At 54.3% G+C, this 57,671-nt stretch carries 50 protein-coding genes (2 of these 50 cut by a window edge); 32 read left to right on the top strand and 18 right to left on the bottom strand.

Annotated features, from left to right (window positions below; translation table 11 throughout):
- The 7 genes from nuoH to nuoN all read left to right on the top strand — a co-directional run.
- Positions 1-915, top strand: the 3' portion of a protein-coding gene (gene nuoH / locus C8R31_RS07630) for an NADH-quinone oxidoreductase subunit NuoH (RefSeq protein WP_107693417.1). 186 nt of this gene lie to the left of the window's left edge; only the last 915 of its 1,101 coding nucleotides appear in the window; the start codon falls outside the window, past its left edge; its stop codon occupies positions 913-915.
- 14 nt (positions 916-929) lie between these two features.
- Positions 930-1,418 carry an NADH-quinone oxidoreductase subunit NuoI gene (nuoI, locus tag C8R31_RS07625; RefSeq protein WP_107693416.1) on the top strand — a complete coding sequence of 163 codons (489 nt, stop codon included), beginning with the start codon at positions 930-932 and terminating at the stop codon, positions 1,416-1,418.
- 209 nt (positions 1,419-1,627) lie between these two features.
- Positions 1,628-2,233: an NADH-quinone oxidoreductase subunit J gene (locus C8R31_RS07620; RefSeq protein WP_107693415.1), complete on the top strand. Its 606-nt coding sequence runs from the start codon at positions 1,628-1,630 to the stop codon at positions 2,231-2,233.
- A gap of 41 nt (positions 2,234-2,274) precedes the next feature.
- Complete coding sequence (nuoK, locus tag C8R31_RS07615) at positions 2,275-2,580, top strand: NADH-quinone oxidoreductase subunit NuoK (RefSeq protein ID WP_107693414.1); 306 nt, start codon at positions 2,275-2,277, stop codon at positions 2,578-2,580.
- A gap of 68 nt (positions 2,581-2,648) precedes the next feature.
- Positions 2,649-4,604: an NADH-quinone oxidoreductase subunit L gene (nuoL, locus tag C8R31_RS07610; protein WP_107693413.1), complete on the top strand. Its 1,956-nt coding sequence runs from the start codon at positions 2,649-2,651 to the stop codon at positions 4,602-4,604.
- A 75-nt stretch (positions 4,605-4,679) separates the two neighbouring features.
- The gene (locus C8R31_RS07605; RefSeq protein ID WP_107693412.1) at positions 4,680-6,164 is read left to right on the top strand and encodes an NADH-quinone oxidoreductase subunit M; all 1,485 of its coding nucleotides are present in this window, start codon (positions 4,680-4,682) and stop codon (positions 6,162-6,164) included.
- Between the two features lie 36 nt (positions 6,165-6,200).
- On the top strand, positions 6,201-7,646 hold the full coding sequence (gene nuoN / locus C8R31_RS07600; protein ID WP_107693411.1) for an NADH-quinone oxidoreductase subunit NuoN: 1,446 nt from the start codon (positions 6,201-6,203) through the stop codon (positions 7,644-7,646).
- Positions 7,647-7,870: 224 nt separating this feature from the next.
- Here nuoN and C8R31_RS07595 read toward each other — a convergent pair whose 3' ends face one another.
- Positions 7,871-8,554 carry a PEP-CTERM sorting domain-containing protein gene (locus C8R31_RS07595; protein WP_219907471.1) on the bottom strand — a complete coding sequence of 228 codons (684 nt, stop codon included), beginning with the start codon at positions 8,552-8,554 and terminating at the stop codon, positions 7,871-7,873.
- 466 nt (positions 8,555-9,020) lie between these two features.
- Here C8R31_RS07595 and C8R31_RS07590 point away from each other — a divergent pair, with 466 nt between their 5' ends.
- Positions 9,021-9,851 carry an NADH-quinone oxidoreductase subunit N gene (locus C8R31_RS07590; RefSeq protein ID WP_375136119.1) on the top strand — a complete coding sequence of 277 codons (831 nt, stop codon included), beginning with the start codon at positions 9,021-9,023 and terminating at the stop codon, positions 9,849-9,851.
- A 166-nt stretch (positions 9,852-10,017) separates the two neighbouring features.
- Here the strand turns inward: C8R31_RS07590 and C8R31_RS07585 are convergent, their stop codons facing one another.
- Both C8R31_RS07585 and C8R31_RS07580 read right to left on the bottom strand, forming a co-directional pair.
- On the bottom strand, positions 10,018-10,239 hold the full coding sequence (locus C8R31_RS07585; RefSeq protein ID WP_258192614.1) for an entry exclusion lipoprotein TrbK: 222 nt from the start codon (positions 10,237-10,239) through the stop codon (positions 10,018-10,020).
- A gap of 425 nt (positions 10,240-10,664) precedes the next feature.
- A complete protein-coding gene (locus C8R31_RS07580) occupies positions 10,665-11,768 on the bottom strand; it encodes a sorbosone dehydrogenase family protein (RefSeq protein ID WP_107693408.1) in 1,104 nt (367 codons plus the stop codon).
- Positions 11,769-11,922: 154 nt separating this feature from the next.
- On the opposite strand from C8R31_RS07580, the gene htpG reads away from it, so the two are divergent.
- The gene (gene htpG / locus C8R31_RS07575; protein WP_107693407.1) at positions 11,923-13,860 is read left to right on the top strand and encodes a molecular chaperone HtpG; all 1,938 of its coding nucleotides are present in this window, start codon (positions 11,923-11,925) and stop codon (positions 13,858-13,860) included.
- On the opposite strand, the gene nhaR is transcribed toward htpG, so the two are convergent.
- A complete protein-coding gene (gene nhaR, locus C8R31_RS07570) occupies positions 13,857-14,771 on the bottom strand; it encodes a transcriptional activator NhaR (RefSeq protein WP_107693406.1) in 915 nt (304 codons plus the stop codon). The two genes, htpG and nhaR, sit on opposite strands and share 4 nt — an antisense overlap.
- A gap of 539 nt (positions 14,772-15,310) precedes the next feature.
- On the opposite strand from nhaR, the gene C8R31_RS07565 reads away from it, so the two are divergent.
- From C8R31_RS07565 to slmA, 5 genes are all read left to right on the top strand, one after another.
- Positions 15,311-16,555, top strand: a complete 1,245-nt coding sequence (locus C8R31_RS07565; protein WP_308811263.1) for a TolC family protein — start codon at positions 15,311-15,313, stop codon at positions 16,553-16,555.
- Entirely contained in the window at positions 16,552-17,724 is a 1,173-nt protein-coding gene (locus tag C8R31_RS07560) for an efflux RND transporter periplasmic adaptor subunit (protein WP_107693404.1), read from the top strand. The genes C8R31_RS07565 and C8R31_RS07560 overlap by 4 nt, the downstream gene beginning before the upstream one ends.
- A 3-nt stretch (positions 17,725-17,727) precedes the next feature.
- Positions 17,728-20,889, top strand: coding sequence for an efflux RND transporter permease subunit (locus C8R31_RS07555; RefSeq protein WP_107693403.1), 3,162 nt, complete (start codon positions 17,728-17,730; stop codon positions 20,887-20,889).
- Positions 20,890-21,003: 114 nt separating this feature from the next.
- Positions 21,004-21,891, top strand: coding sequence for an acetylglutamate kinase (gene argB, locus C8R31_RS07550; RefSeq protein WP_107693402.1), 888 nt, complete (start codon positions 21,004-21,006; stop codon positions 21,889-21,891).
- A 173-nt stretch (positions 21,892-22,064) separates the two neighbouring features.
- A complete protein-coding gene (slmA, locus tag C8R31_RS07540) occupies positions 22,065-22,667 on the top strand; it encodes a nucleoid occlusion factor SlmA (RefSeq protein ID WP_107693400.1) in 603 nt (200 codons plus the stop codon).
- A 145-nt stretch (positions 22,668-22,812) separates the two neighbouring features.
- On the opposite strand, the gene C8R31_RS07535 is transcribed toward slmA, so the two are convergent.
- The 4 genes from C8R31_RS07535 to gpmA all read right to left on the bottom strand — a co-directional run bounded on the left by C8R31_RS07535 (position 22,813) and on the right by gpmA (position 27,414).
- On the bottom strand, positions 22,813-23,601 hold the full coding sequence (locus C8R31_RS07535; protein ID WP_107693515.1) for a HesA/MoeB/ThiF family protein: 789 nt from the start codon (positions 23,599-23,601) through the stop codon (positions 22,813-22,815).
- Between the two features lie 220 nt (positions 23,602-23,821).
- Positions 23,822-25,267 (bottom strand): S41 family peptidase, encoded by a 1,446-nt coding sequence (locus tag C8R31_RS07530; protein WP_107693399.1) that lies wholly within the window; start codon positions 25,265-25,267, stop codon positions 23,822-23,824.
- A gap of 28 nt (positions 25,268-25,295) precedes the next feature.
- The gene (locus C8R31_RS07525) at positions 25,296-26,519 is read right to left on the bottom strand and encodes a murein hydrolase activator EnvC (protein WP_107693398.1); all 1,224 of its coding nucleotides are present in this window, start codon (positions 26,517-26,519) and stop codon (positions 25,296-25,298) included.
- Between the two features lie 145 nt (positions 26,520-26,664).
- Complete coding sequence (gene gpmA / locus C8R31_RS07520; protein ID WP_107693397.1) at positions 26,665-27,414, bottom strand: 2,3-diphosphoglycerate-dependent phosphoglycerate mutase; 750 nt, start codon at positions 27,412-27,414, stop codon at positions 26,665-26,667.
- Between the two features lie 217 nt (positions 27,415-27,631).
- Between gpmA and C8R31_RS07515 the strand changes: the two genes are divergently transcribed.
- The 5 genes from C8R31_RS07515 to C8R31_RS07495 all read left to right on the top strand — a co-directional run bounded on the left by C8R31_RS07515 (position 27,632) and on the right by C8R31_RS07495 (position 30,675).
- Positions 27,632-28,039: a rhodanese-like domain-containing protein gene (locus tag C8R31_RS07515; protein ID WP_107693396.1), complete on the top strand. Its 408-nt coding sequence runs from the start codon at positions 27,632-27,634 to the stop codon at positions 28,037-28,039.
- A gap of 12 nt (positions 28,040-28,051) precedes the next feature.
- On the top strand, positions 28,052-28,309 hold the full coding sequence (gene grxC, locus C8R31_RS07510) for a glutaredoxin 3 (protein ID WP_107693395.1): 258 nt from the start codon (positions 28,052-28,054) through the stop codon (positions 28,307-28,309).
- A 215-nt stretch (positions 28,310-28,524) separates the two neighbouring features.
- Positions 28,525-29,013, top strand: coding sequence for a protein-export chaperone SecB (gene secB, locus C8R31_RS07505; RefSeq protein WP_107693394.1), 489 nt, complete (start codon positions 28,525-28,527; stop codon positions 29,011-29,013).
- A 22-nt stretch (positions 29,014-29,035) separates the two neighbouring features.
- Positions 29,036-29,683 carry an SH3 domain-containing protein gene (locus C8R31_RS16545; protein ID WP_308811262.1) on the top strand — a complete coding sequence of 216 codons (648 nt, stop codon included), beginning with the start codon at positions 29,036-29,038 and terminating at the stop codon, positions 29,681-29,683.
- Positions 29,680-30,675 carry an NAD(P)H-dependent glycerol-3-phosphate dehydrogenase gene (locus C8R31_RS07495; protein ID WP_107693392.1) on the top strand — a complete coding sequence of 332 codons (996 nt, stop codon included), beginning with the start codon at positions 29,680-29,682 and terminating at the stop codon, positions 30,673-30,675. The genes C8R31_RS16545 and C8R31_RS07495 overlap by 4 nt, the downstream gene beginning before the upstream one ends.
- A gap of 15 nt (positions 30,676-30,690) precedes the next feature.
- Here the strand turns inward: C8R31_RS07495 and trmL are convergent, their stop codons facing one another.
- Complete coding sequence (trmL, locus tag C8R31_RS07490; protein WP_107693391.1) at positions 30,691-31,155, bottom strand: tRNA (uridine(34)/cytosine(34)/5-carboxymethylaminomethyluridine(34)-2'-O)-methyltransferase TrmL; 465 nt, start codon at positions 31,153-31,155, stop codon at positions 30,691-30,693.
- Between the two features lie 5 nt (positions 31,156-31,160).
- Entirely contained in the window at positions 31,161-31,853 is a 693-nt protein-coding gene (locus tag C8R31_RS07485) for a ComF family protein (protein ID WP_107693514.1), read from the bottom strand.
- Between the two features lie 174 nt (positions 31,854-32,027).
- Between C8R31_RS07485 and bioB the strand changes: the two genes are divergently transcribed.
- The 5 genes from bioB to bioD are packed head-to-tail and all read left to right on the top strand — an operon-like array spanning position 32,028 to position 36,644.
- Positions 32,028-33,044 (top strand): biotin synthase BioB, encoded by a 1,017-nt coding sequence (bioB, locus tag C8R31_RS07480; protein WP_107693390.1) that lies wholly within the window; start codon positions 32,028-32,030, stop codon positions 33,042-33,044.
- A 54-nt stretch (positions 33,045-33,098) separates the two neighbouring features.
- The gene (gene bioF, locus C8R31_RS07475; RefSeq protein WP_107693389.1) at positions 33,099-34,274 is read left to right on the top strand and encodes an 8-amino-7-oxononanoate synthase; all 1,176 of its coding nucleotides are present in this window, start codon (positions 33,099-33,101) and stop codon (positions 34,272-34,274) included.
- Between the two features lie 15 nt (positions 34,275-34,289).
- Positions 34,290-35,075 carry a pimeloyl-ACP methyl ester esterase BioH gene (gene bioH, locus C8R31_RS07470; protein ID WP_107693388.1) on the top strand — a complete coding sequence of 262 codons (786 nt, stop codon included), beginning with the start codon at positions 34,290-34,292 and terminating at the stop codon, positions 35,073-35,075.
- Positions 35,072-35,947, top strand: a complete 876-nt coding sequence (gene bioC / locus C8R31_RS07465; protein WP_107693387.1) for a malonyl-ACP O-methyltransferase BioC — start codon at positions 35,072-35,074, stop codon at positions 35,945-35,947. The genes bioH and bioC overlap by 4 nt, the downstream gene beginning before the upstream one ends.
- A 19-nt stretch (positions 35,948-35,966) precedes the next feature.
- On the top strand, positions 35,967-36,644 hold the full coding sequence (gene bioD / locus C8R31_RS07460) for a dethiobiotin synthase (protein WP_107693386.1): 678 nt from the start codon (positions 35,967-35,969) through the stop codon (positions 36,642-36,644).
- A 48-nt stretch (positions 36,645-36,692) separates the two neighbouring features.
- Here bioD and C8R31_RS07455 read toward each other — a convergent pair whose 3' ends face one another.
- Positions 36,693-37,094 (bottom strand): phage holin family protein, encoded by a 402-nt coding sequence (locus C8R31_RS07455; protein WP_107693385.1) that lies wholly within the window; start codon positions 37,092-37,094, stop codon positions 36,693-36,695.
- Between the two features lie 582 nt (positions 37,095-37,676).
- On the opposite strand from C8R31_RS07455, the gene C8R31_RS07450 reads away from it, so the two are divergent.
- Entirely contained in the window at positions 37,677-39,914 is a 2,238-nt protein-coding gene (locus C8R31_RS07450; RefSeq protein ID WP_107693384.1) for an EAL domain-containing protein, read from the top strand.
- A 220-nt stretch (positions 39,915-40,134) separates the two neighbouring features.
- Positions 40,135-40,908: an MBL fold metallo-hydrolase gene (locus tag C8R31_RS07445; protein WP_107693383.1), complete on the top strand. Its 774-nt coding sequence runs from the start codon at positions 40,135-40,137 to the stop codon at positions 40,906-40,908.
- 288 nt (positions 40,909-41,196) lie between these two features.
- Here the strand turns inward: C8R31_RS07445 and C8R31_RS07440 are convergent, their stop codons facing one another.
- The 7 genes from C8R31_RS07440 to cysB all read right to left on the bottom strand — a co-directional run bounded on the left by C8R31_RS07440 (position 41,197) and on the right by cysB (position 47,172).
- On the bottom strand, positions 41,197-41,388 hold the full coding sequence (locus C8R31_RS07440) for a hypothetical protein (protein ID WP_107693382.1): 192 nt from the start codon (positions 41,386-41,388) through the stop codon (positions 41,197-41,199).
- A 216-nt stretch (positions 41,389-41,604) separates the two neighbouring features.
- Positions 41,605-41,886 (bottom strand): hypothetical protein, encoded by a 282-nt coding sequence (locus C8R31_RS07435; protein WP_107693381.1) that lies wholly within the window; start codon positions 41,884-41,886, stop codon positions 41,605-41,607.
- 174 nt (positions 41,887-42,060) lie between these two features.
- Positions 42,061-42,246: a hypothetical protein gene (locus C8R31_RS07430; protein ID WP_258192613.1), complete on the bottom strand. Its 186-nt coding sequence runs from the start codon at positions 42,244-42,246 to the stop codon at positions 42,061-42,063.
- A 294-nt stretch (positions 42,247-42,540) separates the two neighbouring features.
- The gene (locus C8R31_RS07425) at positions 42,541-42,768 is read right to left on the bottom strand and encodes a hypothetical protein (protein WP_107693379.1); all 228 of its coding nucleotides are present in this window, start codon (positions 42,766-42,768) and stop codon (positions 42,541-42,543) included.
- Between the two features lie 301 nt (positions 42,769-43,069).
- Positions 43,070-44,227, bottom strand: coding sequence for a cupin domain-containing protein (locus C8R31_RS07420; RefSeq protein ID WP_107693378.1), 1,158 nt, complete (start codon positions 44,225-44,227; stop codon positions 43,070-43,072).
- Positions 44,228-44,327: 100 nt separating this feature from the next.
- Complete coding sequence (mutL, locus tag C8R31_RS07415; protein WP_107693377.1) at positions 44,328-46,136, bottom strand: DNA mismatch repair endonuclease MutL; 1,809 nt, start codon at positions 46,134-46,136, stop codon at positions 44,328-44,330.
- 109 nt (positions 46,137-46,245) lie between these two features.
- Entirely contained in the window at positions 46,246-47,172 is a 927-nt protein-coding gene (gene cysB / locus C8R31_RS07410) for an HTH-type transcriptional regulator CysB (protein ID WP_107693376.1), read from the bottom strand.
- Between the two features lie 322 nt (positions 47,173-47,494).
- Between cysB and C8R31_RS07405 the strand changes: the two genes are divergently transcribed.
- From C8R31_RS07405 to C8R31_RS07380, 6 genes are all read left to right on the top strand, one after another.
- Positions 47,495-49,585: a nitrite/sulfite reductase gene (locus C8R31_RS07405; protein WP_107693375.1), complete on the top strand. Its 2,091-nt coding sequence runs from the start codon at positions 47,495-47,497 to the stop codon at positions 49,583-49,585.
- A 27-nt stretch (positions 49,586-49,612) separates the two neighbouring features.
- Positions 49,613-50,302, top strand: a complete 690-nt coding sequence (locus C8R31_RS07400; RefSeq protein WP_107693374.1) for a phosphoadenylyl-sulfate reductase — start codon at positions 49,613-49,615, stop codon at positions 50,300-50,302.
- A gap of 119 nt (positions 50,303-50,421) precedes the next feature.
- Positions 50,422-51,357, top strand: coding sequence for a sulfate adenylyltransferase subunit CysD (cysD, locus tag C8R31_RS07395; RefSeq protein WP_107693513.1), 936 nt, complete (start codon positions 50,422-50,424; stop codon positions 51,355-51,357).
- A gap of 179 nt (positions 51,358-51,536) precedes the next feature.
- The gene (gene cysN, locus C8R31_RS07390) at positions 51,537-52,820 is read left to right on the top strand and encodes a sulfate adenylyltransferase subunit CysN (protein WP_107693373.1); all 1,284 of its coding nucleotides are present in this window, start codon (positions 51,537-51,539) and stop codon (positions 52,818-52,820) included.
- A gap of 220 nt (positions 52,821-53,040) precedes the next feature.
- Positions 53,041-56,589 (top strand): FAD-dependent oxidoreductase, encoded by a 3,549-nt coding sequence (locus tag C8R31_RS07385; RefSeq protein WP_107693372.1) that lies wholly within the window; start codon positions 53,041-53,043, stop codon positions 56,587-56,589.
- A 165-nt stretch (positions 56,590-56,754) separates the two neighbouring features.
- Positions 56,755-57,671, top strand: the 5' portion of a protein-coding gene (locus tag C8R31_RS07380; protein ID WP_107693371.1) for a Re/Si-specific NAD(P)(+) transhydrogenase subunit alpha. 211 nt of this gene lie beyond the right edge of the window; only the first 917 of its 1,128 coding nucleotides appear in the window; its start codon is at positions 56,755-56,757; its stop codon lies off the right edge, out of view.

Below are 57,671 nucleotides of genomic sequence, written 5' to 3'. Positions count from 1 at the left end.
CGGGTCACTTTCTTTGGTATTCCATGGCTGGGCGGCTGGGCGCAACCAATCGCGGATGCGGTCAAGGCCGTGATGAAAGAAATCATCATTCCCAGCGGGGCCAACAAGTTTTTGTTCGTACTCGCGCCGGTGTTGACGTTCGCCCCTGCGCTGGCGGCGTGGGCAGTGGTGCCTTTTTCTCCCGAGGTGGTATTGGCGGACGTCAATGCTGGTCTGCTCTATATTCTGGCGATGACCTCGATGGGGGTTTATGGGGTGATTATCGCGGGCTGGGCATCAAACTCCAAGTATGCATTTCTCGGCGCAATGCGTTCTGCCGCCCAGGTTGTTTCGTATGAGCTGGCGATGGGCTTTGCGCTGGTATGTGTGCTGATGATGTCGCACAGCTTGAATCTGGGAGACATCGTCAAGGGGCAGCAGGGCGGCAGTTTGCTCAATTGGTACCTCGTTCCGCTATTTCCCATGTTCTTGGTGTATTTCATCTCCGGCGTGGCGGAGACCAATCGCGCGCCCTTCGATGTGGCCGAGGGTGAGTCTGAAATCGTAGCGGGCTTCCATGTCGAGTATTCAGGCATGGCGTTCACGGTATTTTTCCTGGCGGAATATGCCAACATGATCCTGGTGGCAACGCTTGCCAGCATCATATTTCTCGGCGGCTGGCTGCCTCCGCTCAACGTCGCCCCGTTTACGCTGGTTCCCGGTTTCATTTGGCTGGTCATGAAGGTGGCGTTTTTGCTATTTTGTTTTCTATGGTTCCGTGCTACGTTCCCCCGCTACCGCTATGACCAGATTATGCGGCTGGGTTGGAAAGTTTTCATTCCCATTACCCTTATCTGGATATTGCTGGTGGGCCTGGTGATGCAGCTTCCGTCATCGCTGCGCGACGCATTCCCTCTTAATTTGTGGTTCCACTGAGAAAGGGAAAAGCCATGAACCGTATCAAGGATTTTTTCCGTACTTTCCTGCTGTTTGAGCTGCTCAAGGGCATGATGCTGACCGGCAGGTATTTGTTTGCACGCAAAATCACGGTTTACTTTCCAGAGGAAAAGACACCGATGTCTCCCCGTTTCCGCGGACTGCATGCGTTGCGCCGTTACCCAAATGGCGAAGAGCGCTGTATCGCGTGCAAGTTGTGCGAAGCGGTCTGTCCGGCTCTCGCAATTACAATAGAATCGGAGCAGCGCGAGGATGGCACGCGCCGCACCACGCGGTATGACATCGATCTTACAAAATGCATATTCTGCGGTTTCTGCGAGGAATCCTGTCCCGTGGACTCGATTGTTGAGACTCGTATTCTCGAATATCACGGTGAAAAGCGCGGCGACCTCATCTATACGAAGGAGATGCTCCTGGCCGTCGGAGATCGATATGAGGAACAGATCGCCAAGGACAGGGCAGCGGATGCGGGCTACCGCTAGACTTGGCGGCTGAGCTACCGGTGGGGACTTTTATACAGTCGAAATCAGTTGCGTTATAGGCTGCTAGAGAAATTTTATCGTTTATATACCGGACGCATGCGGGCGTTTAATTGCTCTGCGAGTACCGCTGAGCGCCTCGTTTGCGTATCCCGCGTCGACTGGGGGGCAGATGAACTTACTTAGAACCCGGAATTTATAGAAGTGCCCACATGAGCTTTCAAGATATAATTTTTTACTTTTTTTCGACCGTACTGGTGTTGGCTGCCCTGGGGGTGATTACCGCCCGAAATCCGGTGCATGCGGCATTATTACTGGTGCTGGCTTTTTTTACCTCCTCGGGGCTTTGGCTGTTGCTAGAGGCGGAATTTCTCGCCATCACGCTGGTGTTGGTGTATGTCGGCGCAGTGATGGTGTTGTTTCTGTTCGTTGTGATGATGCTGGATATCAATATCGACAGGTTGCGTGAAGGATTCCTGAAATGGTTCCCTTTTGGAGCGTTGCTGGCGGTCGTGATGGCGGCCGAGATGGCCATGGTGCTGATGGGCAAGCAATTCGGAATTGAGGAAATGCCGCCTCCGCCGTCTCGCGGCGCCGACTATAGCAATACCAAGGAACTGGGTCGTCTGATTTATACGGAATATGTTTACGCCTTTGAGTTGGCAGCAGTTATCCTGCTGGTGGCGATCGTCGCCGCCATCGCACTGACCCTGCGGCATCGCACGGGGATCAAGTCAGTAGACGCGGCGAAACAGGTGGCGGTAAAACGCGGGGATCGGATACGGATGGTGTCCATGCCGTCCGAGAAGAAAGAATAAAAAGCAAGTGCATATTTATGTCCTGAAAAGGGGGCGCTAGTTTGGTTTCGTTATCCCATTACCTTGTTCTCGGGGCGATTCTGTTCGCTATCAGCATTGTCGGTATTTTCCTGAACAGGAAGAACGTGATCATCCTGCTGATGGCGATCGAGCTGATGCTGCTCGCGGTGAATATGAATTTCGTCGCGTTTTCGTATTACCTCCAGGACACATCGGGGCAAATCTTCGTGTTCTTCATCCTTACCGTGGCAGCGGCGGAGTCGGCTATTGGCCTTGCAATACTGGTAGTGCTGTTTCGAAACCTGCGCACCATCAACGTGGACGATCTGGATAAGCTCAAGGGGTGAGTTGTCCGGTTGAGGGCCGCCGCGTGGGCGGGCATTAACCGGGCAATATAAGAAAAACTGATTTTTCCATGACTGAGATGCAAAAACTTTATCTATTAGTGCCGCTGGCGCCCTTGGCGGGAGCGCTTGTCGCCGGGCTGTTTGGGCGCGTGATCGGCCCGTCTTGGAGTCATCGGGCTACCATTGCATTTATGCTCGTGTGCGTGGCCGGAGCTGTTGCCGTATTTCTGGATGTATTGAAAGGGAATATCTATAACGGCAGCGTTTACACCTGGATGACGGCCGGCGACACACGCTTCGAGATTGGATTTCTTATCGACCGGCTCTCGGCAACCATGATGGTGGTAGTGAGCTTCGTATCGCTCATGGTGCACATCTATACAATTGGTTACATGCACGGGGACCCGGGTTATCAGCGTTTTTTCAGCTACATCTCGCTTTTCACGTTCTCGATGTTGATGCTGGTGATGTCCAACAACTTTCTTCAGCTTTTCTTTGGCTGGGAAGCGGTCGGACTGGTTTCCTATCTGCTGATCGGCTTCTGGTATACGAGGCCCTCCGCGATCTACGCCAATTTGAAGGCGTTCCTTGTCAATCGCGTAGGCGATTTCGGTTTCCTTCTGGGCATCGGCCTGGTACTTGTGTACTTCGGTACGCTGGATTACGCGGCAGTATTCGCCCAGGCTCCGCAGGTGGCGACCCAGACGATCGAGATCATTCCCGGCACGCCGTGGGCGGTATTGTCTGCAGTCTGCATTCTATTGTTCGTCGGGGCAATGGGTAAATCGGCGCAATTTCCGCTGCACGTATGGCTGCCTGATTCGATGGAAGGCCCCACGCCTATTTCCGCGCTGATTCATGCCGCAACAATGGTGACCGCCGGTATTTTCATGGTGGCGCGCATGTCCCCGCTCTTTGAATTAACCGAAACCGCACTGTCGTTCATACTGGTCATTGGCGGCATAACAACGCTTTTCATGGCGCTGGTTGCAATTGTGCAGCACGATATCAAGCGCGTGGTCGCATATTCCACGCTCTCACAGCTGGGTTACATGACGGTGGCGCTCGGCGCTTCGGCCTATTCCGCTGCGATTTTTCACCTGATGACTCATGCCTTTTTCAAGGCGGTGCTGTTTTTGGGAGCGGGGTCGGTCATTATCGCAATGCACCACGAACAGGACATGCGCAAGATGGGCGGACTCAAGAAGTATATGCCCATTACCTACGGGACAATGTTCATCGCAGCCCTGGCAAGCGCCGGCGTCCCCGGGTTTTCGGGCTTCTTTTCCAAGGACACCATCATTGAGGCAGTGCATTTCGCAAACATCCCTGGCGCCGGCTTCGCTTATTTCTGCACCGTGACCACGGTATTCATCACCGCGTTTTACACCTTCCGCCTGATGTTTATGACTTTTCACGGCAAGCCCCGGATGGACCATCATACTCAAGAGCATCTGCATGAGTCACCTTGGGTAGTAACGGTTCCGCTGGCGGCGCTTGCGATACCCTCTATCGGTGCGGGCTGGCTGATCGGACCGATGTTGTTCGGCGGGTATTTTGGTGATGCCATACAAATCTTGCCGCAGCATGAAGCAATGGCGAAGCTGTCGTCGGAATTTCACGGTGTGCTGGCGATGATGACTCACGCATTTGCCACGCTACCCTTCTGGCTATCAGTAGGTGGCATTTTCGCCGCCTGGTATTTGTATCTGGTCAAACCCGACTTGCCCGCGAAAATAAAAAGCGCGGCAGGACCATTTTCTGTGCTGCTCGATCGTAAATATTTTATCGACGAATTCTATTCCTGGCTCTTCGCCGGGGGCGCGCGCGCGCTTGGGCAGGGGCTATGGAAATTCGGCGACGTAAAAGTGATTGATGGATTCTTCGTTAATGGAACAGCGCGGGTGGTGGCCGGAACTGCCGTGCTGATACGCCGCTTCCAGTCCGGCTATATCTATCATTATGCGTTCACCATGATCGTGGGTGTATTCGTATTGATGAGTGTGTGGTTGTTCGGGTCGTGAACCAATAAAAGTAAAACGTCGTTAAGGGTTTCGGCTCCGCATCTCTGCGTGACAAATGAACAAAACGGAATAAAAATGCTGTTTGGCCTTCCCTTGTTAAGTCTGATCGTCTGGCTGCCGATTGCGGCTGGAATTGCAGTACTCGCTACCGGTGGCGACCGGAATGCCCAGTTGGCAAGATGGATCGCGCTCATCGGTTCGATAGCGGGGTTTCTGGTTGCGATTCCCCTTTATACCCAGTTTGATCCGTTAACGAACGCGATGCAGTTCGTTGAGCACAGCCCCTGGATCGAACGATTCAATGTTCATTACCACATGGGCGTGGATGGCATCGCGATGCCATTGATCCTGCTTAATTGCTTCACCACGCCGCTGGTGGTCATCGCCGGATGGGAGGTGATAAGCAACCGGGTTTCCCAATACATGGGCGCGTTCCTGATCATGTCCGGGATCGTCAACGGGGTTTTCTCATCCCTCGATGCAGTTCTGTTCTACGTATTCTGGGAAGCTTCACTGATTCCGATGTTTCTCATTGTTGGCGTCTGGGGCGGGCCCAACCGGGTATACGCGGCAATCAAGTTTTTCCTGTATACGCTGCTCGGCTCACTGTTGATGCTCGTAGCATTCATCTACCTCTATCATGTCTCCGGTGGCAGTTTTTCAATCCTTGACTATCACAAACTGCCATTGCCACTTACGCCGCAAGTGCTCATATTTATCGCATTTCTGTTGGCGTTTGCGGTAAAGGTCCCGATGTGGCCGGTCCACACATGGCTGCCGGACGCACACGTGGAAGCGCCCACAGGCGGATCGGTAGTGCTGGCGGCGATACTGTTAAAAATGGGGGGGTACGGTTTCCTGCGCTTCTCGCTACCCATCGTTCCCGACGCCAGCCACCAACTTTCCAGCATGATGATTGTATTGTCCCTGCTTGCGGTGGTTTATATTGGACTGGTAGCGTTGGTGCAGGCGGATATGAAAAAGCTCATTGCCTATTCATCGGTCTCGCACATGGGCTTCGTTACCCTGGGCTTTTTCCTGTTCAACGATTATGGCGTCGAAGGCGCGATGGTGCAGATGATTTCGCACGGCTTTGTTTCGGCGGCGATGTTTCTGTGCGTAGGCGTTATGTATGATCGGCTGCATTCGCGGCAAATCGCGGATTACGGCGGCGTGGCCAACAAGATGCCTATGTTTGCAGCGTTTTTCATGCTATTTGCCATGGCCAATTCGGGCTTGCCCGGTACGAGCGGTTTCGTGGGGGAATTCATGGTCATCATGGCCGCGATCAAGGTGAATTTCTGGTACGCGTTTCTTGCCGCAACCACCCTTATCTTCGGTGCTGCTTATACACTCTGGATGTACAAGCGTGTGGTTTTCGGTGCTGTGACACATCCCGGGGTGGAAGGGCTCAGGGACATCAACCCTCGGGAGATCGTAATCCTGGCGGTCCTTGCAGCAGCCGTACTGGGGATGGGTCTCTATCCGTTGCCGTTGCTGGAAGTAATGCACACCACGGTAGACGACTTGCTGGCACACGTTGCTCGCAGCAAGCTTTAGGAAATATGAAATGGGTCTCGCCTGTTTGAGGATGATATGAATTTTTCGCCGCCTGACTTTGCCCCCGCATATCCAGAAATCTTTCTGTTGGTAATGGTTTGCGTGGTGCTACTGGCCGATCTGGCGTGGGGCGGGAAGAAATCCTACCTCGCCTATTCGCTGGCGCAGTTGTCCTTGTTTGGCTGCCTGCTGATCACTTTTGCCACTTCGGAACCCGGCGTCGTATACACATTCTCTGGAATGTTCGTGGATGACCCAATGGCCGATCTGCTGAAGCTGCTGGTATATCTTACCGTTTCAGCGGTCCTGGTCTATTCACGGGAATACATCACGGAACGTGGCATGCTCAGTGGCGAGTTTTTCAGCCTGGCGCTGTTTGCGACACTGGGCATGATGGTGATGATCTCCGCCAGCCATTTTTTGACGCTTTACCTGGGGCTGGAGTTGCTGTCATTGTCGCAATATGCAATGGTGGCAATGAGACGGGAGTCAGTAGCGGCGACCGAAGCGGCCATAAAATTCTTTGTCCTCGGCGCACTGGCGTCCGGTTTCCTGTTGTATGGCATGTCGATGATATATGGTGCGACAGGCTCACTCGATATCGCCCGGGTGGTCGAAGTCATTCAGGGCGGGGTAAGCAACCATGCCGTGCTGGTGGTGGGGCTGGTCTTCATCGTGGCGGGCATCAGCTTCAAGCTGAGCGTGGCGCCGTTTCACATGTGGGTCCCGGACGTCTATGAGGGCGCCCCGACCGCCGTCGCGCTATTTATCGGCTCGGCGCCCAAATTCGCCGCGTTCGGCTTCATCATGCGGTTGCTGGCGGAAGGTTTGGGCGGTCTGGCGGGGGACTGGCAGGACATGCTCATCATTCTGGCCGTGATGTCCATGATAATCGGCAATTTCGCCGCCATTGCTCAGACCAACATCAAGCGTATGCTGGCGTATTCGACCATATCGCATATGGGATTCGTGCTGCTTGGCATCATCGCGGCGGATGGAAATGGCTATAGCGCCGCAATGTTCTACATCGTGGTTTATGTGCTGATGACGCTCGGCACTTTCGGCATGATCATGCTCCTGTCACGTGCGGGCTTCGAGGCGGACAAGTTAGACGATTTCAAAGGATTGAACCGGCGTAACCCCTGGTATGCGTTTATTACCCTGCTGTTGATGTTCTCCATGGCTGGCATTCCGCCCACGGTTGGTATTTATGCCAAGCTGTCGGTGCTGGAGGCGGTATTAAACGCGGGTTACGTGTGGCTGGCAGTTTTGGCCGTGCTTCTCTCGCTGGTGGGTGTGTTTTACTACCTGCGCATCGTTAAATTGATGTACTTCGATGAGCCGGAAACCAATGCGTTGATCAGGCCGCAGGGCGACGTTAAATTATTGATAAGCGCAAATGGAATCGCAATACTTGCGTTCGGAGTTTTTCCGCAGACATTGATTGCGCTTTGTGCTTACGCAATACAGCAATCGATCTAGGACGCAACGGCGGGATTAAGGTGTAAGGAGCAGCTTCTCAGGCGAGAAACGGGCCAAGATAAGAGTTTTGCATCTCCATTCCGTCCGGTCGTCTTTCGTTCCCTGGGAACCTTTCTGAGGCGTCGCGACGGAAACTCTTCTCCGATTATTATAGCGGGGCGGCACAAAAAACCGATGGTGTCCATGGGCACTTGGGCGTGCGTCCTTGTCGTCCGCAGCGAATGCTAGTAATCCCCAGCGGGGCAATCAAGTTTGCGTCGGCGACGGGCTAGCGCGCCGATTACTCCCAGCCCCGCCAGCAACAGGGCATAGCTTTCCGGTTCCGGTATTGCTGCTATCGTGTTGGAAAACGAACTGCTCAAATCGTTAAAATTCCGATCAAAGCTATTAAGCAAATCCTCGAAGCTCACCAGGGTGGTGTCTGGCAGCCAGTTATTCTGAGCTCTTGCATGAAATTCTCCATCAGGATTGAGTGAGGCCGGACCGGTGAAATAATCGTGACCTGTATCAATCACATGCATACGGAGAGGCAGCGCCGTTCCACCGGCGAATACGCCGAGATCTCGTGTTTCACCGACGGATGAGGAACGACTGTTGAAGAGTAGAATGTCGTTTGCCGGGTTGCTGTCATTTCCCGGTTTACCCGAAGCGTCCAGCATGAGATATAAATCATTGCTAAAACTCGCTCCGCTTCCCTGGTAAGTGGCTGTGACCGAACCAGTCGAATTAACGAAGATTTGTTGGCCTTCTGTTCCCCCGGCAGGCACCGGGGCGGCGAGAGCAGAAATTGATCGAGCAGGCTTGAGCGCTATGCCGTCAGCCTCTGGAGGGACCGGCGCGGCGTGGGCTGAAACGGATGCCATACAGGCCAGAAGCACTACAGTTGACGAGCGAAATGCCAATTTCATATAAGGCCTCTCTTGGTTGAATTCGTGTTAAAGCCACTCTGATATAGGAAAATAGGCCTTAAGTAAAGTCCCGGCAATAGGCCGACCGGCCTATATAAAAGTCTGTGGTAGGTAGGCGCAGAACTCCGAAAGGCCGGTTAACCTTCCACGTGCGGGAACGCTCCGGGTCTTTGAAAAGAACCCCCGGGAGGAGAACACCGCAAGCTCCCTGCTTCGAAAAAGCGACCTTAAAAACTATCTTTCATATGCATACTCCCTGACATGGAAGCGGGAGCGATGGACTGTCATGCCGGTCTGACCCTCTTTGGTTGTGAGAGATCCTCCCTTTCAGGCCCGAGGGGTCAAAATCTGTGGAGGCAACTAATAATTGCAGACGCTTATGGAAGCGTCTGTTAGCCGTTGACAAGGTCTCTGATAGCTGACGCGATAAATCACACTTCTCGCCGCGTTCGGCTTCATCATACGTTTGCTGAAGGAAGGTCTGGGCGGTCTGGCGGGGGACTGGCAGGACATGCTCATCATTCTGGCCGTGATGTCCATGATACTCGGCAATTTCGCCGCCATCGCTCAGACCAACATCAAGCGTATGCGGGCGTATTCAACCATATCGCATAGTTTCGTGCTGCTCGGCATTATCGCGGCGGATGGAAGTGGCTATAGCGCCGCAATGTTCTACGTCATGGCTTATATGCTGATGACGCTCGGCAATTTCGGCGCGATCATGCTGCTGTCCGTGCGGGCTTTGAAGGAAGCTGACAAGCTTGACGACTTCAAGGGGTTGAACCCGCGTAACCCCAGGTATGCGTTTATTACCCTGCTGATGTTCTCCATGGCTGGCATTCCGCCTACGGTTGGTATTTATGCCAAGCTGTCGGTGCTGGAGGCAGTGTTAAATGCGGGTTACGTGTGGCTGGCAGTTTTGGCCGTGCTTCTCTCGCTTGTCGACGTGTTTTACTACCTGCGTATCGTTAAACTGATGTACTTCGATGAGCCGGAAACCAACGCGTCGATTGCGACGCAGGGGGACGTCAAATTAATTGATAAGCGCGAACGGAATCGCAATACTTGCGTTCGGAGTTTTTCCGCAGACATTGATTGCTTTGCGGGTACGCGATACAGCACTCCATATAGCGTAGGTTCCCGCCGTTCCATGCCCGCAGCCATTGGTCCGATCGGTTGTGGGTACGGCAAGATGATGCCCCTTCCGATATCACATTTCAAGACTCGGTCCTTACCTCGGCATCTTATTTCTCAGTTTCAGGTAGTCTCGGGTGTCAATAAACGAGCGGGCAACTGAGGGGGTTCAAAGTGGTGCTCAAAAACGTATCACGACTGGTTTTTTAAAGGAATCTGCGGTTATGACCGTACCTGTTTTCAGGTTCAGTCATCGACTGGCACAGCTCGAATTTCATCAATTCTCGGGGTAATAACACTGTCCTCAACTCAAAAGCTTTTCCCCAACTTTACTTTTTTTCTGCCATAGATTGGCATTTATCAATAAATGCTTGCCGCTCAGCTTCAGTCTTGAAAGTTGGAAGAATCGACTGCATTCCTCCGCCGGAACAATTGGTTGAATTTATTTCAGGAGCGCCGTCCCCACCACCACAACTAATTAAAGTGGCACTAAGAGCAATAATAAATACAAGATTTTTGGAACTCATTAATTCTTCCTCTTTCAAAATCATCAATAATATGGCGTGGACGCAGGTCCGAAGTGTAACAACTCTTGGTTGCCTAGTATAGCTCAGCCACGATCCGAAGAATATCTCATAAGGAGTTCTGAAGCCCGGCAGTTTGCCGTGATCCGTGGTTGGATTGCGCTACACCGCTTCTTCCCATCGGTCTGTACGCAAGGCGATCTTCGAGGGAGTTTTGTTTTGGTCCGCTACCCCGGCAGGCGAGCGCCTAATGTTTGAACTTCGCGCAGTTCAGATGGCCAACAACGGCTGACCCTCAAACGTTAAGCGGCGTGACCGGGAAACCTGGCTATCTGCGATGTCTCGGTCCGAGACATCGACGTCCTGACAGGGCTCGAATGTATCCGTAATTACTCCGCCCACACATGCCCGCGATTGCGGTCCGTTGTTTACTAAAGGCCTATCCGTCCCTGTTAAGGCTTTCTGTAGCTGATCCGATAAATTACCCCGGCAAAATCATCGGAAACGAGCAATGCGCCGTCCGGCATGACGAGCATATCGACCGGTCTGCCCCAGGCGTTTTCCTGTTCTAGCCAGCCTTCTGCGAACACCTCCTGCTTGACTACCTTGTTGTTCTTCAGCTTTACCACCCGGAGGCGATAGCCGATCTTGTTGCGGCGATTCCACGAGCCGTGTTCGGCGACGAAAATACTGTTGCGGTACTCCGCCGGGAACATGCTTCCGGTATAGAAGCGCATGCCTAGCGGCGCGACATGCGGTTCGAATTTGGCCACCGGCGGGGTAAGCTTGCCGCAATCCCGCTTGGCCCCATACTTGGGGTCCGGGATATCGGCATGGCAATAAGGGTACCCAAAGTGCATATCCTTGCGCGGCGCGTGGTTGAGTTCGTCAGGCGGAAGATTGTCGCCCATCCAGTCCCGGCCATTATCCGTGAACCATAATTCCTTTGTCGCCGGATGCCAGTCGAAACCCACCGAATTGCGCACGCCCCTTGCGAACACTTCATAACCTGTACCATCCGGCCTGATGCGCGAGATCAACGCAAAACTGTCCGCCGGTTCACAGATATTGCAGGGCACGCCCACCGCCACGTATAACAGGTTGTCCGGGCCAAACCCGATATATTTTCCGCCGTGATGTTTCTCGCTGGGATAAGTATCGGTCACTACCGTCGGCTTTACGGACTGGCCGGGTTTTGTTTCTATGTCATCAAAACGCAGGATTCTGTTGATTGCGGAGACATATAGCGCGCCGTCCCTGAAAGCCACCCCGATAGGCATGCTGAGTCCGCTGGCAACGACTCTTACGTCGCGCGCCTTTCCCGTATCGGTGATGGCGTACACGTTGCCTTCGGACGCGGATCCTGCGAATACCGTTCCATTTTTCCCCAGGGTTAGGCCGCGCGCATTGGGTACCTGGGCCCAGACGTCAATTGAAAAGCCCGGGGGCAGTTTGATCTTGTCCAGCGGCAGGGCGCTGTCTTGCGCGGCAGCTGGCACGCCGAAACAGAACAGCGATAAGATTGTGAAACCAGTCAAAGTTTTCACGATTGGCATCGCTTCGGCTCCTGATATTGGGACTATGAAAAACTCATCGCAGCAGAACGGATTTCAGCCTGTCTTTAATTAGCTGTCGTTTTTATATGGCTGCGCAACTTGAAAATTTACAACCCGCCCTCATTATTCTCTTGCATTTTTTTAGGAGAGAACCATGCAAGCCACAGCTACCAAGGAACATCTTAGTTTTCAGACTGAAGTCAAGCAGTTGCTCAACCTTATGATTCATTCCTTGTATAGTAACAAGGAAATATTTTTGCGCGAACTGATTTCCAATGCATCGGATGCCGCCGATAAACTACGCTTTGAAGGATTAACCGATGGGGCCCTCTATGAGTCCGACTCTGATCTCAAGATTCGCGTGAGCTATGACGCCGCCGCTCGCACCATTACCGTCGCAGACAACGGAATCGGCATGTCCCGGCAAGAGGTCATAGACCACATTGGCACCATCGCCAAATCCGGCACGCGCGAATTCTTCGGTTCATTGACGGGCGATCAGGCCAAGGATGCGCACTTGATAGGCCAGTTCGGTGTAGGTTTTTACTCCGCATTCATCGTCGCGGACAAGGTAACGCTTATCACGCGCCGCGCCGGCTTGACTCACGAACACGGCGTTCGCTGGGAATCAGCCGGAGAAGGCGATTATACGCTTGAGACAGTGGAGAAAACAGATCGGGGCACGCAAGTCGTCCTCCATCTGCGCGAAGGCGAGGACGATCTTTTGAACGGCTGGCGTCTGCGTTCCATCATCCGGAAGTATTCAGACCACATTACGCTTCCCATCGTGATGAAAAAAGATGAGTGGTCTCAGGAAAAAAACGAAAACGTAATTACCGAGGAGGACGAGACGGTAAACCAGGCGAGCGCGCTGTGGGCGCGGCCTAAAAGCGAAGTGACGCGCGAGCAATATGAGGAGTTCTATAAACACGTCGCGCATGATTTCGAGCCCCCTCTCGCCTATGTGCACGCGAGGGTAGAGGGTAAGCAGGAATATACGCAACTGCTCTACATTCCATCCCGTGCCCCGTTCGATTTATACGATCGCGAATCGCGCCACGGCATAAAGCTCTATGTGCGGCGAGTATTCATAATGGATGACGCGAAACAGTTGCTGCCGAATTATCTGCGCTTCGTGCGCGGTGTGATCGATTCCAATGATCTGCCGCTGAATGTTTCCCGCGAGATACTGCAGGAGTCGAAAGACATTGAAGCGATACGCGCCGGCGCGGTAAAAAAAGTGCTGGGACTGCTAGACGACATGGCGCAAAGCGAGCAGGAGGAGGAAAAGGCCAAATTCAAAACGTTCTGGAAGGAGTTTGGGCAGGTTGTCAAGGAGGGAGTGGCGGAGGATTTCGCTAACCGCGAAAGGATCGCCAAGTTGCTGCGTTTCGTCACCACCCATTCCGCCTCAGACGAGCAAACCGAGTCGCTGGCTGATTACGTCGGCCGAATGAAGGAAGGGCAGGAAAAAATTTATTATGTGACAGCTGAGACTCTGAAGGCTGCCAGAAACAGTCCGCACCTGGAAGTTTTCCGCAAGAAGGGTATCGAGGTGCTGTTGCTATCCGATCGGGTGGACGAATGGCTTGCGGCGAATTTGACCGAATTCGAGGCTAAGCACCTGCAATCCGTCGCTAAAGGCAGCCTGGACCTCGGCCAACTGGAGGACGAAGCGGAGAAAAAGGAGCAGGAGAAAGAAGCGGATGAATACAAGGAACTGACGGAGAAAATCAAGCATGTGCTTGGCGAGAGCGTCAAGGAAGTACGCGTGACCCTACGCCTGACGGAATCTCCCGCTTGCCTGGTTGCGGATAATCATGACATGAGCGGGAATCTGGAGCGCCTGCTTAAGTCGGCGGGACAAAAAGTGAGCCATGCCAAGCCGATAATGGAAATTAATCCTTATCATCCCATGATTCAGCGCCTCAAATCGGAAGAGGCGCGCTTCGATGACTGGAGCCATGTTCTTTTCGACCAGGCATTATTGGCCGAAGGCGGTCAGCTTGAAGATCCTGCAAGTTTCGTAAAGCGAATAAATGAGCTCTTTTTGGCCAGTTCTGGCGGATCGGGCGGGCAGCAGGGCGGCTAAGAAGCAAGCGGAGCGGCGCCCCTGAAGAGTTCCCGATGCGCGGTGTCGTTGATCGCGACGACGGCGGGGTGCGTCAACCGTCGCTCAAGCGAAATGGCGTAGAACTGCTCGGTCACCTCGTCGGTCTGGCCTATAGCGGTCACGCCGTGTTCGCGCTGAACCTCGTCGGCTATTACCGATGGGGCGATAAAAACGCCGATGCCGGCCTGGCCGAAAGCTTGCATTAGCGCGCTATCGTCAAACTCTCCCACGATGCGCGGCCGTAACTGACGTATGTCCAGCCAGCGCATCAGCGGTTCTCGCACGGCGGCCTCCTTGCCGGGAATCAGCAAGGGCGCTGCATCGAGGACCCGCGGCCAGGGTTGTGTCAGCTGCGCTGCAAGCCTGGGTTCGGCGAAAAAGGTGATGCCGCAGTCCCCAAGTTTGTGATTGTAGCCTTTTACATTCGTCCCGGCGGGCATCGGCCGGTCCGCCAGGATCATGTCCAGCCGCTGGATCGCCAGCTCCACTGTCAGACGCACAAGCTTGTCTTCCCGGCATACCAGGCGGACCGGTTCCGTCAGCGCCGTGGCGGGGCTTAACAGCCGGTATGCAATAGATTTGGGCACGGCATCATCGACGCCCACGCGGAATTGTCTCGACACACTTTCAGGTCGGCTGCGCAACGCTTCCTCCAGTTCGTTGCCAATCTGGAAGACCTCATCGGCGTAGGTGAGCGCAAGCCTGCCGGTTTCGGTCAATTCAAGCCGCCTTCCAACCCGCAAAAACAGCGCGACGCCCAGCGTCTCTTCCAGCAATCCGATCTGTCCGCTCAGGGTCTGCGGTGTAAGGTTCAGCCGCTCGCTTGCCCGGACGATGCTTCCGGCCTTGGCGACTGCCCAAAAATAGTGTAACTGTTTATAGTTAAGCATCCTGATGCCGATAAAAGATGCGATAATACTTCGTAAATCCCGATGATGTTATCAGAGAGATACTACTTTTATTGATGCAAATTTTACTCTAGACTGAGCTATACATTAAGTTGCCTCGTATTGAAATTTCCTATTTTGAAAATAAAGCGGCAAGTTCTTCGTTACCCTCTCCCCGGTGTATCAGCTATTTGAGCAATTCGTCATCGGCAGCGGAAGGGGGGTTAATTTCTCGGAAACAACAAGGGTAGTAGATGCATATATCGCCCATTTTTCGCTTCCTGCTGAGCCTGTTTCTTGCCGTTTCTTCCACTGCCATCCTAGCTCAAAATCCTGCAAACGTACCTGTCATTACATCGCCGCCGCCAACTTTCGGGCCAGCGCGCACTGCTCCGGAGCTTCCTGCGCCACCTTCAATAACGCCGCCTCCGCTTGAGGCGCCGGATGTAGCTCCCCCCTCTACTTCGGGAACCCCAGCCACGACACCCCCAGTGGCGCCACTTTCCCTCCCGGGGGCTCCGGCACCTGCGCCTCCTGGGAGGATGCCTTTTGATACGATTCCGTCGGTAACCATACCTTCAGCGGCCGCTTCGGCGCCCCCGCCGGGGGCGCTTTCCATCGAGGATCTACAACGGCTGGGGCTGGAGGCCAACGGACTGGTGCGCGCGGCGCGATCGCAGATAAACATGGCCGAGGCGGGCGTAATCGGGGCTGCCGCCTACCCCAACCCGGAAGTTATTGTGACCGGCGGACCTCAGCACGCGCGAATTCCACAGGCCCTGCCGGCCACGAATCATCGTGCCGTTACCCTGTTGCAGCACATCGAGAACCCCTTCCTGCGGAATGCCCGTATCGGGGCAGCGGAGGCGGGGATCGAGGTCAGCGAGGCCAGCTTCCAGCAGGTACAGGCGGATCTGGCGGCACAGTTGCGGGTGCGTGCCTATGAACTGGTGCTGCGGCAGGAAGTAGCGCGGATGGAAGGCAGCATTTTCAACCTGATGGAGGAGGTGAGGCGGCGCATCAAGGTGGGCGTGGGCGTCGGCGAAACTGCGCGCTTCGAGCTTATCAGAGCCGACGCAGAAGTGTTGAATGCGGCCAGCCGCAAGGAGGCCGCAGAGTTGAACGCATTGCGTGCGCGCGTCGCGTTGATGCAGTTCACCGCGGGCGCCTTGAAACCCGATTTTGTAATCAACGCATCCTTGTTCGATCCGGTCATTTTGCCTACCCTTGAGGATTTGCGGCAGGAAGTCCCTACCATCAACCCGGAAGTAGTGCGCCTGGAGGCCGAGGAGAATCGTGCGCGCCTGCGTATTAATCAGGAACGCGCTACCGTGTTTCCTTCCGTGCAAATTCTGCTCAGCAATTTTCAGGAAGCCCAGTACACGTCGAACACCGCTGGGTTCCACATTACTGTTCCGTTATTTTATCGCCGCCGTGGTGAGATCGACGCGGCTGTAGCGGATTCGGCACGCGTACGGCAAACGCTGGAATACCGGCGCTACGAGATAGGCCAGCTGCTTGAAGGTGCATGGCAGGCCCTGCAGATTGCGCGGCGCAGGGTTGAAATGTTCGAGGGCGGAATTATCAAGGAAGCGGAGAACGCGTTGCGTGTTGCCCAGGCGGCTTATCGCTTTGGTGAGCGTGGGCTGATTGATGTGCTCGATACCCAGCGCGTGCTGCGAGGGATACTTATGGACTCTTTGCAGGCACGTTTTGATTTACAAGCGGCTGCTGCTGAAATCGACCGGCTGCGCGCACATTACCCGAGGGAGCAAGCCGCCGAATGAAACGTATGCTGTCGATCATGGGTTCCGTTGTAATTGCCGTGTTGCTCGTGGCGGCGTGCGATAAAGGCGAGTCGTCCGGCTCTGCCGAAAAAAAAGCGGTACAGCAAGGTGACGAGAAAGCAAAGGATGTAAACGCCATCACGGTCAGACCGGAGGTGGCGCCACGCATAAAAATAGGCTATCCCACCATGGTTGACCTCGCGGATAAAATACAGGTTCCAAGCCGCGTGGAAGTGGATGAGGAGAGGCTGGTACGTGTGGGGTCCTATGTAACGGGCCGGATTATTGATTTGTACGTTATGCTGGGTGACAACGTCAAGGTCGGTGCGCCGCTGGCCCGGATCACCAGCCCTGAATTGACGCAGGCACAGCTGGCCTATTTGCGCGCTTTTTCGCGCACGGTGCTGACGCAAAAAGCGGCGGAGCGCGCTCACCATTTGCTGGCGGCCGATGTGATTGCGGTTGCGGAAGTGGAACGGCGCGAATCCGAACTGGAGGTTGCTCGTGCCGAGCTGGAGGCGGCGAAGGACCAGTTACGCTTGCTGGGCGTAGACAGCGCTGTGTTGAAAGATCTTGCAAAGCAGGGGCATATCCTGCCCTCCGTTACCATCAATTCCACCCGAAGCGGTATTGTTATCGCTCGGAACGTGATCGTTGGGCAAGTCGTGCAACCAGCGGACCAGTTGTTTGGGGTGGCAGACCTCTCTTCCGTCTGGGTGGTGGGAGATGTGCCGGAGCAAATCGCCCGCGATGTTCGGATCGGCCAGCATGTCGAAATTCATGTGCCGGCGCTCGGCGAGATCACTTTCGACGGGCTGATCATATTCGTGTCTGACACGGTGGATCCGATGACCCGAACGGTGATGGTGCGTACCATGGTGGAAAATCCCCAGCGCAAACTTAAACCCGACATGCTTGCCAATATGCACATCACCGATAATCTCCATAAAACTCTTGTGGTGCCGGTAACCGCGGTGGTGCGCGAGGCGAACCGGGACTATGTTTTCCTGTCACTAGGAAACAACCGTTTCGTGCGGGTTCCCGTCGAACTGGGCCCCGAAGTCGCGGATATGCTTCCCGTCGTGAGCGGCCTCACTACCGAGCAGAGCATTGTGGTGGATGGCGCCTTTCACCTGGATAACGAGCGTAAGCTCGCGGAACTGGAATAGTCCATGCTAGCCGCAATCGTCCGCTTGATGCTCCGGCAGCGCCTGATAGTGGTGGTGGTTTCGCTTGCGCTGTGCGCCGGCGGCATTTATGCCGCACAGAATCTCTCCGTCGATGCGTTTCCCGATGTGACCAACATACAGGTGCAGGTCGCCACCGTGGCGGTCGGCCGCAGTCCGGAGGAGGTCGAACGGCTGATCACCGTGCCGGTGGAAATTGCGATGACGGGCTTGCCCGGACTGGTAGAGATGCGTTCCATGAACAAGAGCGGGTTGTCGCTGATCACATTGGTATTCACCGACCAGACCGATGTGTTCTTTGCGCGCCAGCTGGTAATGGAGCGCCTGATCGAGGTATCGTCCAGGCTGCTTCCGGGTATCACGCCGGTCCTCGGACCAGTATCGACGGGCCTGGGGGAGGTATACCAATACACGATCGAGCATCCGGACGACGGCAAGCGCGCGCTTACCTTCGAGGAACTGATGGCGCGGCGCACGATCCAGGACTGGGTGGTGCGGCCAATGCTGCGCTCGATCCGCGGCGTAGCCGAAGTCAACTCCATTGGCGGCCACGTCAAGGAATACCAGGTGCTAGTTGACCCCAACCGGTTGCGTCATTATGACCTCACGCTCGCTGCTGTCGATCAGGCTCTGGCCAACAACAATGCCAATGCCAGCGGCAACATCCTGCCACTGCACGCCGAGCAATACCTGATCCGCGGCGTTGGTCTGATCCGCTCACTGGACGACATCCGCAACATCGTGCTTAAGGAGGTCGAAGGGGTGCCCGTTTACGTGCGCGACGTGGCCGAGGTGCAGTTCGGTGGAGAAGTACGACTGGGAGCCAGTATCAAGGATGGCTATACCGAGTCGGTGACCGGCATTGTGATGATGCTGCGCGGCGGGAATGCCAAGGATATAGTCGGGCGGGTAAAGGAAAAGGTTGCCGAGGTCAACGAGCGCGGCCTGTTACCGGGCGGGCTCCAGATCGTGCCTTTTTATGACCGGACCGTAATGGTGGATGCGGCGTTGCACTCGGTATACAAGGTATTGATCGAGGCATTGGTCTTCGTCATTCTGGTAATGGTTATTTGCCTGGGCAATATGAGAGTGAGCCTGGTGGTGTGTGCGACGCTCATTATCACGCCTTTGGTTACCTTCATGATAATGAACTATTACGGCATTCCCGCGAATCTCATGTCGCTTGGGGGGCTGACCATTGCCATCGGACTGATGGTAGATCCTACGGTAGTGGTAGTGGAAAATATCTTTTTACGCTTGAGCCATGCGCCCAAGGACGAGCCGAAGGCCGAGACAATTGCCAAGGCGGCAGCCGAAGTGGGCGCGCCCGTAATATATGGCATCATCATAATCGTGCTGGTCTTTCTGCCGCTGATGTCTTTGCAGGGCATGGAGGGCAAGATGTTCAGCCCGCTCGCCGTGACCATTTCCATCGCCTTGCTGGTTGCTTTGGTTGTCTCGGTACTATTATCGCCCGTGCTATGCGACTACGCGCTGAAAGGTGGAGCCGAGGAAGACACTAAACTTGTTGCCATCCTGAAGACTCTTTACCTGCGTTTGCTTTATTTAGCGTTAAGGAATCCCAAGGGTACCGCGCTGGTGTCGATAGGCTCCCTTGTACTCGCCGTTGGATTGTTTCCCCTACTGGGGAAATCCTTCATTCCCATCATGAGGGAGGGGGCGGTAACCCCGGTCATTATCCGCGTGCCATCGATCTCCCTCGAAGAAGCGATCGACCTGGAAACAGAAGCGATGAAACTGATCGCCGCGATACCAGGGGTGCAGAGCGTGGTATCGAAGCTCGGCCGCGGCGAGTCGCCTGCCGACCCCGCCTCCCAGAACGAGTCCGACCCGATTGCGTCGCTCGACCTGGAGGGATCGGGACGATCCCAGCAGGAGATCGAGGAGGATATCCGCAAGGCGCTGGAGGTGCTGCCCGGCGTGAACATCGCCCTGTCGCAGCCGATCGCGCAACGGGTGGACGAGATGGTGACGGGCGTACGCTCGCAGGTCGCAGTCAAGATTTTTGGCGATGACCTGGAAGAGTTGCGCAAGCTATCGGAACAGGTCGCACGCATCGTCAAATCAACGCGTGGGGCGCGCGACCTCCGCATCGAACGCCTGTCAGGCCAACAGGAATTGACCATCGATATCGACCGCCGCGCCATTGCCCGGCACGGCCTCAATGTTGCCGATGTGAACGAGTTGATTGCAACCGCAGTAGGCGGGAAGGCGGTATCCCAGGTCTTCGAGGGCGAGCGCCGCTTTACGCTACTGCTGCGTTTCCCCGAGAAATTCCGTCACGATGTCGAGGCAATACGAGAGTTGCTGCTGCGTCCGCCCGGCAGCGCCCCGGCCGGAAGTTTGCTGGCACGCGGCGGCCAACTGGTGCCGCTAAGCGCGGTGGCGGATATCAAAGTCATCGATGGACCGGCGATCATTTCGCGTGAATATGCCAAGCGGCGGGTGGTAGTTGGTGCCAACGTGCATGAACGTGATCTAGGCGGGTTCGTCGCCGAACTGCAGGAGCGGGCTGCGAAGGAGATTAAGTTACCTCCGGGTTATTACTTCGAGTGGGGTGGACAATTCCAGAACATGGAGCGCGCCATGGCGACTCTTGGCATTATTGTGCCAATCACTTTTGCCGCAATCTTTTTTCTGTTGTTCATGTTGTTTAATTCGGTCAAGCTTGCCTTGCTTATTTTCACGGCGTTACCATTCGCATCCGTGGGAGGAGTTATCGGATTATTCATTACGGGGGAGTACCTGTCGGTTCCGGCTTCGGTGGGATTTATCGCGGTCTGGGGCGTCGCCATATTGAATGGAGTGGTCTTAATATCATTTATCAAGGAGTTGCGTGAGCAGGGATTAAGCGTGGCCGAAGCAGTAAGAACGAGTTGCGAGGCACGTTTCCGTCCGGTTCTGATAACCGCCGCGGCTACGATTCTGGGTCTGGCGCCGTTCCTTATCGCGACTGGCCTTGGCTCCGAGGTGCAGAAGCCGCTTGCGATTGTAGTGATCTGCGGCTTGATAACCGCCACGGTGATGACGAAAGTAGTGGTGCCGATGTTATATCGTTATTTCGATCCGCTTCCTGATGTAGCTGATAGTAGCGTCCCTAAAGTAGTCATTCCACAGCCCCATTGATGGTGCAGGATGCAAGCATTGAACAAAAATCGCCGGGGCATACTTGGTTAGGTAATAGACGGACGGGTTCCCATGCCTTCGGTCGCCATAATATAATTAATTTGTCCGGATATCGTGCCCTTATCTCCATCTTCTGCAACGGATAAAGCGAAAATCTTGGCCGAGGCGCTGCCCTATATCCGGCGCTTTCACGGCAAGACGATTGTCATTAAATATGGCGGTAACGCCATGATCGAGGAAAACCTCAAGCAGGGTTTCGCCCGCGATGTGGTTTTGCTGAAACTGGTGGGAATGCACCCGGTCATCGTTCACGGGGGTGGACCTCAGATTAACGACATGCTGAAGCGGGTAGGCAAGCAGGGTGAATTCATCCAGGGAATGCGGGTAACCGATGCCGAAACAATGGACGTGGTTGAAATGGTGCTCGGAGGACTGGTCAATAAGGAAATCGTCAATCTCATCAATCAACACGGTGGCCTGGCGGTCGGTCTGACCGGCAAGGATGGTGCGTTCATTCGCGCAAAAAAAATGCTAATACAGGATCGGGAGCGAGTGGGTCAGTGGCTCGATATCGGGCAGGTGGGGGAGATCGAAAGTATTGACCCGGCCCTGATTGAACTACTTGAAACACGGAATTTCATCCCGGTTATCGCACCTATTGGCGTGGGTAGAAGTGGCGAATCCTACAACATTAACGCGGATCTGGTGGCGGGCGAGCTTGCGCGGGTGATTAACGCCGAGAAACTGATACTCCTCACCAATACGCCCGGCGTGCTGGATAAGGATGGAAATTTATTGACCGGGTTGACAGCGGCGAGGGTGGACGAACTGGTCGCCGATGGAACCATCTCAGGCGGCATGATACCCAAGATCGGCTCTGCGCTGGAAGCGGTAAAACTTGGCGTAAAATCCTGCCACATCATAGATGGCCGCGTGGAACACGGCCTGCTGCTCGAAGTGCTGACGGACGAGGGCGTTGGGACCCTTATAAGGTCAGACTAACCTTCAGCTCGGCTTTATAGCCCGTACAGGCGGCACCCTGTGGGAGAATTCTCATTGCTGCCATCCGGTTATCCGTTACTCCCGTACCTACCCCAGCCATGCAATCGCCAGTGTTTCCGGTTTCGTGCAGAGAGCCGGAATTTGAGTCAAAAAAATTACCGTAGCGAGATTCCATGTCTGCCAAAGGCGAAAGAAAAGATCAAATTCTCCAGGTTCTCGCGCAAATGCTGGAGGAGCCGCGCGCGGTAAAGATCACCACAGCTGCGTTGGCAGCCAAACTGGAGGTTTCCGAGGCGGCGTTGTATCGGCACTTTGCCAGCAAGGCGCAGATGTTCGAAGGCTTGATCGAGTTCATTGAAGCCACGCTTTTCGGTCTTATCAATAAGCTAACGGACGATGAGAAAAGCGCAGTCCGGCAACTCGAGGGGATATCAGCCCTATTGCTTGGTTTCGCTCGAAAGAATCCGGGTATGACGCGCGTTCTGATCGGAGACGCGCTCATCAACGAGAATGACCGCCTGCAGACCCGCATCAATCAATTGCATGATCGGCTCGAGGCGACGCTAAAACAGGCATTGCGCTTCGGAGTGAGCGAAGGCGAAATTTCGTCGGAGCTGGACGTGGCTGCTGAGGCGAACCTGCTGATGTGTTATGTTACCGGGCGCTGGCACCAGTTTGCTAAAAGCGGCTACAAACGCGACCCGATGGAGCATTGGGAAGCGCAGCGCAGGGTGCTGTTCTCGAGTGCTGCCGCCGGGCGATTACGTCATCCATAGCCGGTAATCTCGGTTAACCGTTGGGCCCGGAGCTAGAATGGGGCTAAAGTAGATGCGACGCGTTCACCCATGGCGCAAGCCGATACTCACCAACGTAGTGATAAGAACGTTTTCCTTGCGCGATCCACGCCACATGCCCCCTTACTCATAGGCTAGCGCGCCCAAACTCACAGGTTTCTCCTGGATCCTCCGCGCCGCAAACTCTGCAGAATGGGTCTTTAGTCAATTTAACGGAACGCCATTCCATCGACAAGCCGTCGAGTAGCAGCAGCCGACCATTCAGGGTTTGGCCGATGTCTAGCAGGATTTTAAGCGTTTCCACCGCCTGCACACTACCGATAACGCCTGTGAGCGGCGCAAACACGCCCATAACAGCACAGCGCATATCCTGATCGTCGCCATAGTTGGGGAAGAGGCAGTGATAGCAGGGGCTGTGATTGTGGCGCAAATCGAATACGGCGACCTGTCCCTCGAAGCGGATGGCCGCGCCGGATACGAGCGGCTTTCTGGATATCATACAGGCGCGATTGATGGCGTAACGGGTCGAGAAGTTGTCGCTTGCATCCACCACCACATCCGCATCTGTGACGAAGCGCAGCAGGGCTGCCTCGTCCATGCGCTGGTGCAACGCGACAACGTTGACTTCGGGATTGATTCCGGCAAGTGTCGTTCGTGCAGAGGAGGTCTTGGGAGCTCCGATACGATCCGTGCTGTGAGCGATCTGCCGCTGGAGATTGGTCAGGTCAACGGTGTCACTGTCACAAAGCGTCAGTTTACCCACTCCGCTCGCGGCGAGGTATATGGCGAGGGGAGAGCCCAGGCCACCCGTGCCAACCACAAGCACGTGGGACTTCAGTAGCGTTTCCTGGCCCTGTATGCCGATTTCGGGCAACAGAATGTGGCGACTGTAGCGCAGCAGCTGATCGTCATTCATCATTCACAGCTTGCGCCGTCAAAGAATTTCACGGTGATTGCTACTTGTGCAATCATAGGCTGCGCCAAGGCAACGGGAAAAGCAGAGGGGACAGCCATAGCGAGCGGCGCATTGCGCTGCAGCATGGATTGCCGCCGCCGAGCCCAGTCAAGGTGCTCAGCGGCTCACTCCCCCAGCGACGTTCTTATCTCTTCGTCTTTCGGGAGTGATGTGGCGGAAATCAGTCGCTAACTTTGGCCGCGCTCTTCTTGGCGCCACCCTCCTTGAAGTAGTGCATTGCCTGCGTCAGCAGCAAATCTTCAGGGGAACCAAACTCGGCAGGGGGCTCGCGTTTTGTGTTCTTGTCGTCGCCGTTCGTCGGTTTTGGTGCCTTTGGTGCCGTGGGAGGTGTGACTGCTTCCTTGGCTTCAGGCTCCGGCTTAACTTCTTTCACTTCTTCCTTTTTGCCGTTCGGGAGATGACGAGTCAGATCGGCTTCACGCAAGCGCTCCGTGTCATCTTTCGCCGCCTCGTCCAGGATGTCGGGCGTAATGCCCTTGGCCTGGATGGATTGACCATTGGGTGTGTAATAACGGGCAGTGGTGAGCTTTATGGCCGTGTTGTTGCCCAACGGCAAAATTGTTTGCACCGAGCCCTTTCCAAAAGTCTGGGTGCCCATTACGACGGAACGCTTGTGATCCTGGAGTGCGCCCGCGACAATCTCCGAAGCCGAAGCAGAACCGCCATTGACAAGCGTCACCATCGGCACGGTCTTTATCTCTGGCGGCAGCCGCTTCAGGTAGTCGTTTTTTGTGTCACGCAGGTAGAATTCCGGACTGGCCTTGAGTTTCATCTTGGCGTCCTCAGTACGGCCGTCGGTATACACCACCAGCGAATTGGCGGGCAGAAAGGCCGCGGATACCGCTACCGCGCCATTCAGCAACCCTCCGGGATCGTTACGCAGATCCAGCACCAGCCCTTTCATCGGCACGGTGCTCTCCTTGAATAATTTATCGATCGCCTTGGTCAGGTTTTCCCCGGTCTGCTCCTGAAACTGGGTGATACGAATATATGCGTAACCAGGTTCAAGCAGCTTCGATTTTACACTCTGGATTTTGATGACGGCCCGAACCAGTGTAAACACCAGCGGCTTGGTCTCGCCCTTGCGCAAGACCGTAAGGGTGATGGGCGTATTGGGTTTGCCGCGCATGCGCTTGATCGCATCGGTAAGAGAAAGACCCTTCACCGCCGTATCATCCAGCTTGATGATAAGGTCCCCCGTCTTGATGCCCGCGCGAAACGCCGGGGTATCCTCAATTGGCGAAATGACCTTTACGAAGCCGTCTTCCATGCTAACTTCAATACCGAGGCCGCCGAATTCGCCCTGGGTCCCGATTTGCAGTTCCTTGAAGGCATCCGCATCCAGATACGCCGAATGCGGGTCGAGGCCGGTCAACATTCCATTGATCGCCTCGGTGATCAGTTTCTTGTCCTGTACCGGCTCGACGTAATCGGTTTTGATGCGGCCGAATACTTCCGTGAATGCCCGCAGTTCCTCTACCGGAAGCGGGTTCATGATTTCCTGCGTTTCTTCCTTGTTTGCGACAGCTGAAAAATTAAGGCTCAACATCACCCCGGCGATGACGCCGAAAGTGACCAACCCGACTTGCCGCATCTTGTCACCCATTAAAGGTTCTCCACTATTGTTGCATCGCTCATTTTATTCTGACCCAGTTCAAAGGGTCAAACGGTTTGCCCTGATGGCGCAATTCAAAATACAAACCGGGCTCCGCGTTGCCACCGCTGTTGCCCACCGAGGCAATTGTATCGCCCCCGCGAACGGAATCCCCGACTTGCTTGTGGTTAATTTCATTATTGCCGTAGAGGCTCATGTAGCTGTTGCCGTGATCGACGATCATCAGGTTGCCGAATCCTCTCAGCCAGTCCGCGAAGACTACGCGTCCGCCTGCGATCGCTTTCACATCACCGCCGGTAGCTGAGCGGATAAACAGTCCTTTCCACGTAACCCCTCCATCCGCACGTGGACCACCAAACCGATTGGCAAGTTCCCCACGCACCGGTAAACTCAGACGGCCCTTCAATGATGAGAAAGGGCTGCCGTCGGCGGATGCGTCGGGAAGCCTCTCGTTGCTGAGTAGTCCGGGGGTGGTGGCGCGGGGCGCACTGCGCTTTTTTTGCGCAAGCATCCTGGCGATCCGTTCTACCAAACGGGAAAGGCGCTCCTCGTCGCGTTTGAGTTTGCTGATTTCGCGCCGCTGCTGATCAGCTTGGGACGAGATGCGTTCGAGCAATTTGGCATGCTCGGTTTTTTCTTGTTCCAGATATTTTTTGTGCTCGGCTTGCTTCGCCTGGATGGCGCCGATTTCCAGGCTTTTTTCGCGGCTCTCGCGCGTGAGCGTACCCAGGCGTTGGACGTTCGCACGCAGCGCATTGATGTCTCCCAGGCGGGCGCGGGAGAGATAGCCGTAATAATGCAGGTTGCGTGCAATTTCGTTAGGGTCCTGCTGGTTAAGCAATAGACTCAGATATTCCGTTTGTCCGCCCCCGGTTAAGTACTGCCGATGAAGCAGTTTGCCCAGTCGCAACTGTTGCTCTTCTATATCCCTGGCGACTTGCTTTGACTGCGCCTGTATTTGGCTAAGCTTATTGTTGGCATCATGGTGCTCGCGTGTCAGCGCGGCGAGTTTACGATTGGCGGCGATAATGGCCCGCTCCGATTCCCGTAACGCATCGGCGACTTCTGATTTCGATTCTTCCGTATCCGCTAGCTCCTTCTGCAATGTTTCGATCCGGCCACGCAGCTGCTTCAGATCTTCGTTGTCGACCTTGGGCGCGGCAGCGAGTGGTTGCGAGAGGATGAGCGCGCAAGCCGGGATAAGCTTGCGAATAATGTTGAACCACGGATGAATACCAATCAAGGCCGGGTTTTCAAAACGTATCCGAACAAGTCATGCACAACACGTGGCAATAGCGTTATTCTGCGTGCAGTTTTCGAATTGCAACCAGGGGTCCCTGAATGCATTCCTGCATTCCCCCAAGGGATGAGGCGAACGAAACTCATGACTAAGGGACAATTTTCCCCTGATTTGCCACTACTTGCATCGCCTGCTCGATTCTTGCCTGATCACCTAGATAATAGCTCCGTATAGGTTTCAGGCTTTCGTCCAGCTCGTATACAAGCGGAACGCCAGTGGGAATATTCAATTCCATGACCTCTTGCTCGGAAAGATTGTCCAGATACATGACAAGGGCACGCAAGGAATTGCCATGAGCAGTAATGAGTACGCGCTGTCCTGATTGGACCTGGGGCGCAATGGTTTCGTTCCAGTAGGGGAGAAATCTCTTTACGGTGTCTTCCAGACACTCCGTCAGCGGAATCTCCTCAGGGGACAAATTGCGATAGCGGGGATCGAGTCCCGGATAGCGCGGGTCCTCCCGCGTGAGCGCGGGCGGCCTGATATTATAGCTGCGCCGCCAGATCAATACCTGTTCTTCGCCGTACCGAAGCGCAGTCTCTACCTTGTTCAAGCCTTGCAGCGCACCATAGTGGCGTTCATTCAATCGCCACGATAAATGAACCGGAATCCACATCTGGTCAAGTTCATCCAGGACTATCCACAGTGTGCGGATAGCGCGCTTCAATACCGAAGTGTAGGAAACGTCGAACGCAAATCCACTTTCCCGCAACAGCCTTCCAGCGTGTCTGGCCTCTTCCATGCCGGTAGCGGAGAGATCCACGTCGGTCCAGCCAGTGAAACGGTTCTCCTTGTTCCATGTGCTTTCTCCATGACGCAGGAGAATGAGTTTTTTCATGTTATTCGTAAAAAAATTAAAATTTCCGCTGAGCGGCCGAAATAGTCAATTTTATTGTATTTTGGACCTTCCCGCATCATGGGATGACCGAATGTGTTACCGAACCCACACGCGGCGGTGCAAATCGCGGTTCGAGTGGTTCGTGGGCGCGCTCAGGGAATTACGTAATGTTCGCGTCTCTGATAAAATCCGGGGTCTATAACAGCGGGGAGTACGAGTGTCATTTATTCAGAGTAATATTGCCTTAATCATGGCAGCGCTGGTAAGCGGCGCGTTGCTCATCTGGTCAGTTTTTCGCCCCTCAGGGAAAGAAGTTGACACGCTGGTGGCGGTCCAGCTCATCAATTACAAGGAGGCCCTGGTTCTCGATGTACGCGAAGCAAGCGAATATGAGGCAGGTCACGTGCCCAATTCAAAGCACATCCCCGGTGATAAACTTGAACAGCGTATTTCGGAACTGGAGAAATTCAAAGATAAGCCTATTGTGCTGATTCACCGAAGTGGGGTTCATACCACCGGGAAAGCCGGCGGAATACTGCGCAGCCACGGGTTTACGCTTGTTCATGATCTTACGGGCGGGATCGATGCATGGCGGCAGGGAAATCTACCGATAGTGAAGAAATAACGGGACGCATTAATGGTAAAGGTAGTTATGTACTCCACTGCTTTCTGCCCCTATTGCATAATGGCGGAGCGCCTGCTGCTGGCCAGGGGAGTGACGGAAATAGAAAAAATTCGTATCGATCTTGAGCCGGCGAAGCGTGCTGAAATGATGGAAAAGACGGGGCGGCGCACCGTTCCGCAGATATATATCGGCGAAACCCATGTCGGTGGCTACGACGATCTGGCGAAGCTTGACCGAAAGGATGGGTTGGTTAAGCTCCTTGCGATCTGAATGCCGGATATACGCCGGAGCATGCGCCCTGGATTTAAGGTTCCGGACTTGACGGCCGGGATCCCGCGTTGCGGCGCACTTTTTAGCAGATTGACGTGTTTCGTGGCTGGGCTCTGCATTTTCCCTTGCAAATGTTTCCCTTTGGGAATAGTTACTTCCGCCATGCAACTTCACCTTAATCCTCGCATTTTTGACTACTCTTAATGGAATCCAACATGAGCGAGCAGCAGCCGGTTTTCAGCATTGAAAAAATCTATGTAAAGGATCTCTCGCTGGAGATACCCAACGCACCGAAAATCTTTCTTGAACGGGAAGCACCCGAGGTGAACATTCAATTGCATACCAAGGGTGAGCGCATCGACGAGGGCATGTACGAGGTTGTATTGACGACGACCGTTACTGCGAAGGTTAAGGAGAAAACCATGTTTCTGGTGGAGGTGCAGCAGGCGGGGGTTTTTCAGATAAGACACGTGCCCGAAGCCGATTTGGACCCCGTGCTGGGCATCGCGGGGCCGACGATTCTCTTTCCCTACCTGCGGGAAACGGTTTCGGATGTGGTTACGCGTGCCGGGTTTCACGCGGTTATATTGAATCCGGTGAATTTTGAAGCGCTTTACTATCAGGGGAAACAGCAACCGGATAAGGATGCGAAAGCGCCGGAAGCGCCGGAAAATATCGACGATACACAAAAAATAACTCATTGAAATGGAGCGCCGGCGCGATGCGTTGTCGAGGGAAGTCCTAAAGGAGTTTCACGCTGATGCGCTCTCGCCCCATCGAGCCCGCGGGAAAATCGCCCATATATCGCACCGCGCTTCCGTCCATTTAGCTCAGCAGGGCGATGCACCGTCCGTCGATTATGCGCCGTTCGGCAACGCCGTACTTCCGCTGTTGCTTATACGGCGGTACGTCGTAGCCCTGCTACCGCAAAGGGCGGCCCTCCTGGTTCTTCTGATTACAGCGCTGGTATTGCCGGTGCCGGCGTTTGCGGCGTTCAATTTTTTCTCCATAAATGAAAACGCTGCTGTTATGTATGATGCGCCGTCTCTAAAGGCGGGCAAGCTGTACGTAGCGAGCCTACACTTGCCCGTGGAGGCGGTGGTCAAGGTTGAAGGCTGGGTAAAGGTCCGCGATAGCAAGGGAAATCTCGCCTGGGTAGAAGAAAAGGTTCTGAGTGAGAAACGCTATGTCATTGTGACCGTGCCCCTGGCAGAAGCCTATCAGGCGCCTAACACAAATTCGCCGATCGCGTTCAAAGCGCAGCAAGATGTCGTTATGGAGTGGCTAGAGCCGGCGGTGAACGGGTGGGTCAAGGTGCGCCACCGTGATGGCCAGATGGGTTACGTCAGGACAACCCAGGTCTGGGGTTCATGAAGCTAGCAGTGCTTGGCGCGGGGGCGTGGGGGACTGCGCTGGCCATCAGTCTCAGCTCCAGCTCTTCGCATCAGGTCGTCCTGTGGACACGCAATCCGCTTCATCTCGCCGAACTTGATTCTCAGCGCGTCAACAAGCGCTATTTTCCCGCTTTTCCTCTGCCCCAATCCCTGCATTTGACTTCGTCTCTTTGCGCAGCTGTTGAGGCGGCCGATCTCGTCTTGATCGCTGTACCGGTTTCAGGATTGCGGGCAACGTTGCGGGAAATTGTTGCCTGCGGAAAGACAGTACCCGTTATCTGGGGATGTAAAGGATTCGAGGTCGACTCCGCGAAGCTGCCTCATCAGGTTGCCGAGGAGGAGTTTGCGGGCATCACCCCTTGTGGCGTGTTGTCAGGCCCCAGTTTTGCGCAGGAAGTGGCGCAGGGACTACCCACAGCGTTGACGCTGGCTTCTCACGATGCAGGATTTGCACAGAGCGTTGCAGCCCAGCTTCATACTTCCCGGCGCCGGGTCTATACAAGCAAGGATATCGTCGGCGTTGAAACGGGCGGTGCGGTAAAAAACGTTATTTCGATTGCCGCCGGCATTTCGGATGGCATGGGGTTTGGTCACAATGCACGGGCAGCGCTGATCACCCGAGGTTTGGCAGAAATTACGCGGTTGGGTCTTAAACTCGGCGGCTATATGGAAACATTCATGGGGCTGACCGGTATGGGTGATCTGATACTCACCTGCACGGGTGATCTTTCCCGTAACCGGCGTGTGGGGCTTCGCCTGGCGGCAGGGGACTCCCTGCCGAGCATACTCCGGGAACTGGGGCACACTGCTGAAGGCGTCCATACAGCGAGAGAAGTACTGCGGCTGAGCCGCGAACTGAAAGTCGAAATGCCCATCACCGCCGCCGTGTGCAGCATACTCCACGACGGCATATCTGCCAGACTGGCGGTGGAGGCGCTGCTCAACCGCGAACCCAAGATCGAAAATTATTGAAACCGTCTTTTATCTTTAGGTTGCATTGTCGAAGTTCATTTGCCGCCATGCTTCATAAACCAAGACCGCCACGGCATTGGACAAGTTGAGACTTCGGCTATTGGGAACCATCGGTACGCGGATGCGATGCTGTTCGGGAAAGCTCTCCAATACCTCTGAGGGCAAGCCACGACTCTCGGCTCCGAACAGAAATACGTCTCCGCTCTCGTAAACCCCGTGATCATAGCGCTGCTTTCCCTTGGTGGAGACAGCAAAAAAGCGGCGGTCTTGCAAGTGACGACGACATTCTTCCCAGTTGGGGTGAACGGTTACCCCCACAAACTCATGATAATCCAGTCCGGCTCGTAGCAATTGCTTGTCTTCCAGCGAGAAGCCCAACGGTTTTATTAGGTGCAGCCTGGTACCGGTGTTGGCGCAGAGCCGTATGATATTGCCGGTGTTCGGGGGAATTTCGGGCTGGTACAGGACTACGTCAAGCATCGTACTTAACTTTCAGAATGGGCTTGGGCAAGTCGATCGGGCAATGTTCTGGCAACGACCCATGCGCTTACGTTGCATGCTCCGCGTTCTCGCAGCACTTTCGCCAGTTCATTCAGGGTTGCGCCCGTGGTCATCACGTCATCGACTATGGCGATTCGCCTGCCGGACAGATCGGCTTCGCAAGTAAATGCCCCGCGGATATTTTTTTCGCGTTCCTTCCACGGCAGTCCCGTTTGGGATCGGGTATCTCTAACGCGGCGACACGCCAGAGGAAGCAATTCTACGCCGGTCGTTTTCGAGACCCCGCGGGCGATCTCAAGCGCCTGATGAAAACCGCGTTCGCGCAATTTCGCCGGGTGCAGCGGCATGGCCAGGATGAAATCGGGTAAATCAGCGGGGCTGATCCGAACAGTCAGTAAATCGGCGAGCACGGGCGCCAGCGCAAGCTTAGCCTCGTACTTGAGTGAGTGAAGAAGCGCATCGATTGGAAATGCATAGCTTGCAGCAGCGATGCTGCGCTCGAACGCAGGCGGGTTGGCGAGGCACGCGCCGCAGACGCTGGCCGTTGCAAGAGGTAGCGCGCACACCATGCAATGATGAGACGAAAGATGAGGCAGGCTGTCGTGGCACGGTGGACAAAGGTCGCGTTCGCTGACGGAACCGCAGAGCAGGCATCGTTTGGCGAACAGCACATGCATAATATTTAATCGGTTGTTTAATTTCATCTGGCAAGAAATTGACAACTTCGGCACAATACCCGATGATGACGCACTGCTCTGTCAGCGGTGGAACGTCGGTAACATTCCACTTTCTTGGCATTGTAGCGCAGCGGAACAGTCCCCCGTAATTAAATCAGACGACATAAATTAGACATGAATCAATTTATTCCCGACCTGGCGGTTGGCGCGGAAGAGCGCCCATACACGGCAGTTGAAAAGCTCAGCCCCGCGGCCGAATCGTCGCGCTGGGATGTTCGCCGAATAGAAGCGCTGCTCGATCTGCCGTTCAGCGATTTGATCCATCGCGCGCAGTTGATTCACCGCCAATATCACGACCCGAATGGGGTACAGCTGTCTACCCTCATTTCCGTCAAGACCGGCGGCTGCTCCGAAGACTGCGGATATTGCCCGCAGGCAGCCCGCTATCACACGGGTATAGAGAACCAGGAAATGCTGACGCTCGATGAGGTGCTGTCCGCGGCGGCTGAAGCGAAGGCACGGGGAGCGTCACGCTTTTGCATGGGCGCGGCGTGGCGGGGGCCCAAGCAGCGCGACATCGAAAAAATGACGCAAATGGTTGGGGGCGTAAAAGCGCTTGGGCTCGAAACCTGCGCCACATTGGGTATGTTGAAACCGGGGCAGGCGGAGCAACTTCGTCAAGCCGGACTCGATTATTACAACCACAACCTGGACACGGCACCGGAGTTTTATGGTGAGATTATAACCACTCGCGAGTACCAGGACAGATTGGATACGTTGGAAAAAGTCCGCAATGCGGGTATTAACGTATGCTGTGGCGGTATCGTCGGCATGGGGGAATCGCGTCAAGCGCGCGCGGGCCTGATCGCTCAACTGGCCAACCTCGATCCCTATCCTGAATCCATCCCCATCAATTACCTCGTGCAGGTTGAGGGGACGCCGCTTCACGGCACCGCGGCGCTCGATCCGCTGGAATTTGTGCGCACCATCGCTGCGGCGCGTATCACCATGCCCAAGGCCATGGTAAGACTCTCAGCAGGCAGACAGGAAATGTCGGATGCGATACAAGCCCTCTGTTTCCTGGCCGGCGCCAATTCCATCTTTTATGGAGAGAAATTGCTTACCACGGATAACCCCGAAACTGAACGGGATAAGATGCTGTTCGACAGATTGGGTCTCCATTCGCTCTAGGCCAGCCTTTCGGACAGTCCCCCGACCCTGCCGTTGATTGATCCATCCCCCGGTATGCTCAGCGATTCCAGCGATCTTGGTACATTGCGCGGACATTTGCGCGACCAGGAAGCGGGAAACCTGTATCGCCACCGTCTCATGCTGGACAGTTCCAGGGGCGCACAGGTCTCCATTGCCGGACGAGAATATCTCGCGTTTTGCAGCAACGATTATCTCGGCCTTGCGCATCATCCAGGGTTAATAGCAGCGGCTTGCGAGGGCGCCACGCGATATGGAGTCGGGGCAGGGGCATCGCATCTCATCAGCGGCCACTCAAAAGCACATCATGAGCTGGAGAAAGCACTGGCACGCTTTACGGGGTATCCCCGGGCGCTGCTGTTCTCCACCGGATACATGGCCAATGCGGGGGTGGTAATGGCACTTGCAGGGCGTAATGCTGCAATATTTGCCGATAAGCTTAATCATGCTTCGCTCAATGATGCGGCACTCGTTTCGCGCGCGACGTTCAAGCGCTATCCGCACCTTGATCTGGCCACCCTGGAACGGCAGTTGGCTGCTTCACGCGCCAAACGCAAACTGGTCATTACTGATGCAGTGTTCAGTATGGATGGCGATATCGCCCCCGTGCCGAGTCTGCTCGTATTGTGCGAAAAATATAAGGCCTGGTTGATGCTGGACGACGCCCACGGTTTCGGTGTGCTGGGCGCAGGGGGAAAAGGGACGCTGGCTTATTTTGACATACGGTCCCCCCGCATCATTTATATGGCTACTCTCGGCAAGGCCGCAGGCGTCTTTGGTGCTTTCGTCGCCGCCCAAGCGGAGGTTATCGAAACGCTGATTCAGCACGCGCGTAGCTACGTCTACACGACTGCGACTCCGCCGCTCCTTTCATGTGCGCTGCTGAAAAGCCTGGAGTTGATCGAATCTGAAGAATGGCGGCGAAAAAAACTCGCTCAACTCATCATCGCGCTTAAACAGGAATTACGACCGTTACGCTGGAAGCTCCTGCCGTCGGATACGCCGATCCAGCCGTTGATCATCGGGGATAACGATAAAGCTATGCAGCTCAGCGAGGCGTTGCGCGAGAGAGGCATTCTGGTCCCGGCTATTCGCCCGCCCACAGTACCGCGAGGCGCGTCGCGGCTCCGAATCTCGCTATTCTTTGCACATGATATGGAAGATGTCGCTCGGCTTGGAGGGGCGCTGCGAGAGCTGGATGGCGTCTTTTAAACAGCCTGTTTACAAATGAGTCTTTACGTCGAATCTGGTGGAGTGGGCCGTGATCTTGTATTGCTGCATGGTTGGGCCATGCATAGCGGCATATGGCGAGACGTGCGCGAGCGGCTGGCACAGCATTTCCGCTTGCATCTGGTGGATCTGCCGGGACATGGATTCAGTTCTCCGCATGGAACGGGACCCGGGCAGGGGATGCTGGAATACACCATTCAGTCTATAGCGGAGATCCTGCCGGAAGACTGTATTCTTTGCGGCTGGTCGCTGGGCGGTCAGATCGCAATCGAGCTGGCAAAGCGCGAACAGGCGCGTGTTAAAAAACTTGCCCTCATTTCCACGACCCCGTGTTTTGCCAAGCGTGATGATTGGCAATGGGGAATGGAAGCGGGGACGCTGCAATTGTTCGCGGTCAATCTGAAACGTGACTACAAGGGTACCTTGAACAGGTTCCTTACGTTGCAGATCAGCGGGGGAGACGATACTACGGCAGTCTTGGCGCGACTGCGCAAGAGTTTATTTGAACGTGGAAAACCGGATGAGGTTGCATTAGAGGTAGGGCTGCGCCATCTGTTATTGAGCGACATGCGTGGCGCTATAAAGTCTATTGCCCAGCCAGTGCTGCTTATACATGGCGAGAAAGATGTCATTACCCACCCCGGCGCGGCGAAATGGATGAACGAGCACCTGCCACGTTCAGAACTGATTATCCTGAATGGTTGCGGGCATGCTCCGTTCTTATCTTATCCTGATCAATTTGTAGAACACATGCTTAGGCTGAAAGGTTCTGTAACCAGATGAATGACGGGCACACCATCGATAAGCGCCGGGTGCGGGCTGCCTTTGAACGGGCAGCAGCCGGCTATGACTACGCGGCAATCCTGCAACGCGAGGTCTGCGAGCGGATGCTATCGCGTCTGGAGTACATCAAATTCACGCCGGACGTTATTTTGGATGCCGGCAGCGGCACCGGCTACGGTACCCGCAAGTTGGTGATGCGCTACCCAGCCGCCCGGATGCTGGCAATAGACATTGCCTCCGCAATGCATGTGCAGGCCCGTCCACCGGTTTCTTGGTGGCAGCACGTATTCGCCAGAAAAACTCAGACAGGTTACGTGGCTGGCGATATCGAGCAGATGCCGGTGAAAGATTCGTGCGCAGGTCTGGTCTGGTCCAACCTGACGTTGCAGTGGTGCAATGATCTCAAGCAAACATTTTCTGAGGTGCACCGGGTGCTGCAAACCGGCGGTTTGTTCATGTTCAGTACTTTTGGACCGGATACCTTGAAAGAGTTGCGCCAAGCGTTTGGAAAAATAGATGGTTATAGCCACGTCAATCGGTTTATTGACATGCATGATGTTGGCGACATACTGGTGCATTGCGGGTTCGCTACACCTGTTATGGACATGGAATATATCACGCTTACGTATGACGACCCGATCAGCGTGATGCGGGATCTCAAAGCCATCGGCGCGCATAATGCAACCGAGGGGAGAAGGCGTGGGCTCACCGGAAAAACCGCATGGCAAGCAGCGTTAAGTCTTTATGAAACCCTGCGGACCGAGGGGAAGTTACCGGCGACTTTTGAAGTGGTTTACGGTCACGCCTGGAAGCCGGAGTCGCGCAAATCGGTTCTAACCCCCGAAACCAGGCGACAGCTGGGCCTGACATGAAAACGGATTCGCGTATTTCATGACGAGAGGTTATTTTGTGACCGGCACCAGCACAGGTGTGGGCAAAACCCTGGTCAGCTGTGCCCTATTGCACGCTTTCAGGCGGAACGGCGAGACTGCGGTGGGCATGAAGCCGGTGGCATCGGGTTGCGAAGAGGGGCGATGTACGGACGTAGACTTGCTAGTCGCGGCGAGCAGCGTAACCGCTCGGCGCGAGCTGATAAATCCTTACACGCTGATCCCACCGATCGCGCCTCATATAGCAGCACAGCGGGCAGGCATTGAAATCAATGTTGACACCATTCGTGAAGCATGGCTCGAATTGAAAAAAATAGCGGACGTCGTGATCGTGGAGGGGGTCGGCGGTTTTCTAGTACCCCTCAACGACCATCAAAACAGCGGTGACATGGCTCGGGCACTGGACCTGCCGGTGGTCCTGGTGGTAGGGGTGCAACTGGGTTGCCTTAACCACGCCCTGTTGACGGCCCAGGCTGTGGGCGCTACCGGACTGGCGCTGGCCGGATGGGTGGCGAACTGTATTGATCCACATATGGCTGCGTTCGATGAAAATGTGTTTGCGTTGGAAGAGCGCCTGGATTGCCCGCTGCTGGCCGTACTGCCGTTCGACTCAGCTGCTGACGCCAAAAAATTGGCGGGCTTGCTGAATGTTCCGGCGATGGTACAGGATTGCGTTTAGACGTTATCGATATAGCCGGGGCGGATGCCTGCCAACGTCAGGGAGCCATCAGATCATCACGCCTCGTTGTGCAGGCATGTTTAGCATGCTGTCATCTGGGCCAAATATGAGCATACTGACAATTATGCTGATCAATGTAACGACGATACTGGCAAAAAAAGCGGTCCAGAACCCCGAAATCTTGAAGCCGGGAACCAGCGCCGATACAAGGAGCATCATGACTGCATTGATCACCAGCAAGAAGAGCCCAAAGGTAATCAGCGTGAGCGGGATCGTCAGAATAATGACCACGGGCCGGATCACAGCATTAATCAAACCCAATAGTAATGCTGATATCAGTAGCGATTTTTTGCTGTTGAATGAGATGCCGTGAAAAATGAAACTTGTAAGCCATAATGCAAGGGCGGTGACGCCCCAGTGCGCGAGGAATTCTCTCAAGTGGTCTAGCATTGCTCAGCCGTAATTTTTTGGTATCGGACAGATATCGTACAATTTAGCCCAAGTATTGCCTCATACTCAGTTAGGCAATAGCCTCTTTCAGGCATTTCATCTCGTTTTCGGCTGGTTGCTGGCAAGGTTCATTTGGGGTGCGACGCGCAGGATTCACGCCTCGGCTATTTATCGATAAATTTTACAATAGATATCCCCTGTTCTGACGAAAGCCATCAATATAGGCAGAAATTGTCTGAAACTGTGCTAAATGGAGACATGGCACGCTTTCTGCTTTCCTTCAACAAGCCAAGCTCGCACATGAAGATAATCTCTTTTCAGCAGGTGTTGCCAGCTGATGATCAGCACGCGTATTGCTGCTTCTCATGAACAGGAATATGATGCGTTCCCCAGTAAGCCCTGGAGACGTTGTGGATTAGCCTCTGGACGGATGGGATTTTGGTTCGGCTTGACCAAGCCTCGGTGTCTTCAATATGCGGCGATGAGTTAGGTTAAATAGCAGGTACCGATTATCCGTTATCAACGCCTTATATCAGGTAGAGCAGCGCAGCGCTCCAGACTTGAAATAACAATTAGAACTCAATGACCTCATCCGATATTTTTAATGCCAGAATTCTGATCGTCGACGATCGGAAAGATAATGTCGAATTGATGCATGGCATGCTATCGAGAGCGGGCTACACCTCAGTCGAGTCTACAATGAATTCGCTCGAGGTCTGCGACCTACATAGGGCGAAGCGGTACGATCTAATCCTGCTCGATTTGATGATGCCCGTCATGGATGGGTTCCAGGTAATGGAAGGCATCAAGACAATTGAGGCTGAAGCAAAACCATCTGAACAATGCGAACATCTTCCGGTTCTTGTGATAACCGCCCAATCCGACCACAAGGAACGGGCGTTGAAGGCGGGCGCAAAAGGCTTTATTACCAAGCCCTTTGATCGACTCGCGGTATTGACACATATTCGCGATGTACTAGAGATCCGGTTTTTGCAGAAAGAGTTGCAGCAATTTGTCGCGAATCTTGAAATCATGCTCGACGAGCGAACCGCTTCGCTGCGCGAAGCTGAAGAATTGTTCGACCAGCTCGCGGGTAACCTTCCGCAAGTTTTTTGGATTTGGGATGTTCACGACAGAACCGTGCGCTACGTTAATCCTGCCTGGGAGAAATTGACTGGCCGTAGCGTGGCGCGTGGTGACAAGTTGGAAAAATTTCTTGAGGCGGTTCATCCCGACGATGTGCAACGGGTAATGTGCGAAACACGTGAGTTATCGCGAGCCGGGGTGGACCATGATTACCGGCTGGTACTTTCGGATAACAGTATCCGCTGGGTACACTCTCGTACGTTCCCGATCAAAGACTCTACGGGCGTGCAGAAAGTGGTGGGTATCATGGATGACATCACCCATCGTAAGCAGGCTGACCAGCGCTTATTTCAACTCGCGCATTATGATGCGCTGACCAGCCTTCCCAATCGGACGCTGTTCTACGAGTCGCTTCGGAAGCTTATTAAACAAGCGGAGATGAATCACCGCATGGTTTCGGTGCTTCTTCTCGATATTGATAACTTCAAGAATATAAATGATACGCTGGGGCACGCGCTTGGCGACGAATTGCTGTGTCAGTTCAGTCTACGTTTATCGGAATGCTTGCGTATTACCGATATGGTCGCGCGCCTCGGCGGCGACGAATTCGGGTGCATTTTGGTCACTACCGATAGCTCCGGTGATGCCGGAGTCGTTGCCAGCAAGATCAGAGAAACGTTACGCCAGCCATTCAACTTGGGGGGGCATCAGGCAACCGTAACAGCTAGCATCGGGATCAGTGTTTATCCAACAGATTCACATGATGCAGACGCATTGGTAAAAAACGGCGACACCGCCATGTATCGGTCAAAAGAAGCGGGGAAGGACACGTATCGCTTCTTTACGGCGGAAATGAACATGCGGGCCATTGAGAAACTGGAGCAGGAAAACGCCCTGCGGAAGGCTCTCGACCAAAACGAATTTATTTTACATTATCAGCCCAAGGTCGAACTCTCCGATGGACGGATCACGGGGCTGGAAGCCCTGATACGATGGGAGCGCCCCGGGCATGGATGTATCGGACCGCTGGAGTTCATACCCCTGCTTGAACAGACGGGGTTGATCAATCAGGTGGGAGCCTGGGTGATAGAAAGTGCATGTAAGCAGATTGCCCAGTGGCGACATCTAGGGATGGGTGAAATCCCCGTATCCGTAAATGTATCGGGGAGGCAGTTCTCGGAAAGCACGTTAAACCGCGACGTTATCCGTGCTACTCGTGAGAATGGCGTGTCTCCGGAACTGCTTGAATTTGAGCTGCAAACCGAACGCGCGCTACGAGAGAACAGCATTGATTCGGATTTGCTGGAATTGGAGTTGACAGAGAGCTCGTTGATGACGCACGCAAAAAAGACCGCGCGTATTCTCAAACGGCTAAAAGCGCTCGGCATCCGGATTTCCATCGACGACTTTGGGACCGGCTATTCCAGTCTGGCTTATGTAAAGCGGTTTCCCATCGACGTGCTGAAGATCGACCGTTCTTTTATCGATGACATTACGACCAGTCCTGCAGACGCTGCGATTACAACAGCAGTCATCGATATGGCGCACAGCTTGAAGGTGAGAGTGGTCGCCGAGGGAGTGGAGACGATTGAACAGTACGAGTTTTTGCGCAAGCGAGGGTGCGATGAAATTCAGGGTTACTATTTCGCCCGACCCCTTCCAGCACATGAAATAACAAAATTGCTCGCGAATGGGGGTAGGCTTATAAGCCCGGCGCAGCCTCTCGATTTATAATAGCTTTATACGGTCTCAATGCTTGTGAATTGCTGCGCTGACGCAGCAGTCAGTTTTGTTTCCTGCTATGCTCAACCGCAGTTCACACGCCACTAGCGCTAGCTCGTAAAACATCGTTGATTTGAAAAGAGCAGCCCCCCTTCAACCGATAGCCCGATAACCACATGTTCTTCAGCCTTTCTTTATATTACTCGTGTAATGTTGTTTGTCCTCCTGAAGCATGCGTTTTGCTTGTTTAGGTAGCGGTTCACAAGGAAATGGTCTTGTAGTCGAGGTAGCCAATACCAGGTTGCTGCTGGATTGCGGTTTTACCTTGAAGGAAACTCTTTTTCGTCTTGCCCGGCTCGGCCTGGAACCGAGGATGATAGACGGGATCGTGGTTACGCACGAACACGACGATCATATAGGCGGGGTGGCAAGGTTTGCTCGCAAGTTTGGCACGCCGATCTGGTTGACGTATGGCACTCTGCGACGTGCGGAAAGGGAATTCGCCTCGCTGGGAGCGGTTAACATTATAGAGGACTACCAGCGTTTCTCGATCGGAAGCATCGAGGTCGAACCGTACCCGGTCCCGCATGATGCCCAGGAACCTGCGCAATTCGTATTCGGGGATGGTGCTTTCCGGTTAGGGGTGCTAACTGATACGGGCCGTTCAACACCCCATATCGAAGCCACCTTAAACGGGTGCCATGCGTTGGTACTCGAATGCAATCATGACGCACTTATGCTGGCGAACGGAGATTACCATTTCCGTCTTAAACAACGCGTAGGGGGCCGCTTCGGTCATCTGGAGAACACGGCCTCCGGTGAATTGCTGGCCAGCCTTGATTGCAGCCGCCTTCAACACGTTGTCGCTGCTCATTTGAGCCAGAAAAACAATACCCCGCTGCTTGCGCAATCAGTGCTGAGCCGCGCGTTGAATTGCGGAATCGACTGGATCGGGGTGGCTGACCAGAACGATGGCTTTGGCTGGCGTGAGCTAAGGAATCTCTGAACATCTGCCGTGGAGGGCCTGCGGGCCCAATTTTTGGCGCGCCCGGCGTTTTACTCCCGGTGAGTGATTCAATTTTGTTACGTGGGGAGCGTAGTGGCGTAGTACCAGGGACCCCGCGAGCCGGATCAGGCAGGGACGCGGCGCGGTCTGAGTTTTTTCGTCGTCTGATAAAACCGCTTCAAAGGTACAAATTGAAAAAGCCGCCCAACAGAGGGGACGGCTTTTACTTGCATAGTACGAATTCTGACTAAGTCTGATTCAGCCTGTAAACTGACGCTTAGATAAACGCTATTTTCCTTCGCTTGCGCCAGATGTATCGCCAGAAGCTGGTGCACCCGCTTCGGGAGCCGCCGGCGTCGCCGGCTTCGAGGTAATTTTAGCAAAATTATCTTTTTCCTGTTCCGGAAGCGCTTGGTTCGGCTTACCACAGGCGGTCATCATTAGCGCAGCCAAGGTAGCAGCGACGAGCGTAAGTCTCATTGTTTAATACCCTCAAAAAGTTGGTGATAAGTCATAATTATATGATAAAACGCGCTGATCCTTCAAGTTTCCAAGCCGGGCAAGGATGCTCCGCCACCGGTGCTGAGGCGCGCAAACGGTCGCGCAATATCTGCGCGAACCGTTGCTCCACCCTTCAGTAAGCTTGTTTTGGGCGAAAAAAAAGCCATCCTTGAGGATGGCTTTTTAGACGACTTCTTAGTGCCCGGCGGGAATTGGGCTTTTACCGGGGGGCAGGGGGTTGCCGTTGCCGTCAAGTGCGTGCCCGGGCAGGACGGCTTGACCGGAATACTCATCATCGCCCTCTGGAGCGGCGGCGGTTTGTTCGCTCGGGGTTCCTTTCCGTTCTTGATCCAACGTGGTACCCTCTTCGAGTCTAGTTCCATAAGTCGTTGAGTTTTCGGGCAAGGCTTGTTTCGGTCTGTCGCATGCCGTCAGAGCGATAGCCACCAAAGCGGCGGCGAGGAATGAGAGTTTCATTATCGGGGCGTCCTTAATAAAATGGGAAATAGAGTGCAACGAACCCTATTATATAGTAAAAACCCTGCTAACCAATCGAAATTTACGCTAACTGATCTATATTGATTCTGATTTCGCTGTTCGCGGGTTAATTTTTTAATAGTTGGATGTTTCGAAGAACATCAGCTCTATTATTTATTTGGCCGGCTCTTCTTTTTTGACGTTTGTATCAGCGCCTTCCTTATCCAGTTCGTCAAATTTCGGGGCCGAATCACGTTCAGCCATGGCAGAGGGGGGCGGCTTATCCATCGGGTGCTTTTTATATTCACAAGCAGTCAGCATCAATGCCGCCACAGCAGCAACGAGGAACGGATATTTCATTATATGTCGTCCTATAGTCCGGAAAAAAGTGGTGTAACAAAGCCTAGTGTAACAAAAGCCTTGGAGCCGTTCAAATCCGAGAGGGAATCAGGAAACTGAAATGAATTGTGGAAGTAGGCGGTTGCAACACCGGACATGATCCAGGCACACGGGGAGGTCCGGAGCGGGTGTTTGTTCGACCTGTTGGCGTTCCAATAACACTATACGCTTGTTCGACGCGCGGTTCCTTAAAAGAACCCAGCAAAAAAATGCCGTCCCGAAGGACGGCTTTTTTTAGGTTGCGTATTTGCATTGTTATTTGGGGGCATCTGCCGGGGGTTGGGTCGTAGCTTGTCCACCTCCACCGGCAGCTTCTTTCTGGGCAGCTTCGATATCTGCGTCACTTAGCTGACCTTCGCGTTTTTCCCATAGGCTGGGGGGGTATTGCCCGGGTTTTCCTTCGCCGGGTTTATGCTCTTTCATTTGATCACATGCGGTAAATGTGAGTGTCACCAGTGCGGCAGCGAGGAGCGAGTACTTCATTTTTTTAATCTCCTTTATAGATTTAACGAGTCACGGGAAAACTTAAGTATTTCGGCCATTCAAATCTGACGAGCACCATTTCTTAATAGCCACTATCTTAATAGCAGAATTCAGAAATGTTGTCTAGTCGTTGTATCCCAGAGCCATAAGTGGTAGCGCCAGGCGCCTGCAAAAATCACGTTTTCCCCTATTTCAAGAGAGAAGGCTTTTTTTGCAAATCGAGCGCAACGCCCATTCGCCCGTCACACTTCAAATAATGCTTCTCAAACCCACGTTTGAGGGAGAAGGCTCCTGGAAGCGGCTAAGCAAGCATCGGGGAATCAGGCGCCGGCCCCCCATTAAGCTCTAGCTCAACGTAGCCGTAAGTATACCATTCATAAAGCAGGGCAAGGGTTTCGTCGTCAAATTCTTCGACGTCCTGCAATATAAAAAGATCGGCGAGCTGCTCCGATAACTTATGAGCGATCGTTCTGGCCGCGTATATGTCGCCGTTCAAAAAAATGTTCGTTCCGCTGCACAGCATGCGGCTTTTCAGATTCAGTTTGAGGCTGTCTTTCCTCACCCTAAAATCGAATTCCCGTCGACTCATGGGATGCGGTGGCGGTGTAAAAAAAACATGAGGTTTGGGCTCGGTGAGATACATTCCGGTAAAACGTTCTACGTCGTCCTCGCTCCATTTGATTTTGTTAAGCGCCGTTCCGATCTGACGCAACATCTGGCGGCTGATTCTGGCGGGGTGAGGCTGCAGGTGGAGATGGGGATCGCTGTATATTCCATCAATTACAGTATTGTCCTGGAGATAAACCAGGAACTGAGTCGCAAGTTCCTGGTTGTCTGGCGCCCTGAACCCAATCGAGTAAGTCATGCAAGCGTCTTTCGCTACGCCGTTATGAGCGTAACCGGGTGGGAGATAAAGCATATCGCCCGGTTCCAGTTCCCACTCCTGCTCCGGTCTAAAGTCGTGCAGGATTTTTAACGGCGCATCGGCAACCAATCTCTTATCCCGTTGGGCGGATATTTGCCAAAGTCTCCGTCCCATGCCCTGCAGTAGAAATACGTCGTATGAATCAAAATGAGGCCCAACCCCGCCTCCTTCGGGGGCATAACTGACCATCAGGTCATCCAGCCGAGCGTATGGGATAAATTTGAACTTCAGGAGTAATTCACGAGCGGAGGGCAGGAAATGATTGACGTCCTGTACCAGCAAAGTCCAGTTTTTGTTCGATAGACGAGAAAAAGCGTGCGCGGTGAAAGGGCCCGTTCCGACATGCCATTTCCCGTTCCTTTGCATGACCAGACGTGATTCTGCTTCACCTTCACATGAAAGCTTGATGAGTTCGTCACGGGTCAACAAGCCCTCGAAGCCAGGGATGGCTCCGCGTATCAGTAACGGTTTCTTTTGCCAGTAATTACGGAGAAAGTGCGTGGGGGAGATTCCCCCCAGAAGCTTTGTTTTCATCGTTACCTTGTAATGTGTAGCGGCGGCTTCCCTTATAAGGGATCGAGGTCTTGAAAGTAGCTATATGGAAGAGATAGCGAGGCGTGAGCGGGTAGATAACTTACCTGCCCCGCATGAACATTCTGTCGAGATCGGCAAAACTGATTTCAAACCACGTCGGTCTTCCATGATTGCACTGCCCCGCACGTTCGGTTGTTTCCATTTGGCGCAGCAGGGCATTCATTTCCGGAACAGTCAGCATGCGGTTGGCGCGAACTGCACCGTGACAGGCCATCGTCGAAAGAAGTTCATTGCGTCTGCTCGTTAACGCCTCGCTAGCGCCGAATTCGCGTATGTCGCTGAGTACCTCGCGCGCAAGTTCGGGTACGTCGGCATCCTTAAGGGTGACGGGCACTCCGCGCACAACGAGCATCGTTGGTGAGAGGGCACAGATTTCGAACCCGAGTTCGCGCAGGGCCATGGAGTTTTCTTGAGCGACTGCGACATCAAGACTGGTCGCTTGAAACGTGACCGGAATCAGTAGTGGCTGCATCACGAGCGAATGAGTTTCTTGAGCCGATTTCAGCTTCTCGTAAAGAATCCGCTCATGCGCGGCATGCATATCAATGATAACCAGGCCTCGTTCATTTTGCGACAGGATGTAAGTGCCGAGGAGCTGTCCCAGGGCGAAACCTAACAGTGGGACAGCCGGGTCAGCGGTATCCGCGCGCTCTGAGGCGCATCCCGATGCTGGGGTAGGATTTTCCGCGGGGAACAATGCCGAATAAAACGCTTGTGATTGGGCGACTCCCGGCGGCGCTGACGACAATTTCAGCGGAAAGGCATTTTGCCTCCCATAGCCGGAAAAGGCGTGTGGTGCCTTTCCAACTCCCGCTCGACCCGGAGTCTGATTTTGCGTGGAAATCGAGGCGTGGGATACATGACCGGGGGAGGCCAGCGCCTTGTCAATGGCATGAAAAATGAATTGATGCAGTGCCCGCGGATCGCGGAACCTCACCTCCGTTTTTGTTGGATGGACGTTCACATCCACACTGTTTGCATTAATCTCGAGAAACAGGACAAAGGCGGGATGCCGGTCGAGATGAAGGATATCGCGGTAGGCTTCGCGCATGGCGTGGGCAATCAGCTTGTCGCGCACAAACCGGCCATTCACGAAGAAGTATTGTGCGTTACGGGCAGATCGGGAATAAGCGGGCAGGGCGGCTAAGCCGGATAATCGCAGATCGGCCGCACGTTCGTCGATAAATACCGAATTGTGGCTGAATTCGTCACCGAGTATGGCCGTCATGCGGGTTCGCGCATCAGCCGCGAGCAAACGGCTGCGAACGACGTCATTGTGTTGCAGAGTGAAAGTGATATCCGAACGCGATAAGGCGATTCGCTTGAAAACGTCTTCGCTGTGGGAAAATTCAGTCGCTTCGCTCTTTAGAAATTTACGCCGCGCCGGCGTGTTGAAGTAGAGATCGTGCGCTTCGATCGTCGTGCCTCTGTCGCGACCCATGGGTTCCAGCGATGATGAACGACCGCCTTCCATTTCTACCCGCCAGCCGTGCGGCTCCTCAATGCTGCGGCTGGCCAGCATCAGCCGCGATACTGCCGCGATACTGGCGAGCGCCTCGCCCCGGAAACCAAGGCTTGCCACGCTCTGCAAGTCTTCCAACGAGGTGATCTTGCTGGTCGCGTGACGCGAAAGGGCAAGAGCCATGTCATCTCTGGCAATTCCTGTTCCATTGTCCGAGACACGGATCAGTTTGGCTCCGCCCTGAAAAAGCAGGGCCGTTATTTCGGTGGCGCCGGCATCAATACTGTTTTCGAGCATCTCCTTGAGTGCGGACGCGGGACGCTCTACTACTTCCCCAGCGGCAATCTGGCTGATGAGCAGGTCGGGTAGCAATTTGATAGCAGTCATAAGTGCTTTAGCCAGGAGGTGCCTGCATTATATTGTCCAGATCCTCATGCCGGGTGAAAAGGGCATGATGGCGCATCGCCCTCGAGCTGAGGGAACAGAGCACCGGGTATCAGAGGCGATTCTGCATTGCGGCGGTGACCGCCTTATGGTCGAGGTGAGGAGCGAAGATCTCTATAAAATCATAGATATATCCGCGTAAATAACTGTTGCGGCTAATACCGATGCGGGTCGTGCTTGCTTCGAACAGATGGCTCGCGTCGATCGCCCTGATGTGTTTGTCGCGCTTGGGTTCATACGCCATTTGCGCAAGGATGCCGATGCCGAGTCCCAGTTCCACGTAGGTCTTGATTACGTCTGCATCTATGGCTGTCAACACGACATTGGGCGTCAGCCCTTTCGCATCGAATGCCTGATTGATTTTGGAGCGGCCGGTGAAAGCAAAATCATAGGTAATGATGGGGTACTGGGCTATATTCTCCAGTGTGAGACTGTCAAGCTTGAGCAACGGATGCCGCGGCGGAACAATGATGCAACGGTTCCATTGGTAGCAAGGCAACATCACCAACTCATCAAAAAGTTCTATGGCCTCGGTAGCGATAGCGATATCCGCAACTCCCGAGGTAACCAGCTCAGCTATTTGGGTAGGGTTGCCCTGACGCAAAATTAATTTCACCTTTGGGTAGCGTGCGGTAAAATGCTTAATTGCGGTCGGTAAAGCGTATCTTGCCTGAGTGTGGGTCGTGGCGATGGTAAGAGAGCCGCTGGCTTCATTGGCGAATTCCTGACCAATTTTTTTCAGGTTCTTTGCATCGCGCAACATCCTGTCCGCGATTTCAAGGATAGCTATTCCTGGTGGTGTAATCTTGACCACGCGTTTGCCGTTTCGGACAAAGATATCTATTCCCAGTTCACTTTCCAGGAGGCGGATCTGCTTGCTGATTCCCGGTTGAGAGGTATGCAAGATCTCGGCCGCCTTGGACAGATTCAAGCCCTGATTTGCGACTTCGCGTAAATAGCGCAACTGTTGCAATTTCATAATGTCGATATCTTAATAATGTTTGGTTATGTTAATCTAACATAATATTCTTTCGCGATATATACGTTCGTTGCTATTATGTCAGGTTAGAGGCAATATATGAGGTTGCTTGCCGCCCATAGACGGGGACGTATGGCGGGCAATGGCGTTGATGCAAACGGTAATTCGAATCCGAACAGGCACATCTAATCATTAAGTTCCGGTCAGAAATCAGACGAGTAACAGATATCAGCAGTCAACCGGGCAAGGTAGCGGCCCACGGTGCGATCCCTCGGACTTTCAAGGCGCCGCGCTGATATGGCTTTAAATTGTGGAGGCATAGATGGATCATTTGAATCTCGCTAACGAAGAGGAAATAAATTCTTTCGATCAGGCGCTGGAGGATTTCCGGGGTCTGCGCGTGGATGTCGACCGTTTCACCGCCACGCGCCTGCAAATGGGGATATATGGCCAGCGGCAGGAAGGCGTCAACATGGTGCGCATCAAGCTTCCAGGCGGACGTCTTAATGCGCCGCAACTGCGCGTGATCGCCGATATGCTGGAAAAATACGCACGCCATGACGTCGTGCATATTACCACCCGCCAGGATATACAAATGCATTACGTGCCGCTGGAGGATACGCCGGCAGTGCTCCGCCATTTGGCCACGGCAGGGTTGACGACCCGGGAAGCGTGCGGCAATACCATACGTAACGTTACTGCGTGCCCGCTGTCCGGCGTGTGCCCTCGTCAGCATGTCGACGTTAACAAGCATCTCGACGGTGCGGTACAGCACTTTTTGCGCAACCCGCTGACACAGCAAATGCCGCGTAAATTCAAGATCAGCCTGTCCGCCTGCGAATCCGATTGCGCACAGGGAATGATGCACGATATGGGAATTGTCGCGGTACGCGACGGCGACCGCTTCGGTTTCAAGGTTCTGGCCGGCGGCGGACTCGGCCATAAGCCGCATGAGGCGATCGTAGTGGAGGAATTTATCGAAGAAAAGGATTTGTTGCCTGTGATGGAAGCGATCATTTCATTGCACAACCGCTATTCTGATCGGGTCAAGCGCGCCAAGGCGCGAATCAAATTCCTGGTGGACAAGTTCGGGCCGGAAGGGTTTGTTGATAAATATCGCGAAGAACTGGGACGTACCAAAGCGGCGCTGGCGACGTTGGATTACCCCAGGGGTGAATGGAACGCTGGTTTAGATAGCGAAGTCCCCGGTATGGGTGCGCCCCGGCATGTGTTCGCCCAGAAACAGAACGATTATTACGTTTTTCCAATCAGCGTGCCCATGGGTAATTTGAACGTGGTGCAACTGCGTGGCCTTGCCGATATTGCCGAGGCTCACGAACTGCATGATATACGCGCTACCCAGGATCAAAATATGTTTTTCGCGAATGTGGCGGAGGCCAAGATCGAAACGTTGCGGGCGGACTTGGCGGAATTGGGTCTGCGCGAGCCACAGGCAGGCGATAACGTAGTCGCGTGCCCGGGTACTTCTACATGCCGGTTAGGCATCACTTCAAGCACGATCCTGGCCCCCAAGCTAAACGGTGGTTCCCAGGACCTGAAAATACGTGTGTCCGGCTGCCATAATGGCTGTGCGCAGCCTGAGGCTGGTGATATCGGCATTTATGGGGAGGGGAAACGCATGCATGGCAAGCTCGTGCCCCACTATCAGATGTATTTCGGCGGCAATGCCATGGCGGGTGGGGCATTGGCGATCAAGGGGCCGTCAATCCCCGCTGCCCGCATCGAAGCAGCAGTAAGCCGGGTGAAGTCGGCCCACCTGACAAACGCCGAGACCGGAGAAAATTTTTCTTCCTGGACACGGCGTGTAGGCAAGGAATATTTCACCGGGCTGCTGACAGATTTGATGGAGGTGAAACCGGAAGAATTGGATTCGGTCTTGCGCGATCATGGCAAGGATGGGGACTTCAAGGTGTTGCAATTAGGCGGTGGCGAATGCGCGGGAGTAAGCCAGGTAAAGATAGGTTCAAGCTTTTTCGAGGCGGCTCACGAGCGTAATTATCGGGATGCACTTAAGTTTCAACGCAAATTTGAGGATTCAGTCAAGTGCGCCGAAGAGATCGCCCGATTGATTGGTCAGGGTGTGAGTGAATTACTGGGCGGCAAGAAATACGAGGGTCTAGCGGAGCAGGCGGAAGAGTTGCGCCGTGTGCTGCCTACCAAGCCGCGCTTATCCCGGCAACTGGCAAAATTCGCAGAGGATTTCGCACACCCCCCGGAAGAGCTGAATGACGGCAGGCTGACCGAATGGTACGGCGAATTGGACGCATGGACCATGGAGGCAGCGGAGTTTTGCCTAGGGTTTGACCGCCAGCTCGACCTGGCCGGGGCGCTGCCGTCCGCAGCTTCAGCCAGATCACCGCTTCAGCGAGAGCAGTCGTCGATCGTTATTTGATAATCTGATATCAATTGAACCGGCACAATGAGCCTGGATCACAAGATTACCGAAGTGCGGAAAGTGCTGGACACGGCGCAGGAAGACTATGCTCCCGTCACCTTCGCCTCAAGTTTTGGCGCCGAGGACATGGTGTTAACGGACCTGATCGCACAATACTATCCTTCTATCGGGATGTTTACGCTGGACACCGGTCGGCTGCCTGAAGAAACCTATAGCTTGATGAGAGAAGTGGCTGATCGTTATGGTGTACGTATTCCAGTATTTTTTCCTGATTTTGCCGTAATTGAGGCATATGTTGCGCAGAACGGCCCCAATGGGTTCTACGACAGCGTGGATTTGCGGAAACAATGTTGCCACATACGCAAGGTCGAGCCCCTGAAACGCGCATTGAGCGGGAAACATGCCTGGATTACGGGGTTACGACGCGACCAGGCGCCCACCAGGAAAGATCTCGCTACGGTGGAATTCGATTCTGAACATGGTTTGCAGAAATTCAGCCCGCTGCTGAACTGGAATTTAACGGAGGTATGGGAATATCTCAAACAATTTGAAGTCCCGTACAACGCACTACACGATAGAGGTTACACGAGCATCGGCTGCGCCCCTTGTACGCGAGCCATTACCCCCGGCGAGGACGTCCGGGCCGGCCGGTGGTGGTGGGAAGATCCGGAAATCAAAGAGTGCGGTCTACATCCGGACAAGCGGCGCAAGTAACCGTCGTTAGGTGTAGAGGGAAATGGAGGCTAAGCCTGTGCCTGTAAAACTCGGGGTTAACAATGGATATTACGTTTAACGATATGGAAGAATTCATTACTCCTGTTCCAAGTGTTCTCATGAAGACTGAGCCGGTGGCTATCAAACGCCGTATGGCACGCCATCTAGGTCATCTGGACGCGCTTGAAAGCGAAGCCATCCATATCATGCGGGAGGTCGCTGCAGAATGCGCCAATCCAACCCTGCTGTTTTCCGGCGGCAAGGATTCCATCGTGCTGCTGCGTCTAGCGGAAAAAGCTTTTCGTCCAGGACGTTTTCCATTTCCTCTGCTGCACGTCGATACCGGGCATAACTTTCCGGAAGTGATCGAGTTTCGAGACCGCCGCGTGAGGCAGCTCGGCGAGCGGCTAATCGTGCGTAGTATGGAAGACTCCATCAGGCAGGGTAGAGTGGTATTGCGTTCGGAAAAACAGAGCCGCAATGCGTTTCAGTCTGTGACACTTCTGGATGCCATTGCGGAATTCCGGTTCGACGCTTGTATCGGCGGCGCGCGTCGCGACGAGGAAAAAGCCCGCGCGAAGGAACGTATATTTTCGTTCCGCGATGAATTTGGGCAGTGGGATCCGAAGAACCAGCGCCCGGAACTGTGGGATATCTACAATACTCGGGTACATCCCGGCGAAAATATACGTGTATTTCCTATTAGCAATTGGACTGAACTGGATGTGTGGGAATACATTGCGCGCGAAGACCTGGAAGTGCCGGAAATCTATTTCGCTCACACGCGAGATGTTATCAAGCGCGGCGGCGGCCTTCTGCCGCTATCCCACCTGATCGATCTTAAGGAAGGCGAAAAAGTGGAGAACCTAATGGTTCGCTTCCGCACCGTGGGTGATATGAGCTGCACCTGTCCGGTGGAGTCATCTGCCGTCTGTGTGGGCGAAATTATCGCTGAAACGGCGATAACGCGTATCACTGAGCGGGGCGCCACGCGGATGGACGACCAGACGTCCGAGGCGTCCATGGAACTGCGGAAGAAAGAGGGCTATTTCTGAAGCCTGGCGCCATAAGTGGTGGCAAGATGCGGTTTGCGCGAGACTTCACGCCCTGTGTTGATCTGGCGCCCGTATTCCGTCCGCATCTTGATCTCACCTCGGGTTTTGTCGGCAGGACGTCATAAGTGGCAGGAAGACGGAAAAGCGTTTAGCGGAAAAATTGTCCAGAAGAGTTTTAAATGTCAGCCATTGAAAGTATTTCTTTTGATCATACGGAATTATTGCGTTTCATCACCGCGGGTAGCGTGGATGATGGCAAAAGCACCCTGATTGGGCGGTTGCTGCACGACTCAAAATCGATTTTTGAGGACCAGTTGAGCGCCATTACGCACACTTCGCAGCGCCGCGGAATGGGTAGTGTTGATTTATCCCTGCTCACCGATGGATTGCAAGCCGAGCGTGAACAAGGCATCACCATCGATGTGGCTTATCGATACTTCGCGACTCCAAAGCGGAAATTCATCATTGCGGATACCCCAGGCCATGAGCAGTATACCCGCAATATGGTTACAGGGGCCTCCACGGCCAATCTGGCGATCATTTTGGTCGATGCGCGCAAGGGCGTACTGACGCAGTCCCGCCGCCATGCGTACCTTGCAAGTCTGGTTGGCATTCCTCATCTCGTGGTGGCGATCAACAAGATGGATCTGGTGGATTATTCCCGCGAGGTGTTCGAGCGAATTTGCAAGGATTTCGATGCTTTTGCCGGTGGACTCAAGCTGAGAAATATCGCCTATATTCCGATGTCGGCTTTAAACGGCGATATGGTGGTGGAACGCAGTGATAGGCTCGACTGGTACGACGGCCTGACACTGATGGAGTTGCTGGAAAACGTTCCCATTGACCACGACATCAACCTCGAAGATTTCCGGTTCCCGGTACAGCTGGTTTGCCGGCCACAAACGGAGGAGTTACATGATTTCCGGGGTTACATGGGCCGTATTGAGTCCGGTTTCATCAGCGTTGGCGATTCAGTGAAAGTTCTGCCGTCAGGATTGACTTCGCGTGTCAAGGAAATTGTCACCTATGATGGCAATCTCGACGACGCCGTTGCGCCGCAGTCGGTTACGCTGACGATCGAGGATCATCTGGATATCTCACGGGGAGACATGCTGGTAAAGTCGGTCGAGGTTCCCACGGTTACGAAGGAGTTTGAGGCGATGCTGTGCTGGCTCTCTGAGCAAAGTCTCGACCCGCGGCGAAAATATCTCATCAAACACACGACACGAACGGTTAAGGCACTCGTTTCCCGGATAGCGTATCGCGTCGATGTCAACACGCTGAAGCATGAGGCGGCGGATACCCTGAAAATGAACGATATAGGACGGGTATTAATCAAAGTACATCAGCCTCTGGCTTGCGATCCATATCAGCGTAATCATGCTACCGGAAGCTTTATTGTCATTGATGAAGCCAATAATAATACCGTTGCCGCAGGCATGGTCTGTCCACAAAACGGTTGAGTACCGGATATCACTGGATTATCGCCGGGCCACGCAGGAATAATTGAGGGAGGTTGAAAAGGCGGACAAGGCGGGAAAAGCCTTTCCGCTTTTGTATTTGTGGCTGCGAAAAGCACAAACTGAAAAGGGTTATAAAACTTTAAGCATAATTACGATCCAATAACTGATTGGATATGCTTTTCAATTCTTTGTTTTACCTTACACTTTTGATGACCTTATCATGACAAGTTTACAATTGGCTTCCAACCCTTTATCGGCAACCAACGTCATCCCTCCCGCGCTGGGATTCGGAATGGATTTTACGGACCTTTACCGCCGCGAAGGGTTGTTAAGATTGGATCAGGCATTTCTTGAATTTTTGCGTGAAGGAGAAGAAGGACTGCGCCTCCGGTTGGACCACGCTCGTGCCCAGCCAGATAGTCTGGACCGCAAGGAAGAAGCTGCGCTACTGATTGAGATCGGGCCTTGGATGGACGATTTCATTGCCAGACTGTTTGGCATTGAGCGGGAAGTCAGCGCCCTCGCCGCACGGCATCATGAGCTTTCCCCGCTTTATTCATGCAAAAGGCAGTTTGTTCAGCGCCGCGCGACGAACAAGGTAAGTGAGGCAGAGATTGCGCAAGTGGATGGGATTGCGCTGGAAGGAAAGCTGGCGGCCGAATTGGCTGAGCCTTTCTCCGAGCTGGCATTTGCGCGCAAGGTCACGGAGTGGCTATTGGATGAAGGGACAAACGAAGAGCGGATCAGGGACGCGCTGCTGTATGCAGCCTGGGCGCTGAAGACAGCCGCCGGAAGGGAGCGTAATCGCGACGGGGTATTGTTCAAGGCGCCTGCAAAACTCGATTTCCTGCATCTTTTGTCGACCGATACCGACAACAGCGCGGGCTACACCGTTCATAGTCTTCATCATATCCGTCGGCGGGAGGGATTCGCGCTTACTGATCCCGGCACCGACCTAGTGGGCGCATTGGATGAGGCCAATTACTGCATCTGGTGCCATGAGCAGGGAAAAGATTCATGCTCCAAGGGGATGAAGGAGAAGCCAAAAGCTCCGGGGGAGGCCTCATCCTTTAAAAAAAGCCAGCTCGGGGTTCTGCTAACGGGATGTCCGCTGGAAGAGCGAATTTCCGAGTTTCATAAGCTGAAGACTCAAGGCGTGACTATCGGCAGCCTGGCCATGATTGTGATCGACAATCCCATGTGCGCAGGCACAGGCCACCGAATCTGCAACGATTGCATGAAGTCATGCATATACCAGAAACAGGAACCGGTCGATATCCCTCAGGCTGAGACGCGCACGCTCAAAGATGTGCTGGAGCTCCCTTGGGGTTTCGAAATTTACAGCCTTCTCACGCGCTGGAATCCGCTCAATTTACGACGACCGCTGCCTAAGGCGCCGACAGGCCGGAAAGTGCTGGTAGTCGGCATGGGCCCGGCGGGATATACCCTGGCGCATCATTTAATGAATGATGGCCATGCGGTAGTTGGTATCGATGGTCTCAAGATTGAGCCATTATCGCCGGAGATATCCGGCGTGAATGGGGAAGGTGGACATGTCCCATTCAGGGCTATCCGGAACGCTGACGAGCTTGCCGAGAGTCTGGATGAGCGCATGCCAGGCGGTTTTGGCGGTGTGGCCGAGTATGGCATCACCGTGCGTTGGGATAAAAATTTTCTCAAGCTGATCCGCTTGCTTCTTGAGCGAAGAGAGGAGTTTGCGCTTTTTGGCGGCGTGCGCTTTGGTGGGACTCTCACGGCCGATGATGCGTTCGCCCTGGGTTTCGACCACGTTGCGCTTGCCGCGGGTGCTGGACGCCCCACTGTCCTCGATCTGCCTAATGGTCTTGCGCGCGGCGTCCGTGCTGCCTCTGATTTTCTGATGGGGTTGCAGTTGACGGGCGCGGCTCAGATCAACTCCGTGGCCAATATGCAGCTACGTCTTCCTGTGGTGGTTATCGGTGGAGGTCTTACTGCTATCGACACTGCTACCGAAGCACTTGCCTACTATCCGGTGCAAGTAGATAAGTTCCTGCGGCGTTACGAAATTCTTACAGCGGTGCAGGGGGAGGCTGCCATCCGTTCGGCCTGGGACGAGGAAGAGCGTGTTATCGCCGAAGAATTTCTTAGCCACGCGCGCGCCATACGCGCGGAGCGGAGACAGGCGGAACAGGAAGGACGCGCACCACGCGTTCTGGAGTTGCTGCAGTCGTGGGGAGGCGCCACTATCGCTTATCGCAAGCGACTGATCGACAGCCCCTCCTATACGCTTAATCACGAAGAGGTCGAGAAAGCGCTGGAGGAGGGGATATGGTTTGCCGAGGGCCTCACGCCGGTGCGAGTGGATACCGATAAATGGGAGCACGCGCAGTCTGTGCAGTTTGCGGTGCAAACGCTGGATGAAACCGGATCGTGGCAGCCAACGGGAGAGGTGGTATTGCCTGCGCGCGCAGTTCTGGTGGCAGCAGGAACGCAGCCCAACACGGTTCTCGCCAGAGAAGACGAGAAGAATTTCAAGCTGAACGGCCGTTATTTCGCTGCTTGCGATGAAAACGGAGATCCCGTCAGCCTTCCAAGGGCAAATCCCAAGCCGGAAAACCCGGGCGTGCTGCTGAGCCGGTACGGCGATGGGCGCTTCATCAGTTTTTTCGGTGATCTGCACCCGTCCTATTCAGGCAACGTGGTTAAGGCAATGTCCAGCGCTAAACAAGGCTATCCGGTCGTAAGCGCGGTGCTCGAAAGGGTGGCTCCCGCATCCTCCAAGCCGGCCTGGTTGTTCTTCGCTGAAATGAATGGTCAGTTACGCGCCACGGTGCATAAGGTTGAGCGTCTTACTCCAAATATTATCGAGGTGGTTGTTCACGCTCCCATGGCAGTGGAGCGGTTTCATCCGGGCCAGTTCTACCGTTTCCAGAACTTCGCAGCGCTCGCTTCTTCGGCGGGCGAAACGAAGCTGGCAATGGAGGGCATCGCCCTTACCGGCGCTTCAGTTGATGTGGGCCGGGGATTGGTATCGCTGATCGCGCTGGAAATGGGAGGCTCGGCCGACTTATGCGCCAGGCTCAATCCGGGTGACCCGGTGGTGCTGATGGGGCCTACCGGGACCCCCACCGAGATTCTGCCGGATGAGACCGTCATCCTGGTGGGTGGAGGGTTGGGTAATGCGGTGTTGTTTTCGATTGGCGCGGCAGCACGGGCGGCGGGATCGAAAATCCTGTATTTCGCGGGATACAAGAAACTGATCGACCGTTATAAAGTCGCGGAAATCGAGGCCGCCGCCGATGTCGTGGTATGGTGTTGCGACGAGGCGCCGGGTTTTCAGCCTTCCCGACCGGATGATCTCAGTTATGTGGGCAATATCGTGGCGGCGATGGCGGCTTATGGAAGCGGTGCATTGGGGTACCAAAAAATTCGATTGGCTGACGCCCACCGTATCATCGCCATTGGGTCCGACCGGATGATGGCGGCAGTGGGTGCTGCACGCCATGACAAGCTTCGGCCTTACCTGAAAACAGACCATTTTGCTATCGGCTCCATTAATTCGCCCATGCAATGCATGATGAAGGAAATCTGCGCTCAGTGTCTTCAACCTCACAAGGATCCCGAAACGGGAGAAGTAACGTACGTGTTTTCCTGCTTTAACCAGGATCAACCGCTCGATCAAGTGGATTTCGGCGGATTGGCCTCGCGTTTACGTCAGAACAGCGTGCAGGAAAAACTTACGACACGTTGGATCAGTCATTGCTTAGAAAAAAACCAGATCGGCACGTGAACTCGTAGACGCTGCGCTTATCAATCGCTTCGTTCATCAGCTTCAGGTTCATTTATAATCCGACCTTCGTGATCGATGAGGAGTGACAGCGATAATGCTAAGCAAGTTGTTTCCGCGGTTTTTGAAAACCCGTGGCGAGTGCCGAAAAGATAAGGGAGAGAATCGATGCGTATAGGTATACCCGTGGAAATCCGCGGGGGGGAGACCCGCGTTGCGGCCACCCCGGAGACGGTGAAGAAATTTACCGCCAAGGGCCTGCATGCTGTTCTGGTACAGTCTGGCGCGGGTGCCGGGGCAAGCATACCGGATGAGGCCTTCCAGGCTGCTGGGGCAAACATTATAGGCAGCGCCGCAGAACTGTACGATCAATCCCAGATCTTGCTGAAGGTGCGTAGTCCGGAAGCTGGCGAACTGGCTTTGATCCCTAAGGACGCCGTTTTATTGGGCCTGCTCTCGCCGCATCACGTGGAGGGTATTGAAAGCCTCGCCCGTCACGGCGTGACCGCATTCGCCATGGAAAGGCTGCCGCGTATTTCCCGCGCCCAGAGTATGGACGTGCTGTCATCTCAGGCGAACATCGCCGGCTACAAAGCAGTATTGATGGCGGCAAACGTCTATCAGAAATTCTTTCCCATGCTGATGACCGCGGCGGGTACGGTGAAAGCGGCGCGGGTATTGATTCTGGGCGCTGGAGTGGCCGGGTTGCAGGCGATTGCCACCGCCAAGCGTCTGGGAGCCGTCATCGAAGCATTCGATGTGCGTCCGGTGGCAAAAGAACAGGTGGAAAGCCTGGGCGCTAAATTCGTCGAGGTTCCCCTGAGCGATGAGGAAAGAGCGCAGGCGGAAACAGCTGGCGGTTACGCGCGCGAAATGTCCGACGATTACAAGCGGCGCCAGGGCGAACTGGTACATCAGCGAGCCTCGGCCGCGGATATCATCATTAGCACCGCGCTGATTCCCGGCCGTCCGGCGCCGGTTCTGATCAAGGAAGAAACGGTCCGGGCGATGAAACCGGGGTCGGTTATCGTTGACATGGCGGTAGAGGCGGGCGGCAATTGTCCCCTTTCGGAAATGGATAAGAT

The sequence above is a fragment of the Nitrosospira sp. Nsp2 genome (genome assembly GCF_003050965.1).
Taxonomy (GTDB): Bacteria; Pseudomonadota; Gammaproteobacteria; order Burkholderiales; family Nitrosomonadaceae; genus Nitrosospira.
The sequence above is the reverse complement of the archived record's forward strand: the minus strand, read 5'-3'. Positions and strand labels throughout refer to the sequence as shown.

What these genes read in the sequence shown, in the direction of transcription:
- nuoI (WP_107693416.1), top strand. Translation starts at nt 930, where the DNA reads ATGAACCGTATCAAGGATTTTTTCCGTACTTTCCTGCTGTTTGAGCTG.
- C8R31_RS07620 (WP_107693415.1), top strand. Translation starts at nt 1,628, where the DNA reads ATGAGCTTTCAAGATATAATTTTTTACTTTTTTTCGACCGTACTGGTG.
- nuoL (WP_107693413.1), top strand. Translation starts at nt 2,649, where the DNA reads ATGACTGAGATGCAAAAACTTTATCTATTAGTGCCGCTGGCGCCCTTG.
- C8R31_RS07605 (WP_107693412.1), top strand. Translation starts at nt 4,680, where the DNA reads ATGCTGTTTGGCCTTCCCTTGTTAAGTCTGATCGTCTGGCTGCCGATT.
- nuoN (WP_107693411.1), top strand. Translation starts at nt 6,201, where the DNA reads ATGAATTTTTCGCCGCCTGACTTTGCCCCCGCATATCCAGAAATCTTT.
- C8R31_RS07595 (WP_219907471.1), bottom strand. Translation starts at nt 8,554, where the DNA reads ATGAAATTGGCATTTCGCTCGTCAACTGTAGTGCTTCTGGCCTGTATG.
- C8R31_RS07585 (WP_258192614.1), bottom strand. Translation starts at nt 10,239, where the DNA reads ATGATTTTGAAAGAGGAAGAATTAATGAGTTCCAAAAATCTTGTATTT.
- C8R31_RS07580 (WP_107693408.1), bottom strand. Translation starts at nt 11,768, where the DNA reads ATGCCAATCGTGAAAACTTTGACTGGTTTCACAATCTTATCGCTGTTC.
- htpG (WP_107693407.1), top strand. Translation starts at nt 11,923, where the DNA reads ATGCAAGCCACAGCTACCAAGGAACATCTTAGTTTTCAGACTGAAGTC.
- nhaR (WP_107693406.1), bottom strand. Translation starts at nt 14,771, where the DNA reads ATGCTTAACTATAAACAGTTACACTATTTTTGGGCAGTCGCCAAGGCC.
- C8R31_RS07565 (WP_308811263.1), top strand. Translation starts at nt 15,311, where the DNA reads ATGCCTTTTGATACGATTCCGTCGGTAACCATACCTTCAGCGGCCGCT.
- C8R31_RS07560 (WP_107693404.1), top strand. Translation starts at nt 16,552, where the DNA reads ATGAAACGTATGCTGTCGATCATGGGTTCCGTTGTAATTGCCGTGTTG.
- C8R31_RS07555 (WP_107693403.1), top strand. Translation starts at nt 17,728, where the DNA reads ATGCTAGCCGCAATCGTCCGCTTGATGCTCCGGCAGCGCCTGATAGTG.
- slmA (WP_107693400.1), top strand. Translation starts at nt 22,065, where the DNA reads ATGTCTGCCAAAGGCGAAAGAAAAGATCAAATTCTCCAGGTTCTCGCG.
- C8R31_RS07535 (WP_107693515.1), bottom strand. Translation starts at nt 23,601, where the DNA reads ATGAATGACGATCAGCTGCTGCGCTACAGTCGCCACATTCTGTTGCCC.
- C8R31_RS07530 (WP_107693399.1), bottom strand. Translation starts at nt 25,267, where the DNA reads ATGGGTGACAAGATGCGGCAAGTCGGGTTGGTCACTTTCGGCGTCATC.
- gpmA (WP_107693397.1), bottom strand. Translation starts at nt 27,414, where the DNA reads ATGAAAAAACTCATTCTCCTGCGTCATGGAGAAAGCACATGGAACAAG.
- grxC (WP_107693395.1), top strand. Translation starts at nt 28,052, where the DNA reads ATGGTAAAGGTAGTTATGTACTCCACTGCTTTCTGCCCCTATTGCATA.
- secB (WP_107693394.1), top strand. Translation starts at nt 28,525, where the DNA reads ATGAGCGAGCAGCAGCCGGTTTTCAGCATTGAAAAAATCTATGTAAAG.
- C8R31_RS07495 (WP_107693392.1), top strand. Translation starts at nt 29,680, where the DNA reads ATGAAGCTAGCAGTGCTTGGCGCGGGGGCGTGGGGGACTGCGCTGGCC.
- trmL (WP_107693391.1), bottom strand. Translation starts at nt 31,155, where the DNA reads ATGCTTGACGTAGTCCTGTACCAGCCCGAAATTCCCCCGAACACCGGC.
- C8R31_RS07485 (WP_107693514.1), bottom strand. Translation starts at nt 31,853, where the DNA reads ATGCATGTGCTGTTCGCCAAACGATGCCTGCTCTGCGGTTCCGTCAGC.
- bioB (WP_107693390.1), top strand. Translation starts at nt 32,028, where the DNA reads ATGAATCAATTTATTCCCGACCTGGCGGTTGGCGCGGAAGAGCGCCCA.
- bioF (WP_107693389.1), top strand. Translation starts at nt 33,099, where the DNA reads ATGCTCAGCGATTCCAGCGATCTTGGTACATTGCGCGGACATTTGCGC.
- bioH (WP_107693388.1), top strand. Translation starts at nt 34,290, where the DNA reads ATGAGTCTTTACGTCGAATCTGGTGGAGTGGGCCGTGATCTTGTATTG.
- bioC (WP_107693387.1), top strand. Translation starts at nt 35,072, where the DNA reads ATGAATGACGGGCACACCATCGATAAGCGCCGGGTGCGGGCTGCCTTT.
- bioD (WP_107693386.1), top strand. Translation starts at nt 35,967, where the DNA reads ATGACGAGAGGTTATTTTGTGACCGGCACCAGCACAGGTGTGGGCAAA.
- C8R31_RS07455 (WP_107693385.1), bottom strand. Translation starts at nt 37,094, where the DNA reads ATGCTAGACCACTTGAGAGAATTCCTCGCGCACTGGGGCGTCACCGCC.
- C8R31_RS07450 (WP_107693384.1), top strand. Translation starts at nt 37,677, where the DNA reads ATGACCTCATCCGATATTTTTAATGCCAGAATTCTGATCGTCGACGAT.
- C8R31_RS07445 (WP_107693383.1), top strand. Translation starts at nt 40,135, where the DNA reads ATGCGTTTTGCTTGTTTAGGTAGCGGTTCACAAGGAAATGGTCTTGTA.
- C8R31_RS07440 (WP_107693382.1), bottom strand. Translation starts at nt 41,388, where the DNA reads ATGAGACTTACGCTCGTCGCTGCTACCTTGGCTGCGCTAATGATGACC.
- C8R31_RS07435 (WP_107693381.1), bottom strand. Translation starts at nt 41,886, where the DNA reads ATGAAACTCTCATTCCTCGCCGCCGCTTTGGTGGCTATCGCTCTGACG.
- C8R31_RS07430 (WP_258192613.1), bottom strand. Translation starts at nt 42,246, where the DNA reads ATGAAATATCCGTTCCTCGTTGCTGCTGTGGCGGCATTGATGCTGACT.
- C8R31_RS07425 (WP_107693379.1), bottom strand. Translation starts at nt 42,768, where the DNA reads ATGAAGTACTCGCTCCTCGCTGCCGCACTGGTGACACTCACATTTACC.
- C8R31_RS07420 (WP_107693378.1), bottom strand. Translation starts at nt 44,227, where the DNA reads ATGAAAACAAAGCTTCTGGGGGGAATCTCCCCCACGCACTTTCTCCGT.
- mutL (WP_107693377.1), bottom strand. Translation starts at nt 46,136, where the DNA reads ATGACTGCTATCAAATTGCTACCCGACCTGCTCATCAGCCAGATTGCC.
- cysB (WP_107693376.1), bottom strand. Translation starts at nt 47,172, where the DNA reads ATGAAATTGCAACAGTTGCGCTATTTACGCGAAGTCGCAAATCAGGGC.
- C8R31_RS07405 (WP_107693375.1), top strand. Translation starts at nt 47,495, where the DNA reads ATGGATCATTTGAATCTCGCTAACGAAGAGGAAATAAATTCTTTCGAT.
- C8R31_RS07400 (WP_107693374.1), top strand. Translation starts at nt 49,613, where the DNA reads ATGAGCCTGGATCACAAGATTACCGAAGTGCGGAAAGTGCTGGACACG.
- cysD (WP_107693513.1), top strand. Translation starts at nt 50,422, where the DNA reads ATGAAGACTGAGCCGGTGGCTATCAAACGCCGTATGGCACGCCATCTA.
- cysN (WP_107693373.1), top strand. Translation starts at nt 51,537, where the DNA reads ATGTCAGCCATTGAAAGTATTTCTTTTGATCATACGGAATTATTGCGT.
- C8R31_RS07385 (WP_107693372.1), top strand. Translation starts at nt 53,041, where the DNA reads ATGACAAGTTTACAATTGGCTTCCAACCCTTTATCGGCAACCAACGTC.